Genomic DNA, 53,612 nt, shown 5'->3' on the forward strand with positions numbered 1-53,612 from the left:
TAAGGGTTGCGGAAACTAGATCTGCATCCGCATGATCTCTTCATAGGCCGTCATGACCTTGTTCCGAACGGTCATCATGGTCTGAAAGGACACATCGGCCTTTTCCACCGCCACCATCGCCTCGGAAACATCCTTTATTTCACCGGCCACCAACTGCTTTATCGTGGTGTCCGCTTCAGTCTGCAAATGCTGCACTTCGGTGATGGCATCCGCCAGGAAATCCTGGAAAGAACGGCCCTCCGTACCCAGCGGATTGGCCTGAGGCGGACGCGGGGTGCGGGCGGTAATTTCCGTCGGCTGGAGACTTGCTCCAGGGATTCTCAACGGGTCGATCATCGGTTATTCACTTCCTTCAACCTGCCGGTTACTGCTGCAGAATTTCCAGCGCACGCTGTTTCATCTGTCGCCCGGACGTTATCACGGCGATGTTGGCCTCATAGGCCCGCTGCGCCGAAATCAGATTCACCATTTCCACCGCCGTGTTGATGTTGGGGTAGGCCACCATGCCTTCCTCATTCGCATCGGGGTGCTGGGGATCGAAAACCATGCGCGGGGGGGAGGTGTCGCGGATGACATCCTTAACGCGGACGCCAAGGCGCTCGGGGTTGGCCCCCGGCTTGATCTCGTCGCCCCGCAGAAGGACCATCTGCCGCTGGAACACACCGCCTTCGGGCGTCCTCGTGGTCTCCACGTTGGCGATGTTGTTGGCGATGATGTTCATCCGCGTCCGCTGCGCCTTCAGGCCGCTTACCGCGATGTCATTGGCTGAAATCTTGTTCAGATTCACCGCTCATCTCCTAGCGCGCCAGGCTTTGCAGCATGGTCTTCGTCATTTCAAATTTCTTGGCGAGCAACCGCGCGTAAGTGGTGTACTCACCGGTATTTTGGGACAGTTTTGTGATCTGGTCGTCCAAGTCTACTTTATTGTAGTCATTCTTCGACAAAAATGCAAGACGTTCGAAATCCAGACGGTGCGTTTCAAAGTCGAAGTGTTGGGGTCGGCTCGTGCGGAGGGCAACGCCGCCCCGGCCTTCAACCATGGACCGCAGGGTCTTCTGGAAATCGAGCTCCACCGGATTGTAGTGCGGGGTGTCCACATTGACGATGTTGTTGGCGATGAAGCGGTGATTCTGTTCCCGCACTTTCATCGCCTGCACCAGCAAGGTGGACGTATCTACTCCGGCAAAGGCACTCATGGGAGAATCTTTCTCGAACGCGATTTCACTGCCTCTCCAGAGCAAGCCCTGTGCCAGATGGTGATGGCGCGAAAAGTCTAGTAAACGTTGGAGAATGAAGCAGATAGAGTCGGCTGGCAGGGGGGGAGGCGGCAATTTATGCCCTGTGACGGTGCCTAATCTGCCGGGTGTCGCGCCTGATCGGAAAAGGCGGACACATTCTTTCGTATGTGTGGCGCGAAAATAAAAAGGGACGGCAGGTCGGAGGTCCTGCCGCCCCTGGAGAGCCCCGCACTGGGAGAAGTGCCGGGATTGGGCGCGATTATTTTGCCAGGTAGGGGAAGGTCAGGGTGCTGTAGGACCGAACTTCCTTATAGGGCTTGTCGCCGAAGGTGCCCTCTTTGCTCTCCTGCACCTTCGCGCGAATGCCGACCCAGCCGCCGGGCACGATGGGGAAGCTGGCCTGGCCCTCTGCGTTCGTGGTGACCTCCGCCTGCTTCTTGACCGTGGGCAGATTGACGACCAGTTCGGCCCCTTCGGCGGGCTTGTCATTGGCCAGCACGGTGACCAGTAGTGTTCCATCCTTCACTTCCGCGAGTACTTCCACCGGGAGGCCCGACGCCTTCCCGGCACCTTCCACGGAGCGCACGGCCTTGGCGTGATAAACCAGGAGGTATTCACCGCCCCGATTCATGATGCCGTAGTCCAGCGAGCCCTTGAGGAGCGGGGCATCCGCCGGCACGGTCGCGACGCGAGCCTTTTCTCCGGGCGAGAAGGCTATTGGCGCGCCATCACTCAGGTTAACGGTCATGGGCGCGCTTTTTTCCTGTAGTTCGGCGTCGGTTTCTTCCAGAGGCTCTTCGGAGAAGCGCATATGGGCCGTGCCGGGCGTTTCCGGGGGCAGTTCCAGGAAGATGAAGTGGGCCTGGGCATTCAGGGCGCAGCTTGCGGCCAGTAGCAGGGCGAGCGATTTCATTGAGGGGGTCTCCTTGGTTGAGAGTTAATTTGATTGACTATGCGATTATTATACATCTCAAAAAGATCTGTTGCAAATCAATTGTTAAGTGATCTAAACTTACGTCATGCAATCGATATAGCTGCGGTGTGCGCAGCGTCTTCGAGGGCAGATTCATGCACCCAACCAAGGAGAAAACGGCATGAGACAACGTGGTTTCACCCTGATCGAGCTGCTGGTGGTGATCGCCATCATCGGCATTCTGGCGGCCATCCTGCTCCCGGCTTTGGCCCGGGCCCGGGAGGCGGCGCGCCGCGCAAGCTGCCAGAACAACCTGAAGCAAATGAGTCTGGTGTTCAAGATGTATGCGAATGAGGCCCGTGGCGGGGCGTGGCCCGGCGTGACCTGCAACTACTTTCCCGCGTACAACTGTGACACGATGGAACAGTGGGTGGATGGAACGGGCAACCCCGTCTTCGGCGGCCGCCTCTATCTCTGGACGCCTCGGGTCGACAGGCTCTATCCCGAGTACATGACGGACCAGGCGATCCTGTTGTGCCCGTCGAACGTCAAAGTGAATGCGGATATGCTGAAGAATCCCACCACGGGCGCCTGGGAAGGTCATATGGGCTGTTCGACCACGGCGAACACCAACACGTCGCTTCTGGCGAATCGTGGCGCGGCGTTAACGGACTACAACTATTGGTACATCGGGTACGCCCTTGATCGGACGGCCCGTGCGGACGCTCACGAGGCCTATTCGAGCACCGTCCCGGTTCTGGTTCCGACCCAGATGAAGGGGGCCTACTATGGCTCGATTTACCGGACCCACGGCATTCTGAGCCCGTCGAGCCGCGATACCGACCAGCCGATCGACTTCAGTTCCAACGCCGCCCTGTCTGCTTTCCTGGGCCACGGCAACGGCGGAAGCAATGTATTGCAGAATCTTCGTGAAGGTGTTGAGCGCTTCATGATCACGGACATTAACAATCCGGGAGCCTCATCCATGGCGCAAAGTTCACTTTATGTGTACATGGACGTGGCGAGCACGCGGGTGGATGAGTTCAACCATATTCCGGGCGGATCCAACGTCCTGTATATGGATGGCCACGTGGAATTTGTGCGCTACCCCGGTGAGTCGCCGGTGAGCGAGGGCTCGGCCCACATGATGGCGCAGAAATACGACCGCATCTAACGCGGGAGGATTGTTTGAATCCAGCCCGGGCGGGGCGCAGCCGATGCGCTTCCGTCCGGGCGCGCCGTTATCGGCGGGCTGCCCGTTTCGCGGTGCGTCCTGTGCGCTCGACGGTTGCGGGGCGCAGTCGATCCAGGACAAAGTTCATCGCTTCCACCGTATCGTCATAGCTGGTTTCGTGACCGGCCTCGGGTCGGTGGAGGTGGAGCACCTGGGGATTGAGCTTCTTGATCATTCCGGCGAGGCGCATGACGCTGCCCGGAGGAACGGCGGTGTCCTGCCCGCTCGTGGTCAGGGCGACGGGCATGGTGAAGTGGAGGGGCCAGAACTCGGCGCTGCGGCGGTAGTACTCCTCGGGCGCCTCCTGCTTGGTTCCGCCGAAGGATTCGGCGATGGCTTCCTGAAAGTTCTCGTATTCCAGGTGGTTCGCAGTGCCGTTGAGGGCCACGACACCGTCTACGAGACTGGGGTGCAGTGCGGTGAAGGTCAAGGCGGAGGTGGCCCCCATGGAACCGCCGCAGAGGATGACCCGTTTACAGTTGTATTTGGATTTGAGCTTCTTAATGAGCTGGACGAGATCGGCCTCGGCGGCGGGGCCCATCCAGGAAGTCTTCGCGCGGTAGTCCGGCGAGACGAAGATCAGGCCGTGGGCGGCGGCCGCGTCCCGCGCCCCTTTGCACTCGCCCCGCTCGTTGGTCGCAAACTGCCAGCGATCCGAGCCATGACCGTGGAGGGCGATCACGAGGTCGCGCGGTTGGCCTTCCCGATAGTCGGCGGGCAGCAGGAGCACATAGCGCTGCTCGGAGCCGTCGAATTTCGCTTTGAACGGCACATCGACGGGTGGATGGAATCCAGGGGAGGATTCGGCGTGGACCTTCGAGAGCAGCGCCACAACGAGGACCAATACAAACCGGGCGGTGGGGAAGGAGCGACGCATGATAGTTGGAATCCGATGGGGTGAGACGAAAGGGACTGGTGGGGCTTGACCGGTGGAATCAAGAGCGCGGGCCGAAGCACGGGCGACGGTCGCTACTCCTTCAGCTCGATGAGTTCCGCTTTGAGGGCATCGCCCTCCAGGGTAAATCGGCCAAGGGAAATCGGCAGTGCGAAGCGCCGGGGGCCGGCACTTCCGGGATTGAAATAGAGCACGCCGTTCTTCTCCGAGATATCGGGCTTGTGGGAGTGACCGTAGACCACGGCGTGAATGCCCGCAGCCGCCGGGTCGAGGGGAAGGTCTTCGAGGATGTGGTAAACGTAAATATGCTTTCCGCGCCACGAGACCAGCGCGTCCTCCGGGAGTCGTTCGCCCAGCGCGCCGAAATCCACATTCCCGCGAACGGCATGGACCGGCGCAATGGTCTCCAGTTGCTCCAGCACGATTGCGTCGCCCACATCGCCGGCGTGGATAATGAAATCCGCCCCGCGCAGGGCCTCCAATGCGCCGGGCCGCACGAGGCCGTGTGTGTCCGATATGACTCCAACGAAGGGCTGCATCGTCATACTCCCGTCTGATCGCTCAGCATGAAACTCAAGTGTATCTGGTCGCGGCAAGGTATGCCATTTTCTTCGATCAGTTCGGGGTAGTGGCGCGTGAAATGGTCCGGCGTGACACCCGTGATGCGGAAACCGACCTTCTGGTACAGGGCAAGGGCGCCCAGGCTGGAATTTCCCGTGGAGACGGTCAACTGTGCGAAGCCTGCCTTGCGCGCTTCCCTGATCAGGTGGCCCAGCAGTTCCTTGCCCAGGCCTCGGCCCTGGACATCTGGATGAATCGCCATATTCGTCAGTTCCCCGACGTCCGGCCCCCGTTGAAGCAACACGGCAACACCAACGAGGCGTGTCTCGCTGTAGAGTCCATGACAGGCGCCGCGTCCAATATATTTATCGATAGCGGCATCGTCCGGGTCCGCGAGGCGAAGCAATTCAAGCACGCCCGCCGTGTTCGCCGGCACAGCCGCCACGAAGCGGATCGGTGGTGTTTGCGGCGCGGTGTTCATCACGCTGATTTCCCGGGTCGGCGTCGCGGTGGTGCGCTCTTGCCCTTCGATGGGGAAGTGGCGGTCCGGGTATCGCCCGCGATTTCCGGGCTCAGCGCCTGGAGGATCATGATTTTTTGCCAGATCTTCCGGCTCAGCCCGGTGGTGAGGGCTTCCAGTTCGTTAATGGCGGAGACGACGGTGCCATCGGGAAAGTGCTGGGCGTGGATGGAGGCCAGCTTGCTCACGAGGGAGAGCATCTCGCTGCAATAGTCGAGGTAGCGGTTCAGTTCGAAGGGGCTCATGTCGCGCCGGGGCGAGGAGGGCGTGATGTTGCTCGTCCGCCGAAGCTCCGTGGGGTCCTTGGTGAGCTGGTGCATGTCGATCACATGGGCGATGGCGCGGAGTTCGTTCAGCGACTGGAGCGTGCGCGCACGCTTCACCCGGGATTCGATGCTGGTGAGAAAGAAAATGGCCGCGCCAATCAGGAGCAGGTCGTTGAATCCCGCCTCCATCACCTGGATGAACTCCGCCATGGGGAAGGTGCCGATGGTCCAGTCCACGTTGGTAAAACTGAGACCAAGGATGACCAGGATGGCGCAGATAAGAACGGAAACCGAAGCCCGGAGCAGGTAGTTGGGCGTGGATATCCACCGGACCCTGGACTCGGTTTCGAGGGCAATGGTGTGGAGTTCCCGGGCGACCAGAAGCAGGCTCGATTGAGGGAAGCGCTCCTCAATCCGGCGAATGAGGGTGGACAGCGTGTCCTGTGTCTTCGCCAGATTCAGTGTTCGATAGCTCATGAGTCCCCTGTCTGGAAATGGGGCAGGAAGGCGCCTGCCGCAGCCATGCATGTTGCACCGCTTTGTAGCATTTCTGGACGGCGGGTAACAAGTTTGGGCGCGTCGACGCGAGGCTAATGTGTTTTTGTCTCCGAAGTCTCCGGAACAATGCGGATCAGCGTCATTTCGGGCGGGCAATTGATGCGGATGGAGGGCAGGCCGCTGGCATGCTCAGCACCGATACCCGCCGACACGTTCAGACGTGTACGGCCCACTTCCCGAAAGCCCCGCGCCCAATCTCGGGGAATGCGGGTGAAAGTGATCAGGGGCCCGATGAAAGGAAGGCGGATCTGGCCACCATGGGTATGACCGGCGAGGCACAAATCGATAGGAAGATCATTCATGTGCAGAATGAAATCGGGTCGGTGGCCAAAGACGATGCTCAGGGTGTCGGGCTCTTCGCGAAGCCAGGAGGCCACGGTAGAACGCATCGCGGGACTACCTGTCGGTGTAGAGTCGTAAAGCGTCAGCCCGAACACGCGCAACCGCAGTCCGTCTACGTCAATGGTCTGACCCCGAGAGTGAAGGTACGCGATTCCGCCCGTCTGCTCTGCCGTTACCTTGCCAATCGGCCCCGTGGTGTCGCCTTCCACCATGTACATGCCCAGCGGCGGATCCAGGGTGCGAAATAGCGCGGCAACCTTTGGCAATTCAGTTCGGTAGGTCAAGGGGGGCGTGGGCTGGAGTAAGTCGCCCGTGTCCAGGATTAGATCGGGATTCAGGCCCCGTACGGTATCAAAGACTTTTTGCTCGTAGGGTCCGATGGCCGCCGACTGGATGTCGGAGATGTGGAGGAGGGTGAAGGGGCGGGTGACTTTTGGAGATGCAATAGTGACCTCGCGCACTTGAAGGCGATGCGGCTCGATGTGAGTTGCATAGATTCGCGTCGCAACCATCGCGGTCGCCAGCAGCAGCCATAAGGTCGCTACGGTTTGCATGGCCCGGGGCTGCGGTACCCCTCGCGCAGCATAGAGGACGGCGCCTCCCGCCAGTGCAAAGAGCACCGGCATGTGGATAGTGTTGGCATTGTAGATGATGCGAACGCTGGTGCCGAAAGGGAGCACGAAGCAACAGAAAAAGAGCGCCACATTCATGACGACGAAGAGCAGGGGGACCGCGATTGCAACGGCCCACGCGCGACGGGGCATTCGGTTGTCGCTCGGTTGAACATCCACACGCACGCCCTTTCCAAATAGAAACGACTCACTTGAAGGGGCCTGGTGCTCCCTCTGCCGATCTAAATTTATCAAAGTGTCTTCTCCGGGACAAATCGTATCAGCGTTATCTCCGGCGGGCAATTGATGCGGATGGAGGGCAGGCCCTTGTTGTGGCTGGCGCCGATGCCCGCGGAGACGTTGATGCGGGTGTGGCCTGCTTCGTGATAGCCTCGGGACCACGCTTTCGGTGCATTGCTGGAGGTTGCGAGCGCGCCGATCCATGGGAGGCGGACCTGGCCGCCGTGGGTGTGGCCCGCCAGGCACAGATCGATGGGCTGATCCGTTAGGCGGGTGAGATAGTCGGGCCTGTGCCCCATGACAATACTAATCGCTTCGGTCGGGCTGTCGGCGAGCCACTTGGACACTTCGGTCTCCGGCACGGCCCCGTGTCGGAAGGATTGGGCGTGGGCCAGGCCGAGGAGCCGGATGTGGATGCCGTTTGCGCGGATGCCGATGGACTCGGAATTGAGAAAGCGTAGGCCGCCGAGTTTATCGGGCGGGATGTGAACGAGGCCCGTGTCGGATTCGCCTTCCACCGCATACATGCCCATGGGTGGGTGGAGCGTGGCGAACAGTGCCGCCAGTTTGGGGAGTTCGCTCTGGCGCGTCAGGCCACCGGTGGGCTGGAGCAGGTCGCCCGTGTGGACGATGAGGTCGGGGTTGAGGGCGCGGATCTCGTCGAAGACTTTTTCCTCATAGGCGCCGATTCCACCCGACTGGATGTCGGAGATGTGGAGGAGTGTGAACGGCTCGCGGACCTTGCTGGAGCTAATGGTGACCTCGCGGAGCTGGAGACTGCGGGGTTCGATATGGGTGGCGTATACGCGCAGGGTGAGCAGAGATAACGCGAGGGCGATCCATGCCAGGCCGGGGCGAACACCCTGTCCGCGCATGACTATCCGGCGCGCAGCGAGGCCGAGGAAGAGCGTCGGATAGAAAAGAGTATTCAAGTCATATAGAACGCGGACTACGAAATCTGGATGGATCAGACGGAATCCGAGCAAGAGCAGACCGAGTGTGTTTGTGCCGAGAAAGAGCGACGGCATCGCAAACCGCTTTATGGCGCCGACACGATGACGCAGTTTGGTCCGGTTCATGGTACGGCTTCCGTCACCGTGATCGATAGATACTGCGTGTTGGGTCATGCCGCTCCAGATCCTGCTTGCTTTATTGCAAGTTCTTTGAAGTATAAAGTTTATGTTTCCGAAAGTCAACTGGGAAGGCGCGGGGAAACGATGTCAGGCGTAAACGGACCGCAACGCCGAAGCGTAACTACTCACCCATACCGGCTCGGGCAGATCACGGGTGTTGTGAACGCACACATAGTGGCGGGAGTGGACCGACTGGTCTCAGCGCGCCGCCCCGGTCCGGGGGGTGGCTTTCACGTTACCGCGGAGCCAATGGAGAAGCGCCTGTTCTTCCGCGTCGAACTGCTCGAAGAGACGGTCTTCCGCGGGGCGCAGGTCGAAGGAGCGTCGGGGACGCTCGTCTTCGGTGGTGCGGGTGCCGCCGTTGTGGAAGCACCAACCGGCCGCGCCGCCGTCGCGGGCGCCTTCAAGATCCGTTTGGAAGTCTTTCGCGTCGGGCTGCCAGTCGGCGTAACCCCGGCGGAAGGGCTCCTGGTGATGCACCGGCACCGGACGAATCCCGGCTGCGGTATTGAGTAGGGCCGTGGTGCGGGCGGCGGTTTCCGCGGGCGAACCGGCGTGGCGACCGCGATGGGGCGCCAGGAAATCCACGTGCCCCACGGAGAGATAGTCCGCCACCTCGTCCAGCGCGATCTCGCCGCCATCCGAGGCCGTGCACAGGCGCTCGGGATCGATCTCCTTGATACGGGCAATGAGTCTGCCTACTTCCTCCAAGGGCACGTAGCGCGCGTCACCGACGTTCCGCTCGTTGCCGACATCGAAGTAGGCGTTTCGGAAAGGCTTCAGGGTTCGGGCAAGGGTTTCCGTCACGGCGAGGTGTTCCTCGAAGGTCCGGGGAACGCCCTCCTGTTCTCCGCGATGGAGCGTTACATCCACGATCATGCCGCGCTGGCCGGCCGAAGCACAGAGCCGCGTGAGTCGGTCCAGATAGGGGCCGTGGGGTGTGCCATCACGATTCACAGCGCTCGTATTTTCGTCATAGGTGTTCCAGCAGGCCCAGATCCGGACCCAGTTGAAGCCGTGTTGTCTCATCGTGTCCAAGTCGTCGGCGAGCACGGTCTCGTCTTCAATCGCGAGTGCGCCGTAGTAGCTGATGCCAATCAGGAAGGTGGGCTGCCCGTCGAGGGTAAAGCGGGTGCCCTCGATGCCGAGCACCGGGCCCTGTGTGGCGGCCAGACACGTGAGGAGGATGGCGATGGGGGACATGGCAGGGCTCCTTTGGGGTTTGGGGGGGAGTATAGCAGGGAGGGGGCAAGGAGCGGTGATTTTGAGACGGTCCCTTTGTTCAATCGAGACGATCCGAATAGCATTGTCGCTTGTAAATCGAGACCCCAAGAGGAGACTAGCAGCCCGTTGCAAAACTCGGGTGCCACAGGGACTGACGCACCCGCGTTCCCAGTGAAGATCTTCTTCTTCTACAACGTATTCAGTGTTCCGACTGGGAGTTCGTGACGTCGCGGGGTGTGGCTGTCCCGTTCCTCGCGGAAGTGAACCTGGCTTACAGCGTCACGCCGACCAGATGACATCTCGCCTGTTGAACCGTCTACGGTGACGTCAAGTCCAGTCCCCGTACGATGGGACAGCCGCATCCGGAAAATACACGACGCCTTGTCGACTTGGCCTTTGGGTCGCAGTGCAGGACGATCCGTCCAAAACAGGGTGGGTGCGTCAGTCCCTACGGGTGTCGTGACTTCCCGTGAAAGAGGTTGATCTCGTTCTCTTACCGCCCGGCCGAGAAGCCTCAATGGGGTAGACCTTCGCACCCATGAACTTCGTCGCAGGCTCCTCTGTGTATGGGTGGCGCCCGGCATACTTTTGGGAACGGCGAGGGGGATCGTTGTGATCGTTCGGGTCGCTTTCGTTATTCCCCTGGGACAGGCCCGCGCATTCGGGTGGGCCGTGCTCGTCGTGGTGATGTGGTGCGGCGCTTGGGGTGCTTCGCGATGGCAGTGTGCCCTGGCGCGGGTCCGTCCCCTCGGGCCGTCCCCTTAGTCTCTGGGTCCGGGGACGTCGATACCGGCGGCCTGGTATTCGTTGAGCTTGTTGCGCAGGGTGCGGACGCTGATGCCGAGGAGTTCGGATGCGCGGGTGCGGTTTTGCTGGCAGTGGTCCAGCGTACTGAAGATGAGGCGCTGCTCCATCTCGGCGACGGTGGTGCCGGCGGGCAGGCCAGCGGGAGCGCTTTCCTGAATCAGGGTGGCGGTGTTGAACTGGAAGTCCCGGGGCGTAAGCCATTTTTCGGCGGACAGGACAACGGCCCGCTCGATGGCATTCTGCAATTCGCGGATATTGCCCGGCCAGTTGTAGGCGAGGAGGGCGGTGCGCGCTTCGTCGGTGAAGCCCTGGATCTGCTTGCCGTTCTCCGTGTTGAACTTGCGGAGGAAGTGATCGGCCAGATTGGGGATGTCCTCTTTGCGTTCGCGAAGGGGCGGCAGTTGCAGGGTGATGACGTTAAGGCGGAAGAAGAGGTCTTCGCGGAATTTTCCAGCGGCCACGGCCTCTTCGAGGTTGCGGTTGGAGGTGGCGACGATGCGGGTGTCCACGGGGATGGTGGTGGAGCCGCCGACGCGCTCGATTTCGCGTTCCTGCAGTGCGCGCAGCAGTTTGGCCTGGAGATCCACATTGATCTCGCTCACTTCGTCCAGAAGTAGTGTTCCGCCGTCGGCGAGTTCGAAGCGTCCAATTTTGCGGTCGTGGGCGCCGGTGAAGGCACCTTTTTCGTGGCCGAAGAGCTCGCTCTCGAGGATTCCGGCCGAGAGGGCCGCGCAGTTTACCTTGATGAAGGGCTTGTTGGCGCGGTTGCCGCCGTGGTGTATGGCGCGGGCGACCAGCTCCTTGCCGGTTCCGCTGGCGCCGCGGATGAGCACGGTGGCGCGGCTGTTGGTGACTTTCTGAATGTCTTCCTGGACCCGGCGCATGGGCGGACTCGCGCCGATCATGGAGGCGCCGTCGTATCGAACGTTGAGCTCCTCGCGGAGGTACTGGTTTTCCCGGGTAAGGCGGCTCAGCTCCAGGGCCCGGGTGACGGCCACTTCGAGCACATCCGGGGAGAAGGGCTTGAGGATATAGTCGGTCGCGCCGCCTTTGAGCGCGCTGATCGCGGTCTCGATGGTGGCGTAGGCGGTCATCACGATGACGCGCGTCTGGGGGTGTTTTGCCAGAATTTCGCGGAGTACCGCAATGCCGTCCATGGGGGTCATCTTCAGATCGGTCACCACCACATCGTGCTGGTGGGCGTCAAAGAGGGCCACACCGTCGGCCCCATTGCCGGCGGTGTCCACCTGGTAGCCCGCGCGCTGGAGGGCTTCCTCCACGTATTCGCGCATGAGGGGTTCGTCATCGACAACGAGGATTCGGTATTTGGAACGGGGCGTGTGCATGCTCTCCCTTTACTCGGCTCTGGAAAGTTGGATGGCGATGCGCGTGCCTTTGCCGGGCTCGCTATGGGCGGAGAGTACACCGCCATGGCCATCGACGATCTTCTGCGATACTGCCATGCCCAACCCGGTGCCTTTTTCCTTGGTGGTGTAGAAGGGCGAGAAGATCTGCTTCAATTCTTTTTCATTCATGCCGCAACCCGTGTCCTGGACCACGAGATGAACCAGATTTCCATCCGCCTCGGCGCTCACGCGGATTTCGCCCCGACCGGTGATGCTCTGCACGGCGTTCATCAGGACGTTCATCAGCACCTGGCGGATCTTGTCGGCGTCCGCGAGGATGCGCAGGTCTAGATCCACCTCGGTGAAGATGGTGATCCGGCTGGGATCATATTCCATATAGCGCAGCGCGGCCTGGGCAATCGCCGCACAGGAGGTGGGCACGAGTTTGAGTTCCACGGGGCGCGTGTACTCGAGGAGCCCGCTGACGACTTTTTCCAGACTGCTGGTGCCGGTGAGAATTTTCTGCACGAGGCGGTGGCGCGGGTCGTCCTCGGGCGTGTCCTGGGCGAGGAAGGTGGCGAAGCCTCGGATGCCGCCGAGGGGGTTGCGGATTTCGTGCGCCACGGTTGCGGCCATCTCGCCGATGGCGGCGAGGCGATCAATCTGTCGGACCTGCTCGCGCAAGGCGCTCAATTCGCTCAAGTCCTGGAAAGTTTTCACGAAGCCGAGTCGGTTGCCGTCGCGGTCGGCGATGGTGGAGTCCTTTTCACTTACGGGCACGCGGCGCCCGCTCCGCGCCTGAAGTTCCATGACGCCGGGCATGACGGGGGCGGCAAAGGAGCGGCCGAAGACGGAGGGAAAGGGGCGCCCCACGACCTCCTGGGCTTCGAAACCGAGGACGCTGCTGGCGGCGCGGTTGAAGCGGGTTATGGTCTCGGACATGTCCACGGCGATCACGCCATCGGAGATGCTCTCCAGCAGGTTGGAAAGATAGTCGGTGGTCAGGGCGAGCTGGAGGTTCTTGGTGGCCAGTTCCTGGTCGAGATCGGTAACGCGCTGCTGGAGGTGGCGGTAGGCCTCTTCCATGCTTGCGGTCGTCTTGGTAAAGAGATCCACGGCCTGGGCCAGGGCTTCTACATCGGATTGCGGTGGTTTCATGCGAACTTTCGACCCCGAGAGGCCGGTGGTCAAGCCTTCCTGTCTACAAATCCGGGGGCCACCAGAGTCCCCGGCCGGTAGATATTGACAGAGCGGCGGCCCCGGCGCAAGTCGTTGAGGTCTTCATGGTTTCGCGCTTTCTTCCGCTGCACCATGCCTTCGGCCCTTCGGTAACGGATTTTGACTTCTTCGAGCAGCGACTGGGCCTCTTCCGAATGTCGGGTGATGGCCTCGCGGATGTCCTGCGCGATGTCGGTGTACTCCCGCCATTCGTGGCGCAATCCATTGTACTCTCGGGTCATGTCGCGGGCTTCCCGTTCGCGGCGCTGTTGAAGCCGGGCGGCCTCTTCCAGATCGGCGGAATCGGGCAGTGCGCAGAATGCGTCCAGCTCTTGGATGACGGCGCGAGACCATTCAATCTGACGCGTCAGAAAATCATGGATGCGGTAGGGCAGGGGATGGGTGGGCATGGATCACCCCGCGCGGGTCGCGGCCTGGGCCGTCTTCTCGGGGGGCGGCGGCATTTCGATGCCGCGCTGGCGCTGTTCCAGGCGGGCGAGCCCCGCTTTGACGGCGGCTTCGCCGGCCCAGGAGGAATCGGAGGCTGCGATCTTGTCATAGAGCGCCACGCAGCCCTCATAATCGGCGAGGCGCAGGAGGGCGTTGGCGCGCTGGTAGCGTGCCCAGTCGGGGTGGGTGCGAATGCCCGCGACGGTTTCAGAGGCTTTCAGTCCGACTTCTTCGGCCATGGCATAGGCGAATTCCGCCGTGCGGTAGTCTTCCTTGTCGTAGAGATAGTCGCCCCAGGCGATGGCGGCGTCCACCAGGTAGGGCTTGTCCGAGGGTTTGGTTTCCACGGCGGCCTTCAATTCCATGACCATACGTCGGGCCGCTGCGGGACGTTCCGTGGCGAGGTAGGTCTGGAGCAGGAGTTGATCGGCTTCGCGCGTCCGCGCTTCGGGGTAATTGAAATGGGCCTCCTCCAGCTTCTCCAGTCCGCGTTGCGGGGCGACCGCCAGGAGGGCCTTGCCCTCTTTCATGAGGAGGTCGAAGGCGATGGGGCCCTGGAGCAGGCTGAAATCGATCTTCTCTATGGCGTTCTGGGCCGATTCCAGGTCGCCGGCGTCGAGGAGGTTGATTGCGGTACTGGCCAGGATTTCGGGCGAGGTGGTCTGCTCGGCAATCTCCTTGCCGGTCGATTTGACATGGTCGCTGAGCCCGAGATCCTGATAGATCTCCTGCATCGCCTGGAGGGCCGACAACATGTGCTCCGTGCCGCGCGTGGCCGCCTGGAGCGCTTTCAGATCGTCCAGCGCCCCCTCCGCGTCGCCCTCGCTGTAGCGCAATTGGGCCGCCTCAATACCGCCCGCGAGGGCCGCCTGGGAACCGCCGTAGTTGGCTTTGATGCGTTCATAGATTTTCGCGGCTTCTTCCGGCATGTTGGCGGTGCGGTAATAGCGCGCCGCCGTCAGGAGCAGATTGGGGTCCGCCGCGCCCGCGTCATCCGCCGCAACGAGGGAGGTGGCGGCCGCGAGCGGATTGCCGCTGAGTCCCAGAAGTTCGCCGGTGTTGCGCTGCACATCGGGATTGGCGGGAAACTCCAAGGCGGCCCGCTGCGCGGTCTTCACGGCTTTTTCGCGCTCCCCGAGGGACTCCAGCACCTGGGAGTACTCGATATAGGCGCGGGGCGTTACGGGGCCGGGCTCGAATATGTTGAGCAGGTCATTGAGCGTGTCGCGCGCTTCGTTCAGCTTTCCCGCCTTCCGATAGGACTGGGCGAGGAGCAGATAGACTTCGTCGTTACCGTCCGTTGTCGTGGTCGTTTCGAGGCGCTTGGTCAGTTGCATGATTGCCTGATCGTAGGCACCGGTGTCGTAGGCCAGCTTGCCCAGCCGCAAAAAGGCCTGCGCCCCCAGACCCGAGTCGGGTTCGGATTCGGCAATCCGGACAAAGGTGGAGCGCGCGTCCGCCTCGTTTCCGGCAATTAGATTGGCGTCGCCTACGGCGAGAATCGCCTCCCCAGCCCACGGGGATGCGGGAAAACGGCGCAGAAGATCCTGGGCATAGATAGCGGAGGTCAGAGGATCGTTCTGGGCCAGGGCCAGCTTGGAAGCGTCGATCAGCATCTTGTCCAGATCCTGGGCTTCGGCGTACTGGTCGAAGATCTTCTTGTAGATGTCGAGGGCGGTCTGGGGCGCGTTCTCCTTGAACATTTCGGCGCGCCAGCCCAGGGCCTCCGGCGCGCGGGCGTGGGCGGGCGCCTGGGCTACGGTGTCTTCGATGAGCGCGCTCAACTCATCGAATTCATCGGAGCCGTATTCGGCCCGGCTGGAGCGATATTTTGCTTCCAGGAGCACGTACAGCGCGTCATTCCGCGCCGCACCCGGCATGGCGCGCGCCACCGGAACTTCCAGCTCGGCGATGGCGGCGGGATAGTCTCCCCGCGCGATTTCTTCCCGGGCCCGCTCCAGCGCGACGTCCAGCTCGGCAACCGCCTGGGGGCGGACGTCTTCGAGGATGAGCTCCCGGTTCAGGTGGAGGAGCACGCCCGTGCTGAGGGCCGCCAGGCCGCCGATCAACAGGGAGGCCGCGATTCGGGCGCTGTTGTCGCGCAGAAAGATCATCGCGGGGCTCGCCGGTCGGACGGGTTTCTCCCGCGCCTGAATCTCCTGGAGAAGATCCGGGGCGGCGGGTGTTCGCGCCGAGGCCTGCGCCGCGGATATGGCCTCTTCCAAGGCCCGCTGTTTGGCCTGGCCGCGGGCGCGATCCTGCTGGCGCGATTCTTCGATCAGACGGTCAAGATCGCTCTGGGACAGCAATTCGGGACCCGAGTCGGACGCGGTGGCGGCGGCGGCAAAATTCTCCGAGCCGATCTCGCTCGTTGAGGCCGGGGCAGCCGATCCCGCGGACTGGGCCTGCGCATTCGCGATCAGCGCATCGATCATGTCCTGCGAAATCTCGCCCAGCTCATCGTCGTCGCCGGCGTCTTCCGCGATCGGGCTGTCGGGCGCGCCCGGACCACCGGAGAGCGCGCCCCCGCTGTCCAGGTCGGCCATCAGGGAGTCAATGCTCGACTGGCTCAGCGAAACATCGTCGTCGTAGGCGCCGCCGGAAGAGAGGATGGGCGCATCAAGCGCGCTGCTGTCCAGCACCTGTTCCTCGCCCCGTCCGGACAGGAGCGCGTCGATATTCGCCTGGTCCAGGGGACCGTCATCGGCTTTTGCAAGCGGGGCTCCCGTGGTCTGGTCGAAGAGCCCTTCCAGGTCATCGTCGGAGAGTGAAGCGACGCTGTGGTCAGCGGAAGTCGGTGCAATTGCACCCGCCAGGAGCGCATCGAGATCGTCTTGCGTGAGGGCCACGGGCCGGTCCGCCGCCGTACTTCCGGGCGGGGGTGTGGCGTTTTTTCCCGAGGCGGCATCGAGCAGGGCATCCAGATCGTCCTGTGCGATCGCATGTCGCGGCTCCGTTTCCGGCGCTTGACCGGCCAGCAGGGCATCCAGATCGGCCTGGGTGAGGGGGCCGGAGTTTTCGACGGGCGCGGCGGGTTTTTCGGGGTTCTGCCCATTCAGACTGCCAAGCAATGCATCAAGATCATCCTGCGAAAGTGGGTCATCGCCGGCGGTACTCGGCGCGGCGGGGGGGGCCGTACTTGAGCCGAGATCACCCAGGAGCGCGTCCAGATCATCTTGTGAAAGGGGTCCATCACCAGCGGTTGTCGACCCGGCGGGTTGGGCCGCCTTTGACTCAAGATCGCCCAGGAGCGCGTCCAGGTCATCTTGTGAAAGTGTTCCATCGGTTGCGGTATTCGCTGCGGTGGGCGGCGCCGCTTTCGACTCGAGATCGCCCAGAAGAGCGTCGAGGTCGTCCTGAGAAAGGGGGCTATCGGCTTGCGGCGGGGTTTCGTCGACCCGCGCGGCGTTTTCCAGACCCTGGACAAGAGAATCCAGGTCGTCCTGCGAGAGCGGTTCTTCTTCGGTGAAGTTTTCGGTTGGAGCCGTAGGAGTCGCCACGGTCTGTCCGGCGAGTAGGGCATCGAGCTCGGCCTGTGACATGGGGGCGTCATCTTCGACGGCCGCGCCAGTATCGCTGGCGCCGGCCTGTCCGGCGAGTAGGGCATCGAGCTCGGCCTGTGACATGGGGGCGTCATCTTCGACGGCTGCGGCGGTATCGCTGGCGCCGGCCTGTCCGGCGAGTAGGGCATCGAGCTCGGCCTGTGACATGGGGGCGTCATCTTCGACGGCCGCGCCGGTATCACTGGCGCTGTCCTGCCCGGCGAGTAGGGCATCGAGCTCGGCCTGTGACATGGGGGCGTTGTCGTGCTCAGAGACAACGGGTGGAAGTGACGCCGCGTCGCTGTGACTCGTTGCGACAGCTTCTTCCTGTCTGGCGAGTTCTCGCCGGCGTTCCGCAGCCTCAAACATCTCGTCCAGGATGGCCTGCGTCAGCGGGGCTTCGTCCTCAAACGTATCCGAGCTTTCGATGGAGGGTGCTGGTTCCGCCGGGAGGGCATCAAGGTCCGCCTGGGACATCGGGCTTTCCGCTTCGTCGGCTTTGTTGCTTACCTCAGCGGCGGGCGCCTCAGAGAAAAGGGTGTCCAGCTCCGCCTGGGACATGGCCGTGTCGGGGCTATCCGGTTCGGGGTGGGCGCTGGCAGGCAAGGGCGTCGAATGGGTGAACACCGCCGCATCCTCGGGGCCTTCTTCCTGTGGAGCGAGCTGGCGTCTCAGCTCCGCAGCCTCAACCATCTCGTCCAACTGATCCTGTGTCAGCGGCGATTCTTCCTCGAACCAGGCGTCGACAGCGGGAGCCTCCTCGACTGGCGCCTCCGCAGCTTCAGGGGCGACCGGAGACGTTGCCGGGAGGTCGGGTTCGTCGGGTGGGTCCAATGCGGTGATTTCGTCCGGCGTATCGGTCGGTGTGAACTCCGATGCGCCGGCGGTGTCTTCGGGGACAGGCCCATCGAAGTCCGTGGATTCGTGACGCAACGCGGTCGATGTGGTCAGGGGTGCCAGCGATGCGTTTTCATCGAAGAGACTGGAATCCACGAGGGGATCATCATCCAGCAGGGGGGAGGGCATTCCCGACTGCGCCGCCTCCAGGATACGGAGCAACTCCGGGTCCAGCGAAGACGGTTTTGGATTGGAAGAGTCTGCCATGATGGAACGGATGGATCCCTGTTCAACGAATGCCGCGCACGCCGAAATTCTGACCCCGACGCAGCGATCGCAAGGTCGCGCGCGGGCGTTGTCCGAGGTGCGGGCGATGCCGCGAACCCGTAATTTAAGTTGTTTCGGCGGACGGGCTTAGCACGGCGCCCGCCGCCGTTTATTTCAGGTAAAGTACTCCGTTTGCATTCTAGCACGGGATGGGCGCGGTAGCAATCTCCGCAGGCGCCGAAATTCCGAGAACCCGCCTTCGGTATATCGGCCCGGTGTCGCCTTCCCTGAACGTGGATGCGGCACTGGTGTGGCCCGCTTCAACCTGCTAGACTGACTGCCATGAAGGAAAAGCGGAACATATCTCTGTCCACCGTCGTTCTCCTCCTTGGGGCCATGCTCTTCGTGGGGGGGCTTGCGGTCGTGTACAAGTTCGAGTCCTCCCTGGTTTCCGGGGCCGTGCTGGGGGGAATCGGCACACTTGTCCTTCTACTTTCGGCCGGGTTTCTGTTCTGGGTTGTTCGCGAGCTCGAAAGAAGCGAGGAGCGGCTCCGGGTTATCGTGGAAAGCGCCCACGATGGCATTGTCACCACGAACGAATTCGGCATAATCGAGTCGGTGAATGCCCGCGTGACGACCCTCTTTGGTTACCGCCCCGGCAAACTGGTCGGCGAGCATTTGTCCATGCTGCTCTCGTCGGCCTATGGCGAGCGTGAAGAAGGGGAGTACCTTCTGGAGTATCTGGACCGCAAGCAGATGGGGGAGCCCGGGGTCACCTATGTGGTCCACGGGTTGCGCCAGGACGGGCACCAATTTCATATGGATCTGGCGGTAACGGAGGCCCGGCTGGGGGGCGAGCGTTTCTATACGGTGATGCTGCGGGACGTGACCGAACGGGTTGCGGCGCAGCGGGTACTCCATCAGTCGAAGGACGAACTGGAGCGCCGGGTGAAAGAGCGCACGGCGGCACTGGAAGAGTCCAACGTGCGTCTGCACGAGGAGATTACCCGCCGCAAGGAACTGATCCTGGAGTTGCAGACGGCCATCGGCGAGATTAAGACCTTGAGCGGCCTGCTGCCGATCTGCGCCTCCTGCAAGAAGATCCGGGATGACAAGGGCTCCTGGAACCAGATCGAGGTGTTTATCCGCGATCATTCCGACGCGGAATTCAGTCACGGTATCTGCCCGGATTGCATCCGGCAGTTGTATCCCGAACTTCAAGGCCCCCTTTCCGAATTGTGAGGGGGGCCGGCGGAGTTTCAGACGCACGCCGGGGCGATCACATCCGTCTTCGCACCCTCCAGGCTACGGTGCTGGCCACCACCCTGGTCTGGTCCCTCAACGTCGTATCCTTTCTGGATGTGAAAGAGGCCGCGCTCTGGTTGGGGGTGCTGGTACTGGCAACCTGCGGGGTGCTATTCAATCGAAACCCGGCTCCGGGATTCCGGGCGCTCGGTCCCTGCTGGGTTGTCCTGGCGGGGGCGGTCGGACTCGGCATCGCCGTGGCTCCCTTTTCCAGCTTTGTATGGTATGAGGGACTGCGGCTTCTGCCCCTCCTGCTGCTGGGGACCCTCGCCTTCGATTTACTCCAGCACCCGGCCCATGGGATCGCGATCCGGCGGTCAATTTGTTGCGCCGCCCTTTGTGCCGCAATTCTGGCCCTGTTTCAAGGCGCCGGCGCGATGGCGGGGGTCTTTCCCCGGTTCCCGCACTATGATCAAGATATGTACTCCGTTTTCGGCAATGAGGGACTCCTCGCCGGCTTTCTCGCCGTTGGCCTGGTTTGCCTTCCCGGCGCCATTCAATCGGCGCCATCGCACCCGAGGTGGCGCACTGCGGGACTCGCCGCAGCGATGGCGCTGCTCTCGTTCACGATACTGATGACGGGTTCACGGGGTGCTCTGGTGGCGGCGGTGGCGGGCATGTGTGCCCTTCTTATGGCCCGCGCCGTTCCTCCCCGCACGGCCATTCCGGCGCTCCTGGGAATGCTGATTGCCGTGCCGTTTGCGTATTGCTTCGCCGATCTCGACCTCTGGAGTAAATGGCGGGGCCTGTTCAGCGACGCCGACGTGGGCGGCAACGTACGGCGCTGGATCCTGGGCGCGAGCCTTTCCCTTCTGGGGGAGCACCCCCTGGCCGGGTGCGGGCTGGGCCATTTCGCGCGGGAAATCCCCGTTTGGCTGGGGCATCAGGCCCTGCTCGACGCCCGCGGCGCCAATGCGCTCCTCACCGATCACGCTCACATGGATCTCCTCGAATGGCTGTGCGAGACCGGGCTGGCCGGCGCTATCGGCGTGCTCTGGGTCATCTCTTCGCTTCGGTTCAAATCTCCCGTCGCGTTATGCGGGCTGATCTCCCTTGCGGTGTTTTCGTTGACCCACCCGGCTTTTCACAGCGCCCCTCACGCCCTGGTCGGTGTGGCGCTTTACACCATGAACCTTCGAAACAGACCGGAGGCCGCCGCGTGTACGTCGCGCGCCCGAGGCCTTTCGATTGGTGTGGCGGGGGGCGCGATGGCGGGGGCGGCGATTTTTTTCGCGACGGTGTTCTATCCCAGTGCCGTCCTTCGCCGTGCGGAAGACGCGCACCTGGCCGGTGGGGACGCCCGCGCGGACTACGAGGCAGCGACGCGGGCCTGGGGTTATCATCCCGATGCCCACGAGAGCTACGGCATCTACGCCTACGAGAGAGGAGACTTCAGCCTGGCGCGGGAGCATCTGATGCGGGCGCGACCGGGCCTCGAAACGGGGCGGGTTTACCAGTTACTGGCCCTCGTGGCCACGGCTCGGGGCGACAGCGCCGGGGCCTGTGGCTGGTACGGGGCGTGCCTCGCGCGCTGGCCCTGGAACGACGCCATCCGCGAGTGGTTGAGGACGAACTGCGATGCCGGTGGTGCCAAACGGATGAATTCAGGGTGAGTCCAATGGAAGAAGGCTGAAGATCTGAACCACATCGCCCGGAACGATCCCGGATTCGATGGAGAGATGGTAATTGACGCCGACCTTCGGGTTCATTCGTGCCGAGCGCCAGGGGCTTTCGCCGTCCACGACCGCAACGAGTGGACTCGACGCGCCCTCCTCGCGCAACGACAGGTTCCACGTGGAGGGGCGATCCGAATTGCTCACCTCCACCGCCATGTGATTGGCCCGGTGGTCCAGCCATTCCGAGCCCGTGGTGCGCCAGCGGAAGGGTTCGAAAGCGGCGCTCCCCGGAATGGGCAACACCTGCCGCGCTGTGTTGGGAGGCTGACGGGCGTATACCAGTATGGCCGGGAGCTCCCGGATGGGATTGAGCAGGCGCCGTGTGGCGATGGACTCGAGTCCCCAGGTCGCGCCGGCCAGCAAGATGGTCATGAGCAGATACTGAACGATGCAGAGGCCCGTGGCGGCCCCGAGCCGCATTCTGAGCACGCGTCGAAACAGAAACAGGGACACGAAGGGCGGGATGGCGAGGGCGGCCGCGACACCGCTTCCGGGAATGAAGCTTAGTAGATAGGTGAGCCCGCCCAGGAGTATGCCAATGGCGCCGAGGAAGTGGCCGGGCCGCTTGAAGCGTATATTGAGTGCCCCGACGCTGCCCCGCAGTACGAGCGGCCAGCCCGCGACGAGGAGCATGCCCAGCGCGATACGGGTTGTGACAAGTTCTCCGCTGAAAAGTTGCCCGAGACTGCGGGCGGGCAGTTGGAGTGGGTTCAGCGCCTGTTGAAGCAGCCACACCGAGGCGCCCAGGGCCGTCAAGCTTACGGCGAGGGTGACCAGGAGCAACAGTCGCTCGACGGCGCGGGTGGAAGGCCGGTGGGTGGTCCGGGAGTGGCTGGAGGAGGGATGCGTGTGAAGGTCGGCCCCCAGATCCATCGCGAGGGGCGCGCGACACTGCCAGCAGGCGGCCTGTCCGCCGTTGTTTCGGGCGCCGCACGAATGGCAGACCACGCCGGCGCTGAGATCGATCCCGCTGTCACTTTGGGCCAGACGCAGGTCCTCAGAGTCAGGGACCGGGGGTACTAGACTGTTTTTTTTTTCTCGGCCCCCGGCAAGTTGCTGCGGAGTCGCTCCGCGGCATGGGCGGCCATGGGGTGATGGGGATCCAGTTGGAGGGCCATGTCCCACATGCCGGCCGCGCCGACGTGATCGCCCGCGATTTCCAGCACGCGGGCGAGTTGCTCGTAAATGCCGATCTCGTCGGGCCAGGTTTCAATGGCGCCGCGAAGTTCCTTGATCGCCTCGTCGTAGCGACCGAGTCGATAATAGGTCGCGCCCAGGTAGCGCAGGATATTGATCCGCTCCGGTCCCTCGTTCTTCAGGATCTGGAGGTGCTCCAGGGCGAGACGGTACTCCCACGCCGTGTAGAGCTTCTTGGCCAGGCGCCAGCGTTGTTCGTGGTCGTCTGGATTGGATTCCACGTACCTCGCTATGTCCCATATGTCTGCCATGGTAACCTCCGGCAGTGTTGCGCGGCGGAATCCCGCCGCGAAGTCTCTGGCGGCTAATCGCTGGAATCTCGCTCCGCGTTTCTCTCGCCGTCACTGCCTGCGCGGAGTTGAAGCAGGCTGTTGACGGTCCAGGTGAAGAATGCGGTGACGAAGAAAGCCAGCGTAATCCCCGTGCCCGCGCGCGTGCCGAGCGTCAGGCTGTCGTGGGTGATTTGGAACACAAAGTATATACACGCGGGGATGGCCGCCACCAGCACGACGCCGAAGAAGCCCCACCCCACTGAATCGATACGACGGGATTTACTCATGTCAATGACGCCTCCTCCGCGGGGGCCTGTTCCATGGGCAGGCTGATCCGGAAGCTGGCGCCACCAAGGGCGCTCCGGCCGACGGAAAGCTCCCCGCCGTGTTCCTCGATGATCTTGCGTGTAATGGCCAGTCCCAGGCCGGTTCCTTTTGAACCCTTGGTGCTGAAAAAGGGATCGAAAATCTTGCGCATGTACTCTTCGGCCACGCCCGGTCCATTGTCCTCCACCGCGATGACGACCCGGTCTTCGCCCGGCTCCTCCACCGCGATGCAGATCTGTCCGCCGGTCTCGGGCACGGCATCGGCCGCATTGGTCACGAGATTGAGCAGGCATCGGTGAAGGGACTGGGATTCGGCGTAGACCGGGTGCTGGAGTCCCTCAATCCGGGTCGTCAGCGAAATACGCTTCTGGGTGAAGAGATCCGCATAGGATTCCACCACCTCATCCAGCAGCGGCCCCAGAGGAAACCATTCCCGGTAGGGCTTGCGCGGTTTCGAATAGCTCAGCATATCCTGCACGAAGTGGGTGATGCGCCGCGTGCTCCGCTTGAATACGGGCCATGTGCGATTCAGAACGTCAAGATTGTTCTGCGCCAGGCCCATTTCGATCAGGTCCGCGCTGCTGTTCAGGCCCGTCACGATGTTTTTCGTATAGTGCGAGAGACCGGTCACCGCCTGGCCGATGGCCGCCAGACGCTCCGTCTCGATTTTTTCTTTGACCAGGCGGGCATTGGAGATGGCTGTGGCCGCGACGGTGGAGAACATCTCCATCACGCGCATGTCCAGCGCGGAAAAGGCCGGTCCGTCCACTTTATTGAGCACCTCCAGCACACCGATGAGCTGGTCCTTGTCCAGCATGGGCACGGCGAGGAGGCTGCGCGTCTGAAAGTTCGTCGCGTCGTCCGCGCTCCTGCAGAAGCGCTGGTCCTCCTGGGCGTTCACCACGTTGATGGACTTGCGCGAGGCGGCGGCCGCTCCGGCGATGCCCTGTCCCAGCTTCAGGCGGATTTCCCGCTTCAAGGTTTCGTGATCGCTGCTGTCGCCGAGGGCGACGTGAAAATAGAGATCGTCGGCGTCGCGATCGTAGAGGATGATGGAGGAGGCTTCGGCCCCGGCGACAAGCTGGCTTTCCTCGGTAATGTACTCCAGCAGGGAATCCAGGTTGGTGATGGCGCCGATGAGCTTGTGTACGCGATACATAGCCTCTACGGTGCGCATCATCTCTTCGCGAGAGGCACACTCTAACCAGGGTAGATCTTCGCGGAACTCAGTGTCCATCGTTACGCATGCCTGTTTCATCCAGGTGGCCTTCAAGGGGCGCGAGGGCATGATAGATCACGTCTCCGACAGCCCGCAAACTTTCCCGACAGGTATCGCCCGGCGCTTCGGCATTCTCCGAGCTTTCGCGCCGTTCCCTTGAACCTGGCCGGACGTCGAAAAGACTCAGCGCGGGAATTCCCGCTTCGCGGAAGGCCAGATGATTGCCCTGAACGCGGGCGGGCAGCTTCCCGAAGAAGGTCTTATAACCCTCCCGGGCGGCGGTGTTCCAGAGTATCTCGGTCAATACCGGCGGGGCCCCGGCTTCCTTCACCACCGCCAGCGTACAGTCGCCGATACCCTGGACCATCACCACGGCGTCGATTTCGTCCAGTTCACCGGAAGCCCTCAGGGCTTCCACAAGTTGCGCGCCGGCCTGGGGGGGCGAGGGGGGCTCCGTGGTCGCCGCGCCGCCGGAGCTTTCTAAGAATACTGCCCAGATGCTACGGCCATCCCGCTGGTTCCCCAGGATACGGGTCATTTCCAGCAGCCAGGCGGCATCCGCAGCAGTGGTGGTGTCCCCCCCGGGTGGCGCGTTCAGTACCGTGCCCAGGAGGAGCACGCCGGGGCGATTGCCCTCGACGATTCCCACCAGGGCCGACTCCGGTGGGGCCGCCGCGGTCCCTGGCGTCCCCAGCGTGATGCGCCGCGTCTTCAGGCCTGCCGTGCGCAAAGACTTGGAGACGAAATCCCGCCGCAGTTTTTCATCGGAACCCAGCGCCCGCAAGGCTTCGACGTCGGCCCAGGCGCGATCTTCCTGAAAGGGGGAGGTGGCCGCGCCCTCGGGCACACGGGCACCCGCCTGCGGCTGGAGGGACTTCTTCAGGCCGAAGGCCATGAGCATAAGGAAAAGAAAAGTCGCCGCGCCCATGAACACGATGATCCGCATCCCCATATTGCCGCGATTGGATAAAAGCATGGACCCACCCTTCCCGGTGTGGAGGCACCGGCCCGAAAGCCGCTCGTTCCGACGGCGAGCAGGCTTCGTTTGCACTGATTTATTCCAAAATAGTACTATACCCGCTATTTGCATGTACACCAAGCGATGGGAGTCTTCCGCATGTACCGTCCTGAAATCAAGATACTCGATTGCACCATCCGCGATGGCGGATTGATGAATAACTGGGAATTCGACAAGTCCATGGTGAAGGATGTCTTCCAGGGGCTGGTGGAAGCCGGCGTGGATTATGTCGAACTCGGCTACCGCGCCGACAAGAAAGAGTTCTCACCGAAAGATCACGGGCCCTGGCGCTTCTGTGACGAGGAAGATCTCCGCGACGTGGCGTATGAGTGCGACACCAAGATATCGGTCATGGTGGACGTGGGCCGCACGGACTACAACTCCATCCTGCCCAAGGATCAGTCCATCGTTTCCATGTTTCGCGTGGCGACCTACGCGAAGGAAGTGGACAAGGCGATCCACCTCGGCAAGTTCATCAAGGATCAGGGCTACGAGGTCTGCATCAATATCATGGCGGCCAGCCACATCCTCGAACCGGATCTGGATGAAGCGCTGGCCGAACTGGCGAAGACGGACTTTGAGGCGGTCTACCTGGTGGACAGCTTCGGCTATTTCTACTCCGAGCAGATTCATTATCTGGCCGACAAGTACATCAGCGGGCTGAACGGCAAGACCGTGGGCATTCATTGTCACAACAATCAGCAGTTGGCCTTTGCGAACACGATCGAGGGCATCATCAAAGGCATCAACATGGTCGATGGCAGCATCTACGGCATGGGACGCGCCGCCGGCAATTGCACCACCGAACTTCTACTCGGTTTTCTGAAGAATCCGAAGTACGACGTGCGCCCGGTGCTCGTGTTGATCGAGAAGTACTTCGAAAAGCTGATGAAGGAACTTAAATGGGGCTACGAGATGCCCTATATGATCAGCGGTATCCTGAACAAGCACCCGAAGGCCTCCCTGGCCTATATGCAGGAAGGCAGCCCGATGCGCGAAAAGGGTATCGTCGCCTACTACAACGATCAGGTTGGCGTGGAAGATATTGACTGAGGCACGGGCGCGCCACGGCGCGTGAGACTTTTTCTGGCCGCTGGTAAGTGTACCAGCGGCCTTTCTAATTCAAGGTCATGAAAGTGGCGCTCGCTCTCATGGATTGGACACGCTGTACCCGGTCTCACGTTCCCACGCCGTCAGGCGCGCTTCCAGTGTCGCAACAATTTCCTGGTGCGCCGGACTCGCGAAGAGGTTTACCGTCTCGCCGGGGTCCGATTTCAGATCATAGAGCGCGCCGTCGCGGTCTTTCGCGCGGGGATCGCGAAATTCGATCAGCTTCCACTCACGGGTGCGAATCATCACCTGGCGTCCCGAATTCACCCGCAGTTCGTCGTACATCTCGCCGCTGAAGTCGATCTCGGAAAAGGTCGCGTCCCGTGGCGTGCCCTCGCCCCGCATGAGCGGAACCAGGCTCTGGCCGCGAAGGCCCTCGGGCACCGGCATGCCGCTCAAGTCGAGCAGGGTGGGCAGGAAGTCGACCATTTCCACCGGATCTTCCACTACAGTGCCGGGGGCAATCCGACCGGGTGAGGCAATCACCAGCGGCGAGCAGATGGTCTGCTCGTAGAAGTTGCGCTTCTTGTGCAGGCCGTGCTCGCCCAGTTGCAGACCGTGGTCGGAGTTGATGGCGATGATGGTGTTGTCGCGGAGGCCCAGCGCGTCCAGCTTCGCGAGGATACGACCGACCTCATGGTCCACGTGGCGCACCATGCCGTAGTACGTGCCCCGGGCGATCTGGATGGCCTCCGGGGTGAGATCAAGGGTTCCGGCATAGACGCGCAACTGTTCCCGCTCGAAGCGCGGTTTGCTGTCGAGTTCGGCCTGGGTAGGCAGGGGCAGCTTCACGGAATCGGGGTCCACCATGAATTCCGGCGGCACCTCAATGGGCACGTGGGGCGCATGAAAAGAGGCGCGAAGGAAGAAGGGCGAACCCGCAGCGGCCAGCGAGTCCAACCGATCGATAGTCTGTTGCCCCGTCAATCCCGTCTGCGTGTCGGAAGGATGAACATCCGTTGTGCCGCCAATCTGCCAGCCATGGGTGGTGAGTTTTACCGGGGGATAGGACTTGCCTTCCGCACGACGATCGGACTTCCGCGCGCGGGGCTGATCTTCGAACACCCAGTCGCCGGGATAGGCGTGGACCTTGCCCACGCAGGTGGGCTGGGTGCCTGCTTCTATCCAATGGCGGAGGAGATCGGGTAGCTGGGGCTTGTCATGATAGGTATAGGGCGTGGGGGTTTCGGGAGGCTTGCCCATGGACATTACGCCGGTTTCGTGGGCGTAGCGCGCGGTCTTCATGGAGGAGCGGGAGGGCACGCAGATGGGGCACTGGGTCACGGCGGTCCGGAAGCGCGCGCCGGACGCGGCGATGGCGTCCATGTTTGGCGTGCTGGCCCAGGGCTGGCCGTAGCAACCCAGGGCGTCGGGCCGGCAATCATCCAGCATGATCCAGAGGATGTTGGGGCGTGGCGCGGCGGCGGATGACTGTCGGGGATTGCCCAACAGCGCGAGGCTGCTGGCGAGGCCGGTCTGTAAGAATGTTCGACGTTTCATCACATGGTGTCCATTGCAATACTGTTGCATCAAGTGGGAGAGTTAAAGCCTTCCCCATTTCTCAACCTCGGACTGAATATACTTGGTTGCCGAATCAAGAGCCAGTTGGCGCGCCGTGCGGCGGGAACAAAGCCCGAGAATTCTGGCGTTCACCGAGCCCGAGATGGAGCCGCTTAGACTGCTGTCATCAGGCGATTTCACAGTGGAGAAATTGCAGACGTACTCCATGTTGAAATCTTTTACAAAAGGCATAACCGCGTTTCCGGTGTATGCAGGTGTTTCCAGCACTGCGTCTATGACCATGGGAGCGCTGCCATGAACGGTGTTGTTATACGTGTACAGAACCTCACCACCGTGGAGTAGCGAAAAGTTATAGCTGAAGCGGTCTTTATCGCGAAGTTGGAAGCGGTTCAAGGTTGAGGCATGGGTGGCCGAAATGTTGGACGTGTGCAGGTTGAAATCGATCCATCCAATCTCACGCGCAGCGAGTATCAGGACAATAATGAGGGCAACGGCTACGCACGCGCTTTTCCACTTGGATTTCAATCGGTTGCTCCCATGCCGAACTGCCGGTTGAACTCCAGCGCTTCCCCCAATGTCACCATCAATGTCTCGATCAACGCATCTCGAGTGTCCTCCTGGCAGTTCACGCCAGGGGTTTCCTTGATCCAACCAATCCAACAATCGCCGACCTGCTGCAGAACCGGAGTGAACTCTGAAGTTCCAATCATGGCCATTTCCACTTCTTCCAAAACAATACGATGACTGTAGTGGACGTCAGGGCGACCATAACGCCGAGAATCCAAAATTCAACTCCCCAGTCGTAGAAGTAAATTCCAAATTTCCAGTCTCCAGAACTGAACATATCGGGTGTCTCCTTACATTACCGGAATCACCAGCGTGTTGAACATTTTATACAACGACGTGGTGAGTTGTTTCACCGAGCCCGTGGCGGCGCCGGGGAAGCTGCCGACGTCGGTATAGTTCTGGTAGAAGTCGGGATGGTCCGGGGGGACGGGCTCCTTGCCGGGGATAAGTTCGAAGCTGGTGGTGTTGCGGATGGGCCAGATGTCCACCGGGCTCCACCAGGAGAGCCCCTCGAAGAAGAAGTTCACTTCCGACAGGGGGAACTCGCGGCGGGCGATGACCCAGGCGTTTTCGGGGTGGGCGCGGCCCAGGATGCATCGGCGGAGGCGATCCACAATCTCCGGATCTTCGATGAGCAGGCCCATTTCGGTGTTGAGGTTTTCGGAGCGCGGGTCCACGTTGTAGGACCCGATGTAGGCGATGGTTTTGTCCACAACGAATGCCTTGCCGTGGATGCACAGGAAGGGCTCGCGATCGAGTCCCTCCAGCGCCGCCCGCGCTTTCAATATTTCGTAATTGGGGAGGTGGGTGAGCAACTCGGCGGGGTGGGGCTTGTACTCGTAGATCTCCATGCCGATTTTTTCAATGTAGGCCGTTCGCAGTTTGTAGTTGCCGGAGTAAGCGAGGGTGTTGTCCGTGGCCGCGAGGCTGTTGGTGGAGACGATGATATCCATATCCGGGTTTTTTCGGCGCATTTTTCCGAAATGGCGCCGTGCGGTTCGATTCAGGATCAGGTAGGGACTCTGGAGGAGCAGTTCGTTTTTTGAGCCGCGGATTATCTTGCGCAGATTCCGCGTGGCGGTGCCGCCGCCCCAGAGGCCAACGAGGCTGTTCTTGCCCGGATTATCCGCGAGAAACTGGACCCGGTCCGCCGGTACCAGGGTATCCACAAAGCGCTTCTTGATCAGCGCCATGTCGGCGGCCTGGACTTCAATGTCGTCGAAATAGTCTTCGATGCCGAAGTCCGCGCGGGTCGGTCGCGGGGTCACTTCATTGCGGCGGATGCGACCCTGAACGTCGCCCAACTTCTGCGCGGGTATCGAGCGCCGATAGTCCCAGAACTCTTCGAAGGAGCGCTCCATCGCCGGCACCACGGGCCCCACGACCATGGCGTCCAGGTCGTAGAAGTTGTAGCTCAGGCTCTGGTTGTAATAGTGGTTGTCGATGTTGCGGCCGCCGGTCACCGCAATGGCCCCGTCCACCGCGAGAATCTTGTTGTGCATGCGCTGGTTGGCCGCCTGAAAGAAAAGGAGACCGTGGAGCGCCAGCTCCGCCTTGGAGGGGTTGATCTGCCCCACGGGCGGGCGATAATAACGCAATTCGAAGTTCGGGTGGGCCGTGGCGAGGAAAGCGGCCCACTCGGGGTCGCGGGCGGACATGAAGTGGTCGGCGAGCAGGCGCACCTTCACGCCGCGCTTCGCGGCTTCGATCAGCTCATAGGAGAGGTAGCGTCCCGTTTCGTCGTTTTCCAGGATGAAGGTCTGAATATCGATGCTGTACTCGGCGCTGCGGATGAGATGAACCCGGAGGAGCAGGGCGTCCCGACCGTGGTCGATGATGGTGACGTGGTTTCCCCGCTCGATGTCCTGGCTGCCGAAGGGGTTGTTGTCCTGCAGCTTCCACGAGAAAGTCTGGAGCGGCGACACAGGGGACTCCCCAACGGCGGGGAAACCCCAACCGGCGAAAAGGACCACGGCCCAAATTGTCCACGCCAGAGACTTCATGGTTGAAGAGTATAGTGCGTGCTTCGACCGCTTGTCACGACGGAAGCGCCGAGGATAACCGGGAATCAAAATGGGCCGCATGACGTCTCGCGTCATGCGGCCCGCGTATATTCGTGATGTTACTTCAGCGTCGTCAGATACGCCACGAGGTCGCTCAGGTCCTGGGCGCTCATGGCGGCGGCGAGTCCCGTGGGCATCAGCGAGGTCTTGCTCTTTCGGCGGTCGAGTATGTCGGCCTTCTTGATCGGTTTAACCGCGCCGCTTGCGTCCTTGAACTGGACCGCATTCTCGTCTTCGCCCACGACAAATCCGCTCAGAAGGCCGTCCCATTCGGTTTCCAGGATCCACACTTCGTATTCGTGGGAGATGGCCGCGCTGGGGTACAGGATGGACTGGAGCAGGGCTTCCCGTCCGGCCTTCTGGCCGATGGTGCTGAGGTCCGGCCCCACGACCTTGCCTTCACCCGCCACCTGGTGGCAGCGATGGCACTGGGCGTAGTCTTCGCTGAAGAAGACCTCTCTGCCATGCGCCGGGTCCCCGGTCATGGCGACAAGTTCTTCCATCGGGGGCAGGGCCTTGCCGTCCGCCGTGAGGTCGCGGGGGAGGAGCTGCTGGGCCATCATCTGGACGTCTTCAAAGGGACTGGCGTGGACCAGTTCGCGCACTTCGGGGGTGAGATCTTCGGGCAGCTCGTTGGACTCCACGAGGCCCAGGAGGCCCAGGGCGCCGGTGCGGGCGTTGGCGAGCTGGCGCACCGCCGCAATGCGGAAGGGCAGGGGTCGTTCGGCCTCTTTCAGCAGGCCCAAGAGCAAGGTCTGGCTTGCGGAGCCCCGGAATGCCTCGATGGCGGCGAGGGCCGGCTCCTGCATGGCTTCGCCACCGTCCTGAAGGAGGGCGGCCAGTTGGCCCACCAGTTCGTCGGCTTTTGACGGGTCCACTTTGGGCGCGACAATGGTGACCCCGGCGAGGGCCTCCAGACGGGCGGGCTGGGCAAGTTTCGGGTCTACGGCGCGGGCCACCAGGGTCGGCGCCAGGCTCTGGCGTCCAGTATCCGCGACGAACTGTCCGGTGGCCTTGCCGCGCACGGGATCGGTCAGCGCGGCGATGATGGCCCCGTCGACTTCCTCACCCGCGGTTACCGCCTGCCAGTCAATGCCCGCGTTTCGTCCGAGATGGTGGAGCGCGTGGCTATAGAGTTCGGGCGAGGCCGGCTCCAGCACCTGGGCCACAAGGATCCGGCCGGCTTCCTCGGTGCCGATGGCGTCGATAACGTCGAGCGCGGCTTTCCGGGGGGTATCGCCCAGCGCCCCATTTTCCAGCGCGGCCTTCGCGGCGGGCAGAGCAGCCACGGGGTGAAGCTGGAGGGCGATTCCCGCGAATCGTTCATCCCAGCGCTCGCCGATTTTACTCGCCAGTTGTTCGTAGCCCCAGGCCTCCTTGCCCCGGAAGGCGATGCCGATCGCTTCGCGGTAGAAGCGATCCTTGCCGTCGTACTGGAGCGCGAGGGCCACTAACCACTGCTGAAGCGTCTCCGAATCCGGCGCGTTGCGCAATTCAATCAGAATCTGCCGCCGCACCATTGGGTCTTTATCATCCAGTAGTTCTGGCGCCTGATACAGGGAATCCATACCGCGCTTTGCGAGGAGGCGGACCGCCTGCACACGGAAGGCGGGCGACTCGTCCTTGGCGAGAGCCAGGAGCGTCTCCAGACCGTGGTTCTTCTCCTCCGCGAGGAGCCAGAGGGCGCGCGCGCGGATGGCGGGGTTCTTGTGCTGGTAGATATGGTGGAGCTGGGGAACTTCCGCACCCGCCAGTTCGCCCCGCAGGCGCGACTGGGCCAGATAGCGTCGGGCCAGGTTGGGCGATGTGAAAGCTTCACTCAGGCCGGCGTCCGTCTGTACATCAAGGGCGGGCACCGTGTACTTCGAGTCCTTCGCGGCCAGCCGGTAGATGCGCCCGCGGGTGGTGTCGCCCATGTTATGTCCGCCCACACCGGGATCATACCAGTCCGCCACGAAAATGGAGCCGTCCGGCGCGGCGCACACATCGCTTGGTCGAAACCACTTGTCGGAGGGGGCGGAGAGTATTACTTCCATCTCGCCCTTGAAGCCCGCACCATTTGCGACGGGGCGGTAGGAGCGGATGACGCCCGGACCCGCGTCGGCATGGATCAGCGTGTTCCGAAGACGCTGCGGCAAGTTTTCGCCCTCGTAGAACAGAATGCCCGTGGGAGAGCCGAAGCCCGTGCGGATCATGTTGGGCATGACCCCGGCCCGGTCCTTGTTCCAGTGGACCTCATCCAGGTGGCGGTCGCCCTGGCGGCGGGGCCAGTAGCCGTAGTGGCCGCCTTCAACCACGTAGTTGATCTGAACCTGCTCGTTGCCGTCGTCGTCGTTGTCGGATCCGTAAACGTTGCCGAAAGAGTCCACGGTGGGCTCGTAGGGATTGCGCATGCCCTCTGCCAGCACCTCCAGATGCCGCCCATCCAGATCCACCCGCAACACCGTCGCCGCGTCATAGTCGGGATGTTCACCGCCTTTGCCGCCAATCTGGCGCCTGCCCGATCCGTCCGTAATATCGAATCCGCCATCGCCCACCGTCATATAGATGAATCCATCCGGCCCGATCATCGCCCCGTGGATGGCATGGTCGTGATCCACACCGCCAAATCCCGTGAGGACGACCGTCTTCTTGTCCGCCTTCAGGTCGCCATCCGTGTCTTCCAGGTAATAAAGCTCCGGACTCTGGCAGATATAGACGCGGTCTCCGAGCACGGCCACGCCGAGGGGGGCCTGGACGCTCGGGTCCTCGTAAAAGGTCGTGGCCTTGTCGCAGCGCCCATCGCCGTCCGTATCTTCCAGGACGCGAACCCGGTCGCCCGTGGCCCGCACCGTGGGGTGCTTGAAAAGCCGGTAGTTGGCCGCTTCCGTAACCCAGACCCGACCCTGGGCGTCGATGTCGATGGCGGTGGGGTTCACGAGGTGCTCATCCGCCGCGAAGAGCGAAACTTCCAGGCCCTCGCCGGGCTCGAGGGCTTTCAGGCCGGCCTCGGGATCCAATTGGGCATGGGCGCCACCGGTGGAGACCAGGGCCAGGGCGCATGCCGCCAGGCCGCTGAAAAATGAAACATGATTACGAAGCATGGTGGATCGATCCCTCTCGTCTGCGGCCCGGAACAACAGTGTTGCCAATTGCGACGGGTAGTGTATCCGAATTTCGGCGAAGATGCACCTCGGGAAATCAGGGCGAAGTTCCGTGGGGCTGGATTCGGCCCTCCCCGGAAACAATCACTTAATCCCGGATTTCGGACCGGGATTTGCGCGGGGTACGGCAAGGCTTTGGTGGATTTCACTTGTGTAAGTCTCGCCGTTTGATTATGCTGTAGTTAGAGTTGGGGAGTTGGAACTACAGATCGGAGAGACCACTGGCCATGAGCGAGTTTTTCAACGACAGTCTGATCAGTGATTTTGTTACGGAGAGCCGAGAGCACCTCGACGCCATCGAACCCGATCTCCTCGGCATGGAAGAGTCTTCCGATGTTGCCCCCGAGACGATCAATCGGGTGTTTCGAGCCATTCACAGCATTAAGGGCGGGGCGGGATTTCTCGCCTACGATTCCCTCAAGCACCTGAGTCACAGCATGGAAAACGTGCTGATGATGGTGCGGGATGGCGAACTCTCCATCAACCCCGTGATCACCGATGTCCTCCTGCGCGGCGTGGACAAACTACGGGCCATGGTGGACGACATACAGGGCAGCGAGGGCGTGCCCTGCGCCGAGGAACTGGCGGATCTGAAAAAGATCATCGACGGGGGCCGCTCCGTTGTGGATCACGCCGCACCGGTCGCCGAGGCCGGGCTTTCACTTCGAGACAAGCTCGACCTCCTGCCCTACGACCCGGCGGAAGTCGCTCGGATCCTGAGCCATGGCCGATTTCTTTTTGTTGCGGACGTGTTGCCCGCCCAGGATCTCGCCGCGGACGACCCCGCGGGTGCGGGGTTTGCCGAGAACGCAGCCGCTCTCGGGGATGTGCTTTGCGTCGCCTCGGAGTCGTCGGTACTCGACAGCCTGGAGGCGGCCCTGGCGACGCGGGAACCCTTCTGCTTTCTGTTTTCCACCGTGCTGGAGCCATCCCTTATCGGCACGGCCCTCGAACTGCCCGAAGAGCAGGTAGCCTCGGTCACCACCGATCTGCTGGGTCCGCCCGCCCAGACTCCGGCCCCTGAGCCGGTAAAGGCCGCACCCGAAGTCCCGACCGCGCCAACGACCGTGCCCGATGAAATCGCAGCGGTATCCGAAGCGGTCTCGGATGCGGGCACTGCGCCCCCGCCGGCGGAGAGTGGGGAGGTCCGCAAAGCGGACGTGGCGGACACGCTGCGCGTGCGCGTGGACTTGCTCACCCGGCTGATGAACTCCGCGGGTGAACTCGTACTGGCGCGCAACCAGCTCTTGCGCGTGATGGAGAGTCACGCCCAGACTATTCCCGGGCTGTCGGGTATTCTTCAGAATATTGACCACGTTACCACCGACGTGCAGGAAGGGATCATGCAGACCCGCATGCAGCCCATCGGCGCGATCTTCGGCAAGTTTCCCCGGGTCGTGCGTGATATGGCGCGCACGCTAGGGAAGGACATCGCCATCACCATGGAGGGTAACGAGGTCGAACTGGACAAATCCATCCTGGAAAGTCTTTCCGACCCGATGACCCATATCATCCGCAACTGCGCGGACCACGCGCTGGAGCCGCCCTCGGAGCGTAAGGCCAAAGGCAAGAATCCCCAGGGGACCATCCAACTGCGCGCGTACCACGAAGCGGGTCAGGTGAACATCAGTATTCGGGACGACGGGCGCGGCATCGACCCGGAGAAGGTGTCCCGCAAGGCGATTGAGAAGGGGGTGGTGACCCGGGAACAGGCCTCGCGCATGAGCAGCCGCGAACTGGTCAACCTGGTTTTCGCGCCCGGCTTTTCCACGGCGGAAGTCGTCTCCGACGTATCCGGCCGCGGCGTCGGCATGGATGTCGTGCGATCGAACATCGAGAAGCTTGGCGGCACCGTACAACTGGACACGGCCGTAAACAAGGGCACGACCGTCCTGCTTCAGCTTCCCCTGACGCTTGCCATTATCCCTTCGCTGATTGTGGGCGTGCAGGAGCACCGATTTGCGGTTCCGCAGGTCAATGTAGAGGAGTTTGTATGGGTACGGGCGGAGGAAGTGGCCAAACGAATCGAGAAGGTTCAGGGCCAGGATGTGCTCCGCCTCCGGGGAATGCTGCTGCCGCTGCTCCGCCTTTCGGACGTGCTCGCCATACCCCGGCGTTACGCCGATCTAGCGACCGGCGAGCGCCGGGACGACCAGCGCCAGCGTATTGCCGATCGCCGATCGATGGATATGGGTGCGGAGGCCCTTCAGGAAGATTCGGTGGAGCTTCAAGAGCGCGGCGCCACCCGCCGCACCCAGTGGCGCAGTGATTACAATATTGTGGTGTCCCGCATCGGTGGAAATCGCTTCGGCATGATTGTGGATGAATTATTCGATACCGAAGAAATCGTTGTGAAGCCCCTGTCCTGTTTTCTCAAGCAAAGCCCCTGCTTCAGTGGCGCGACCATCCTGGGCGACGGGCGTGTGATCACCATTCTGGATATGGCGGGCGTTGCCGACGCGGGCAACCTCCATTTTTCCGATGTGGAGGCCGAAGAACAGCGCCGCCGCGAAGAAGAGGCGCGCCGCGAGGCCCGTGCCCGCGCCGCCCGGCGTTCGGTCATAATTTTCAACGCCAGCCCCGACGAGTATTTTGCGGTGGCCCAGGACACCGTCCTCCGCCTCGAACGCCTGCAAGTGCGGGATATCAAGGTGGTGGGCGATCAGGAATATCTCGAGTATCGCGGCCACGGACTGCCCCTGATCCGCCTCGAGCAGTATCTGCCGGTGCGCCCCCTTCCGGAGGCGGAAACGCTCTACATGATCATCCCCCGCCAGGAGAACGGCGTTCCCGGCACGGGTTCCTCCGCCGGTATTCTGGTCTCGCGCATCGTGGACGCGGTGGACGTGGAAGTGAATCTGCGCGAGGCGGAGCGTTCCGGCCCCGGCCTGGAGGGCACGGCCATCGTGAATGATCAGTTGACGCTCTTTCTCGATCCCGGCACCCTCATTGCCTCCACGGGCGTTCACGAAAGGATTTCCTGATGCAATTTGTAACGTGCCGTATCGGCCAGCAACTCTTCGGGGTCGATATCACGCTGGTGCGCGAGATCAACAATGTGCTCGACATCACCGCGATTCCGAAAGAGAAGGACTTCATCCGGGGGCTGATCAATCTGCGGGGACAGATTGTGACGATCCTGGACATGCGCGTGCGCCTCGGGTTGCCCGCGCAGGAGCATTCGCTCGACACCCACAATATCATCATCAAGGGGCGCAATGAGCTGAACGCCGTATGTCCCGATGCGCTTCGGGCTTCAATGAAAGATATCGCCGATCCGGCCGGGCTGCTGGTGGATGGGATCGGAGACGTGGTGGATGCGGCGGACCACGAGTTGGAACCGCCGCCCGCGAATATTGAGGCCACCCATGCGGGCATGTTGATGGGCGTGGTCAAGAAGGAAGAGGCGCTGATCGCCATACTCGACGTGGCCAAGGTGCTGACTTTCAATTGAATGGAATGACTGGAAACTGTGGGGGCGTGTGGCGGCGCGGGGGCCGCAATACGCAAGGAGTGCCAAGCTCGTGAAGTTGGGCGTCAAAGGAAAGTTCATTTTCTCCTTTCTCATTTTTGGCCTGGTCCCCATGGGTTTTCTGGGGTCCATGGCCTACCGGTCCACCCTGAACACGGAAGAGAAGCAACTCGTCCAGATGCAGGGCTTCGCCACGGGCATCGCCGACAAGATCGACCGGAACCTCTTCGAGCGCTATGGAGACGTGCAGGCCTTTTGTCTCAATCGCATCCTGCTCGACCAGGATAGCTGGTATCAGAAAGAGGAATCGGCCAACGGGATCGTTCGGGCCATGAACGGCTACGTGGATACCTACGACATCTACTATCTCACGTTGCTGGTGGACCTGGAGGGCAGCGTGATCGCGGTGAATTCGCGGGACAGCGACGGGGCGTCCCTGGATACGGCGTTTATCTACGACCTGGATTTCAGCGAAGCCCCGTGGTTCAAGGCTTGTCAGGCGGGCGAGTTTACCCGGGAGATGCCCTTCAGCGCGGCGGACAACAAACGTTCGGATGGGACCTTCATCGAAGATGTCCATATTGATCCGATTGTTCAGCGGGTATTTCAGGAGAAAAATGACGACGGACTCACCCTGGGTTTTTCGGCGCCGGCGAAAGATGAATCGGGGAAGGTGATTGGCTACTGGAGCAACCGAACGCGCTTCGCACTGGTGGAGGATTTTTTTCTGGCGGCCCACGAGGAGCTGGGCGCCGCCGGTTATCCGGGGAGCGAATTTACCCTGCTGGACGGCAAGGGAAACATTATCGTGGACTACGATCCCGCCGCCGGAAGGGGGGATGAAAATTCGGTGGTCCACGATCTCGACAACGTGTTGTTTAACTTAAATCTCGTGGAGAAGGATGTCAGCGCCGCCCGCGCCGCCGTCGCCGGCGAGACGGGCTATCAATTCGTGACCCACGAACGTAAAGGCATCGTACAGGCCGCGGGATATACCCACTTGACGGGCGCCCTCGGATTTCCGGGCATGAACTGGTCGGTCCTCGTCCGAATTCCGCAGAGCGAATTCTCCGCCGCCGCCATTCGCGACCGTTCCAAGATTGTCGCGATGTGCGCGCTCTTCACCATCGGCATAGCGCTCGGCGGCTACCTGCTGGGCGGACGGATGGCCCGACCTCTGCAGTCCACATCGGCCATTCTCAAGGATATCGCCACCGGCGAGGGCGACCTCACCCGCCGGCTCGCGGTCAAGAGCCGGGACGAAATCGGCGAGCTCGCCCACTGGTTCAACGTTTTCCAGGACAAGCTCGTGGAAATTGTCGGCGAGATTGCGGGCAACGCAAGTCAACTCAACAACTCCGCAAGCGGCCTGTCGGAGGTCGCCCTGCGGATGCGCCGAAGCGTGAAACAGGTTGGCGCCCAGTCGGATTCCGCCGCGGAGAATGTGGCGTCGTCCACCCGGAACATTCAATCCATCGCCGCGGGCATTGAAGAGAGCAGCGCCAACGCGAATCAGGTCGCCACCGCCGCGGAGGAAGTTTCCTCCAGCCTGGTCACGGTGAGTGCGGCCGTAGAGGAAGTGTCCTCCTCCATGCAGGGCATCGCGCACACGGTGGAAGAGACCGCCACATCGGTTCACTCCATCTCCGCCGCCATCGAAGAACTATCCGCCTCGCTCAGCAGCGTTTCGACCAGCACCGAGAAGGCCTCGGTCACCGCGCGGGATGCGTCGACAGCCGCGGACTCCACCGCGGACGTTATGAGCAGGCTCGGGAAGTCGGCCGAAGAAATCAGCAAGGTGGTGGACCTTATCGCGGGCATTGCGGCCCAGACGAATCTGCTGGCGCTGAACGCCACCATTGAAGCCGCCTCCGCGGGGGAGGCGGGCAAGGGCTTCGCCGTGGTCGCCGGCGAGGTGAAGGAGCTGGCGAAGCAGACCTCCAGGGCCACCGACGACATTCGCGGTCAGGTGGAGCTGATGCAATCGGAAACCCGCGCCGCGGTCAAAGCGATTGGCGGGATCGTCGGGGTCATCGGCGGAATAAACGAAGCCTTTTCGGGAATCGCCCATACGGTCCTGGAGCAGAACGCTACCTTGAATGAGATCGCGCGGAACGTCGGCGAGGCCGCACGGAGCGCGGAAGAGATGGCGCGCAATGTTCAGAATACCGCCACCGGAACCAGCGAGGTGGCGCGGAACGCTCAGGAGGCCTCGCAGGGCGTGGGCGAAATGACCCGCAGCATCGGCGAACTGGCGGCGGGCGCCAACGAGATTGCCGGCAGCGCCGCCGAAGCGAGCCGTGGCATGGGGGCGGTGCTGGCGGCGGTGGAGGGCGTAAGCCGCGCCGCATCGGAGGCGGAGGAGAGTGCGGATGTTGTCAATTCATCGGCGGAGGAACTGTCGGGACTCGCCTCCCGGCTGAACACCTTGGTGGGCCAGTTCACTTATTGACGGCCTTCCGCTTCGCAGCGGGGCCCTGAAGATGCGAATTACCAACGGAAGGAGACCCATGGCCGACCAGAACCTGCGCGTGCTGGTGGTGGACGATACAATCATTTACCGCCGCATTTTGTCGACCATCATCGAGGGGCTGCCCGGCACCGTCCTGGCCGCCACCGCGCCCAATGGCAAGATCGCCTTGGCGAAAATGGAGACTGCCGAGGTCGATCTCGTGCTGCTTGACGTGGAAATGCCGGTACTGGACGGGCTCAAGACGCTGGAGGTTATCCGGGAGCGATTTCCGGAGGTGGGGGTGATTATGATCAGCGGGGCAAACACCAGCGCGGCGGGCATCACCATCCGAGCGCTTGAGCGCGGCGCGATTGACTTCGTGCCGAAACCCGAGGGGGCTGATCCCGAAGAGAGCCAGCGCCAGCTTGCCCAGCACATCAAGCGCCTCGTGCAACTCTTTCAGACGCGCCGCGCGCTCCGGCCCGGCCGCCGGAGCGCGGTGGAACGCCCGCCCGTTGCCGCGCGCATGCCCGAAAAGTCCGCTACGTCGGCGCCCGTCCCTGCGCCCGTCCCGGTTCCCCGGCCCGTGCCGGAGCGCTATGCGGGCAAGCGCCCGACCCGGATCGAGCTGGTGGTCATTGGCGTGTCCACGGGCGGTCCGAACGCGCTGAAGGAACTGGTGCCGCACCTCAGGGCCGATCTCAACGTGCCGGTGTTGATTGTCCAGCACATGCCCCCGCTCTTCACCGCGTCGCTGGCGGAGAGCCTCGGGCGAAAGTCGGCTCTGCCGGTTCGCGAGGCGCAGGAGGGGGAGCCTATTCTGCCCAACACCGTTTTGATCGCCCCCGGGGGAAAGCACATGGTTATCCGACAAGATCCAGGGCGCGGCGACGGCCATGTGGTCGCGTTGAACGAAAATCCGCCGGAGCAGAACTGCCGTCCGTCGGTCAATGTACTTTTTCGATCCGCATCCACCTATTTTGGTGGTAAGATATTGGCCGTGGTCATGACCGGCATGGGTGAGGATGGTTGCGAGGGAGTACGCGCGATGAAGAGACAAGGCTGCATTTGTCTGACGCAGGAAGAGTCCACCTGTGTGGTCTATGGCATGCCGCGCGCCGTGGACGAAGCGGGGCTTTCCGACGCGCGGGTGCCTGTGGTGCAGTTGGCCGAACGGATCCACCAGATCGTTCGAAATCCGGGGCAGATTCCGTGAGCGCCGGCATTTCCAGTACGGAGTTCAAGCTGCTCCGCGACTACATCGAAGAGCGGTGCGGAATCGCCCTTGGCGAGGAGAAGGCCTATCTCATCGAGACGCGCCTCACCAAGTTGATGGCGCTCAACGGCTGCGACGACTTTACCCAGTTCCACAGGCTGATCAAGAACAGCAACGACGCGGCCCTGCACGACAAGATCATCGACGCGATGACGACGAACGAGACGCTCTGGTTTCGCGACACCCATCCCTTCGTGATCCTGCGCGAGAAAATTCTTCCCGATCTGGTGAAGGAGCTCCGCGCCGGCAAGCGGCAGAAGGTGCGCATCTGGTCGGCGGCGTCGTCGACCGGGCAGGAGGCCTACTCCATCGCCATGACGATCCACGAGTACTGCCGCGTCACGCCGGGGATTCGTCCCGAGCAGTTTGAGATCGTGGGGACCGACATATCCTCCTCCGCGCTCTTTCTGGCGAAGAACGCCCGCTACGACGCCATCGCGATCCGGCGGGGCCTTTCGGATGAATTGCGGGATCGGTATTTCCACACCGATGGCCGGATCTGGGTGGTGAACGATCCGGTGAAGAATCTGGCCACCTTTCAGAAATTCAACCTCCAGGATTCGCCATCCGCCCTGGGGCGTTTCGACGTCATATTCTTGCGCTATGTCGCCATCTATTTCTCTCTCTCCTTCAAACAGGCACTCTTCAAGAATCTCGCCCGCGCGGCAAGCCGGCCGGGGCACCTGATTATCGGCGCGGTCGAATCGCTGCGGGGGGTCAACGAAGAGTTTGAGATGAAGAGCCATGGCGGCGGTTATTACTACACGATTTGAGAAGGCCCTTCCGAAGGAAGGACCCGGCGGCCGCCCTCGCCGCGCCGCTGAATTCGCAACTGGTGCCACACCACGATGCCGGAGGAACCATGTCGACCATTCTATCCATCGATGATTCCGCGCAGATGCGCCATATAGTGCAGGGGGCCTCGGAAATGCTGGGCTACGACTTCATGGGCGCGCCCGATGGTGAGGCCGGCCTGGAGATTCTGGAGAGCCACTGGGAGGACGTGTCGCTTATCATGCTGGATGTGAACATGCCGGGCATCAGCGGCTTCGAAGTGCTCAAGCGCCTGAAGGCCGACGAGCGATTCAAGCCGATTCCGGTGATCATGGTCACCACGGAGAGCGAACGGAAGTCCATTATCGACGCCATTAAGACCGGAGCCGCGAACTACATCACGAAGCCCTTCGCCCAGGAGGAACTGGCGACCAAGATGGTGGAGCACTTGGGGGAATTATGAATTAAGAATTGTGAATTACGAACGATCAAATCGCCGCTTTTGCTTTGCACTTTCACAATTCATAATTCGTTATTCGTAATTCCTATTCCAGTCCGTACTTCTTGATCTTATACTGGAGCGTGGTGCGTTTGAGGCCCAGATGTTCGGCGGCCTTGGTCTTGTTCCACCGGAATCGTTCCAGTGCCCCCTGGATCAGATCGCTTTCCAGCTTGTCCGTGCGCTCGATGAGGGAGCCCTCGGGAATGGCCAGCGTGGGCATGGGCGAGGGGTTTTCCATCGACACCTGAAGCATCTGGGGGGGGAGTTCGTCCCGCGTAATGCAGTCGCCGTCGCACAGCACCACGGCGCGCTCGATGGTGTTTTCCAGTTCCCGCACGTTGCCGGGCCACGTATAATTCAGCAATACGCCCATGACGTCGTCTTCGACTTCCAATACTTCCTTGCCCAATTCTAACGAAAACTTGCGCAGGAAATGGTCCACCAGCGCCGGGATGTCGTCGCGCCGCTCGCGGAGGGCGCTCACTTCCAGGGAGAATACGTTGAGCCGGTAGTAGAAGTCCTCCCGAAAGCTCCCTTCTTCAATCGCTTCCCGCAGGTCGCGATTCGTGGCCGCCACGATGCGAACATCGACCTTGAGGGGCTGGCCGCCGCCGACGCGCTCGAGCTCGCCCTCTTGAAGCACCCGCAGCAGCTTGGTCTGGATGGAGGGGTCAATCTCGCCGACTTCGTCCAGGAAGAGGGTGCCCGTGTGGGCTTTTTCGAAGCGGCCCACATAGCGCCCGTCGGCTCCCGTGAAGGCGCCCTTCTCGTGGCCGAAAAGCTCGCTCTCCAGCACGCCCGGTGCCAGGGCGGCGCAGTTCAGCGCCACAAAAGGATTGTCACGGCGGCCACTGGCCTCGTGAATGGCGCGGGCGACGAGCTCTTTGCCCACACCGCTGGGCCCCGTAATCAGCACGGAACTGTTGCTCGGGGCGATCTTGATGATGAGCTTCATCAGCTTGCGGATCTGGGCGCTTGCCCCGATCATGTGCTGGACGGAAGGGTGAATCCACGTCTGGGCGGGGCGGGCTTCCGCTCCCGAACGCCCGCGAAGAATTCGCGCGACTTTGCGCTCGATGTCCGAAAGCCGGAAGGGCTTGGTCACAAAGTCGTAGGCGCCGAGACGCATGGCTTCGACCGCCGTATCGATGGTGCCATAGGCCGTGACGATGATCACGCCGGTATCGGAGGAAACCGCCTTGGCCGCCCGCAACACGTCCAGCCCCGTGCCTTCGGGCATGTTCATGTCCGTGATGACCACATCAAAAGGGGTCAACTGGAGTTTGCTGATGGCTTCGGCGCCGCTGGCCGCCGTTTCGACCGTATATCCATGGTCGGCAAAGGCCGCTTCCAACATCTGTCGCATGTTAGCTTTGTCATCGACCACGAGTATTGTACGGGGCTTGTTTTCAGTATTCACACTATGCTCGCTCTGTTGCTGAGAATTTCCCCTCACTGAGGGTACCACGAGAAGCGCCGTTTATCAAGAAGTGTTAGTCGTCAAACAGATCATCGAAGCCTTTTACCGTAGTATCGGACTCCAACAACCACTCCTTGACCGCGCCGTCGTCGCGATCCGAACGCTGCTTATCGGAGTCCTCTCCCCAGAGCTCCGTCAACTGATCCTGCGCGGCCGATTGCACGCCAGTCGATTTCGACGCGGATCGAAATTCAAATTCATCGCAGAAATTAGCCCGCGCCTTGTCGGCTATTTTTTCCGTGTCGGGGATGTAACATGCATTCGGGTAGCCCTTCCGGTGAAAACGGCAATTCCGGCAGCAGTGCAGATAGGCTCCGCACTGGCCGCAAGTCTCCTTCACGGCCGGTTGGCGCAGTGTGCTTTCCCAGGGGGCCTGACAGTTGAAGCATGAATACATCCCGATGGCTCCATCACCACTAGCCTACGAAGTGCGCCATGCCATAGTCAATAGCGGCGTTGCGGATTGTGCGTTTTGCCTGCGGTTCGTGCGGGATTCCATAGGGAGGGGAGCCATTTATTTTGCTACTACGGATGATACAGCTATTGCGGCTGAGAGCAGTCCTGGCTCGCGCGGCGGGGGCCTGAAATAGAGCATCCATGCCGTTTCGATAGCTGCGAAAGCGGACTGACCATGGAAGTATCCGGGCGGTCGTTGGCCGCAACCAGGAAATAGAACCACGGAAAGACGAAGGTGCGGAGAAGCAAGTAGAATTCATGAGGCGATCGAGTCTCTTCTCGATGCGCGCACTGTCGAGAAGTCCCGTCCATTCTTCCTCTCCTCGGTTGTTTTCTCCGTGCCTTCCTGGTGAATCGCTTCAATAGGTTTTGCCTTGGGCAAGGCCGTGTTTTGTCTGGCGGGGTACGGCGGCAATGGGTTACAATGGGGCGATGCGCCGTTTCGGCGCGCAACCAATGGAGAAGGAACCCGCATGGTGGATCAGGAACTGTTGAGCATACTGGTATGTCCGGAGAACAAGACCCCCGTAACGATGGCCGATCAATCGACCATTGATCGCATCAACGGCGCCATCGCGGGCGGCTCCCTCAAGAATCGGGGTGGTGAGGTCGTGGATACGGCCATTGACGGCGGACTCATTCGGGAAGACGGGGCCTACCTCTACGTGATCCGCGAAGATATCCCCGTCATGCTCATCGACGAAGCGATCCCGATGGAGCAGCTCGCGTCCTGATTCAACGGACCTACTCCGCATTGCGGCTCCGGCGTTTTGTGCCCAGCTTCGCCCGGAGATAGTCCATCTGTCCGCAGAGGCGCAGCCAGGCCGGGGCCAGTATGAGCCGCGTCAGGGGCTGGCTCAGGGGCCGGAGACGGCCATCCACCGAATAGCACCAGCGTTTGGATGCGCCGCTCAGCCGCGCGAGCAGATTGAGCCGGGGGCTGTCGAACATCACCACCACGTGGCTGCACTTCGTTCTCCGGAGTTCGCGCACGACTTGGAGGCTACCGGCGGTCGAAGCGCTATCCGCCGCCTCGGGAAAGCGGAATGTTTCATCCGCCAGCCCCTCGATCACGTCGAAGGGAAAGGTTGACGGAATTGCCGCCACGATAATCTCATCGGGATACTCCGCCCGCAGCCGTCTCAGCATGCGGACGAAGTGGGGCCCCTTGCTGTAGAAGGCGCAGATGCGCTCGGGGGCATGGGTGTTGGATTCAGCGGCCATCCTGCGCACGCCTCCGGGCCCGTTCCAGCACGGGGAAATACTTTCTCAAGGTGATCTGGGCCCAGGTGTACTCCTCATCCACCCGATCCTGCGCGGCAATGCCCATGCGCAGGCGCAACTCGGGATTGTCCAGGAGCAACTCCAGTTGCTTCGCGAGATCCTCGGCGTCGCCCGGCTCGAAGAGAAATCCGGTCTTCATATGGGTCACGATTTCCTGAAGACCGCCGGTGCGACTGGCGCATACGGGGCGGCCCGTGGCCATGGCTTCGAGCGCCACCATGCCGAAGGGTTCCCGCCAGATGCTCGGCGCCACGCAGATGTCGGATTGCCGATACAGCGGCGCCAGCGCCTCATGGGCGTGCCAGCCCACGGCCCGCACGAATGGGGGCACGGACGTTTCCTCCGGTAGCGTCACCTGGATGCGGAAGTCACTCCGCTGGCGCAGCAGGCGCTCACCCGCTTCGGCCAGCACATTGAAACCCTTCATCGGATCTTCCGCACGCCCCGTCATCAGAATGTGCTTTATATCCTTTGGTCCCTTCTTCTCCGGCGGCTCGAAGCGGAAGCGGCCCGCATCCACGCCGCCCGGAATCACCTGGATATCGCCGCAGTGCCAGCTCAGGAGATCCTTCATGGTCTGGTTGTAAACCACGGCCGTGGTGACCTTTTTCAGGAAAGCCCGGACCACATCGGCATAGCCCGGCTCATAGGCCCGCGCGTCCAGATATTCCTGCGCCCAGGCGTGGGGACGGCCGCTCTTGATTTCCCCCGCGAGATGGGGCAGAGCGCAGGCCCGGCAGGCGTCGTTGGTCTTGAGAAAATGATTGGGACAGGGCGCGCCGTCCTTGTAGTGGAGAATATCGCGCAGACAAGCCATTTCGTAGGCATAGTAGCGCACCACGAGGGGGTAATCGGCCAGCGCCAGGCCCACATAGGGCTTCATGTGAAAGCCGTCGCCCAGAAAGACCACCTCGGGCCGCCACAGGTCCACCGCCTCGCGGATGCGGCGGGGAAGGGACTGTCGCGTGAAGTGCTTCCGCGCGCCGGAGACCCCGAGCACGGGAAAGGGCAGGGTGCCGGCATTGATCGAGCCGCGCTCCCACGATGCGGGGTCGTTTACGAAAATGACCTGTACGTCGTGCCCCAGGCGCGCGAGGCCCTGGGCGAGATTGTACAGATCCACATCCGCGCCGCCATTCGGCGGCCACGAAAACAGCAGGTCCACCAGAGCTATGCGCATGGCGCACACCCGCTGGGACTCGAATCAAACCAAACGCTCAACGTTGTTTCCCCGTCCCGTACCACTGGCTGCCCCCGTGATCCAGATGCAGCACGGCCATCCCATCCAATCGCCGCACGGGTCCGAACTGATCCATGACCCGCCTGCTGAACCACCAGTCCGAACCCTCGAAGTGGTCCAGCTCTTCATAGCGGACCGAATCGAAGACCCGGCGGCGTACACTCTGGCAGAAGCCCGGCGGCACCCCATCGGATTCATGATGGCGGTACTCCGCTGCCTGCTGGCGGAGCTCATTATAATGATCCCAGGGCCGGATTTCGCCCAGAAGGATACGCGCAGTCGCCGTGGCGTCCAGCATGTGCCGCCCCTCGGGCGCTGCGAAGACAACTTCGGCCTCCAGCGCGTCCAATCGCACGAAATAGTCGGGCGGCAGGAGGATGTCCGCATCCAGCAGCGTGATCCACTCGCCCGAGGCCAGGGCCGTACATTCATTGATGAGAAAGCCCTTCGCCCGCAGGCGATCCGGGGCGAAAGGGATGCGGCGGAGCGTCAGCGCGGGGTAGACCGCCTGGAGGCTGTCCAGCACGTCGTCTGTGGCGTCGATGCCGGGCACGTAGGCCACGATCACTTCCAGTTCACCGGGCTGGGGCCCCTGCTGGTGCGCGAGGGCCTGCAGGGCCGCTTGGAGCCTCCGTGAGAAGCGGGAGCACACGATCACGACGGAGTGCCGTGCCGTTGCGACAGTGGTCTGTGTCTTGTTCTCCCAGAGCAGCACGGTCTGGGTCACAATCTGCCCATCTACATTGATCAGGGCGATGCGCGGCTCCACCACGCTGCCGAGGCGTTCGGGTACGCGATGGGCATCGTGCAAGGTTGCCGGGGGCACGGTGACGCCATCGCGGAGAAGCACGTACTGGCCCTGGGCGTCCACATGGAGCACGATCTGGTGGTCGTAGGCGGTCATAGGACACAGGATCCGCGCGGTGCGTCCAACGCTGAAGCCGACCGCGTCCGCAATGCCCCCGCCAACGGTTAGCGCCAGGGTAAAGGGCGGGGAGAGGCGCGCGAGGACCGTGCTCTGCATTTCGGCGGTTGAAAAGGAAAACCAGCGCACGGAAGCGGGCATCCGGTGGGTGGCGTGGTGCTCGATACAGTAGCTTTCCGCCGGTATCTCGCGCGTGGGCGTTTCCCCGGCGATGCGACGTCGGGCTTCCTCCGCCAATGAAAGGCGTTTTTCGGGGAGATCGAGCCGTTCCGTGTCGATGGGGTCATGCCACGTCGCACCCTCGGATAGAAAAACCAGCGGATCGTGAGTTGCCTCGCCGCTGACCGGGATGAGCGGATGACCTGGGAAGGCGCGCTTGAACGATTCGCCCGGATGATCGCAGACCGGGTGGAGGCGACAGGTGGCGCATTGCGGACCAAGATAGCGCGCGCGCGCGGCCCGATGATCGGCGAGGGCATGCTCCAGTGCGGAGAGATCCTCCGGCAGCGGCGCGGGAACCGATCGGCGCAGGGGAAGCCGCCGCGTGAGCTTGTGGAGGAACCAGAGCCAGAAGAACCAGCGGGGCTTCTCCAGGATCCACGGGAGCACCGCGTTGTCGATGAGATTGTGAAAGGAGGCGCCCTGCCCCAGGGAAAGCTCTACCGCCTGGTGAATGCGGCGCGATGACAGCGGGGCCATCTTCAGCGCGAAATCGAGTGCGGCGGGCTGGTAGTGCTGGGGCGTTGCAAGGCGCTGTGCTTCGTTAACCACCCAGGGCCAAAGGCGCTCCGGGACAGCGCAGAAAGGCAGATCCAGCAGATGAACCGCGACTTCGGCGTCGGCCAATGCCTTGGCCAGGGCCATGATGTTTTCGAGCGCGGGGCGGGACGCACCAGGCGAGATCGGGTCCTCAAGCGCCATGGAGATGTGCTTCGCCTTGCCCAGGGCCGCCACGAGCGCGCCGGAGGGCGTCTCGGGGATGGCGGTGGCAAGTAGTTGAACACGCAGGGGCAGGTGGGCCTCAACGCAGGCCTGCGCCCAGCGGGAAATGACATCGACATCGACGACATCAACGCAAAGCAGCACATCGAACAGGCCGGCATCGCGCAGCTCGGGCAGAAGGGGCAGGGGCGTGGCGGACGTTGTCCGTAACGACAATTGCAGGCCCAGATGGGTTGCTTCCTCAAGCATGGGGAGGACCCGAGCGGAAGTCGCCACGGGTTCCCAATAGTCGACCTTGCGAACCAGTTGGGCTTCCGCGCTCAGTCGCAGCCACTGGCGCAGGGTGGTGAGTTCCACCACCTCGCCGCGACGATTCTGGCCCAGGACCAGTCCGCGAACGGACGGCAGAGCGGAGGCTTTTCCGGGGCGGGATATGTCAGTCGCGGCTGTGGTCACAAAGGGGTCCGTAGCCCGGTACGGGCCGATTCCGGCAGCGCAAACGACGGGCCTGCCTGCCGGGAAGGATCATGCGGGGCGCAAAGCAGAGATTGCAAGCGAAGGTCGATCGTTCTTCAATCGATCAGTCCGATCCGTCTGATCGGTCCGATGGATCCATGATATGTGCGGCGTGACAGCGCCGTGCTGCGCACTTCCAGCCTTCGTAGTAGCAAATGCGCTCCACGGCTCGGACAAGCACTAGCTGCGCGCGCTCCGGCACTTCCAGGTTGTGCCCTGCGGTGCGGCCCCAGAACCAGCGGAGGTCCTTGAATAGCGAGCGTACCCCCGTTACGGTGGGGCGAATGGACAGCACGCTCCAGTGGTTGTCGCCTTCCCATTGTTGCCACTCGGGATTGCGCTCGGCGGGACTGAGCATGCGCCGCGCCACGAGGCCGCAGCCGAAGCCGTAGTTCTTCCATGTGCGGCGAAAACTCTTCCACGTATCGCGGTAGTCATGGCGAACCCGCGCATCGGGCGCAAAGGCGAAGCGGTAGCCCCGTTTGTAGAGGGCGATGCTCGCGGCAACATCTTCGCCGCCTGGCGTGGGAATGTCGGACGGGAATCCCCCGGCTTCACGAAGAACGTCGCGCCGGTAAACGCAATTGCAGGTCACGAGATAGGGGATGGGGAAGTGCTCGGAGACGATGGGCTGTAGGCTGCTATTGACCGTGTTGTACAGTGCGAAGAGACTCTCGGCATTGTAAGGCGCGACCGGCCCACCCACGCCTGCGATAGCGTCGCTGGTGAAACCCGCAATGAGGGCGGAAAGCCAGTGCTCACCCACAACACAATCCGTATCGGTAAATGCCACGAATTCGCCTTGGGCTTCTTCCACGCCGCGATTGCGCGCCGCGCCGGGGCCCTGGTTGCGGTCCTGTCGAAAATAACGGCAGGAGATTTCCGGATGAGCGGCGATCCACGCCGCCACTACGGGCCCGGTGGCGTCGGGCGAGGCGTCGTCGACGATGATGATCTCAAAGGACGGCGCATTGACCAAGGTGGTAAGCGAGTCGAGCAGGCGAGCGAGCAGGCGGGCCTGATTGTACGCGGGGACAACAACGGAGACGGCGGGATTCATAGCGCGTTTCCAATGAGAGAAACAACCGGTCTGTCGAGGTGGCTCCCAGGTCGTGCCACGCGATTCGGCAACGCCGATTCGTGTGCCATGAAGGAGGGAAATTCGATGCAGCGATCACGGGTCAGCGCGAGCGTCGTGTTCCACGGAGGCGATTGTGTGACGTGGTGCTCCGAAGCGATCTCCGGGGGCCACCCACACGCGGCGGAGCGCAGCGGGGGAGCTTGTGGGTGATTTGACTCTGCTCTTGCGAAATACCTTGATTGCGCGGAGAGATCATAAAAGCATCGGCCAGCGGGAGCACGGACTTTCCAGTCCGTGACTTTCGTGCGACTTCGTCGCACGATACGCGGGTAAGAAAACCCGCGCTCCCGATTGGCGACTGCTTTGGCGGGAAAATTCACGGCCTCTAAGAATTGCCACGAGGTTGGAAGTCGCTGTGATTGCAGATGTCCACTTTGCCTCGGACAGGAATGTCCAAGATCCGTTGTGCCGTTCCTTCCAGATTTCGTGGGCGGAATGGCGAAAACCTCGCCATACGCACACGAACCGGCGTTGCCGGATCGCGTGGCACGACTTCGGATATCTAATGCGATGCCTCGGCTCATTTTTCAGTATCCAGCTCCACGGTAACCCGCCCTGAAAACAATTCGTGCCGTCCCGGTTGCAACGTGAAGCGCCCCGCTTGCCCGGGGCTGCACAGGAGTTGGAGCAGGGGGCCACTGTGCCCGCCGCCCGTGAGGATCGCGGTGGGGTGGATGGTGCCGAGTGTTGAGTATCCCCGCAGGGTGATGGCGGGCAACGTCGCGGAGGACGCCTGAATCCAGTCTCCCGGCGCGAAGCGGGTGTTGAGGTGTCGCCAGCCGTTCACAGGCGCGTCGACTTCGAAATGGCCTGATTCTTCCGATGTTTTCCAGTCCGTGAAGGCACCGGTCAGGTTCAGGGAGATATTGTACTCGTCGAGAAGCAGCGGCCTTTCGACAATCAGTGCCGCATTCAGCGTCAGTTCGATTTCAGCGTGTGCCATGCTCCATTCGAGCGAGAATGGCAGCCGCATGGAACGGCCCGTTGCCACCACCCGCGCGTTATCCAGGTGCGGGGTATCCCACTGGAGTCCTTGGCTGAGCATCCACAGCCCATCCACTTTGATCTGCACATGGAGATGCAGGCCAGCCGAACGTGGACCCTCTTCTCCAACGATGGCAATCGCTCCCGCGTCCATGCGGGCAAAGCCGCGCGCTAAGTGAATCGAGCGCGCCGAAAGCGCGTCTTGACGCGCCATTTCGGCGGCTTCGCCATGGCAACCGCAATCGATTGCCAGGGACGCAAGGGATCGTCTGCCCGGCGGCAGGGGGCACAACGAAGACGGAAAGGCCTCCGTAACATGGGCCAGACGCGCCTGGGCCAGGTAGTCCGTGTTGTCCAACTGGAGTGGTACGGCGTTGCCCTCGCAGGTGATGCGCAGGGCCGTGGTTCCTTCCGCATCCTCCAACAGGTAGCAATCCCCTGGCTCATGGGTTGCCGGAACGACATTACTCCATTGCCGGTCATTAAAGGTGATTGCCGGAAAGCCACCCGCGTCCGCGCCAAACTGCCAGCGGGTGAAGGAGGTGGGGAAGAAGCATTGCAGCGCCGCGTAACTGAGCTCGATGGGACGGTGATTCTCCCACGATGTCTCGACGCTCACCGCGTCCGCCTCTATCCGAACGTGCAGAAAAATCGTGACTGGTAGCCGAGGCAGCACACCCGCTGCTTCCAGCTCCGTCTCCGTGGCCTTTATGAGACGCCACTCCGCCACCGTGGATTCGTGGTACTGCCCCAGGCTGAAGAACTGCGCCTTGATACCCGCGGGTGCGGTGACCTCGCGCTGCGCGTGGAAGATGGAAAGGCGGCCATGGTTGAAGATCGCCTCGGTGTTGCCCGAGGCCAGCCGGTGCACCGCCGAGGCATGACCAATCTGGCGCAAGTAAAAATCGATGGTGGTCTGGGCGCCGCCGCGCGAGATCACCTGTCCCTGATCCAGCAGAATCACCCGGTCGCACAGGGTGTTCACAATCCCAAGGTCATGAGACACAAAGAGAATCGTCTTCCCCGCATTCTTTAGTTCCAGAATCCGCGCGCGACACTTGCGCTGGAATCCTTCATCACCCACGGAGAGCACTTCGTCCACCAGAAAGATATCGGGGTTCGTATGGATCGCCACAGAGAAGGCCAGGCGCACATACATGCCACTGCTGTAGGTGTCCACGGTCTGATCGATGAACTCGCCCATCTCCGCGAAGTCCACGATGGCGTCGAAGCAGGCATCGGTCTGGGCGTGGCGCATGCCCAGAAGCCCCGCATTGAGGTAGACATTCTCCCGGCCCGTGAGCATGGGGTGGAAGCCCGCGCCGAGCTCCAGGAGACTGGCCACGCGGCCGTGAACGGCGAGGGTGCCCGAGGAGGGCGATGAAACACCCGCGATGAGCTTGAGCAGGGTACTCTTGCCCGATCCGTTGCGTCCGATGATGCCCACGGACTCACCCGCTTCAATGGAAAGCGTCATGGGGGCCAGGGCCTGTCGCGGCGAAGCCTTGGGTCCAAACCACGACGCGATTCCGCCACGACCCAGCAGCACGCCGCGCCCCGAGTGGGGGTAAGTCTTCGTGATCGCTCGGGCATCGATGATTGGCATTACAGGTAATCCGAAAAGCGCGATGCGCTGCGACGAAATACGATGGCGCCCGTGGGCAGCGTCACAGCCGCGAAGATGAATGGCCAGGCCAGGAGCCACAAATCGGGACTGCGCCCTTCCAGAATGATCTGGCGATAGGCCTCCAGCAATTCCGTCATGGGATTGGTAAGGTAGAGGGTGGTAACGGATCCCGGAATGCTTCCCGCGCCTGCCGCGGCGAGCACCCAGTCGAGATCGTAGAAGACGGGCGAGGCGTAGAAGCCCAGCACGAGCACCACACTGACCAGATAGCCCACATCGCGATAGCGCACATTGCCTGCGGCGGCGATGAGCGCGAGGCCCAGGGTGATGGCAAATTGCAGTCCGAATAGCACTGGAAGCCAGAGGAGGCCCAGACCTAAATGCCCGCCCAGCGCGAGATGGACGGCGATAAGAATCACAAAGCCGATCAGCAGCGCGACGCAGGGATAGCCGAAGGCGGCGAGGGGCACGATCTCCCGCGTGAAGTTTACTTTCTTCACGAGATGCTGGTTGTCGATGAGGCTGTTTGTCGCGGCGGTGAGTGCGTGGGCGGAAAACTGCCAGAAGACCAGGCCACAGAGCAGGCCCATGGCATAGGGGACGTCCTCGCCGAACATGGCGGTGCCCGTGCGCGGCGCCATCACCCATTGAAAAACGAAGGTGAGCACGGCCATGTAAGCCAGTGGCTCCAGGGCGGCCCAGAGGAAGCCCGCGACGGCATAGCGATAGCGCACGCGCAGGTCCTTGCGCACAAGATCCATCAGCAGCTCGCGCGACTGAAGGAGGTCGCGGGGCAGCGTGGCCAGGGTACTGTTTCGGGGTGAGGTTTCCATGGCGGCATGGTAGCAGTTGACAGTTGACAGTTGACAGTTGACAGTTGACAGTTGACAGTTGACAGTTGACAGTTGACAGTTGACAGTT

The 53,612-nt window shown here is 62.0% G+C and carries 44 protein-coding genes; 11 read left to right on the top strand and 33 right to left on the bottom strand.

Translation table 11 applies throughout. The annotated features are described in order from the left end of the window. Positions 1-15: 15 nt before the first annotated feature. From fliE to JNK74_13080, 4 genes are all read right to left on the bottom strand, one after another. Positions 16-336 (bottom strand): flagellar hook-basal body complex protein FliE, encoded by a 321-nt coding sequence (gene fliE, locus JNK74_13065; GenBank protein MBL7647110.1) that lies wholly within the window; start codon positions 334-336, stop codon positions 16-18. 28 nt (positions 337-364) lie between these two features. Then, complete coding sequence (flgC, locus tag JNK74_13070; protein MBL7647111.1) at positions 365-787, bottom strand: flagellar basal body rod protein FlgC; 423 nt, start codon at positions 785-787, stop codon at positions 365-367. Positions 788-797: 10 nt separating this feature from the next. Continuing rightward, a complete protein-coding gene (gene flgB / locus JNK74_13075; protein ID MBL7647112.1) occupies positions 798-1,196 on the bottom strand; it encodes a flagellar basal body rod protein FlgB in 399 nt (132 codons plus the stop codon). A gap of 301 nt (positions 1,197-1,497) precedes the next feature. Next, a complete protein-coding gene (locus JNK74_13080) occupies positions 1,498-2,151 on the bottom strand; it encodes a hypothetical protein (protein MBL7647113.1) in 654 nt (217 codons plus the stop codon). A 181-nt stretch (positions 2,152-2,332) separates the two neighbouring features. Between JNK74_13080 and JNK74_13085 the strand changes: the two genes are divergently transcribed. Beyond that, entirely contained in the window at positions 2,333-3,325 is a 993-nt protein-coding gene (locus tag JNK74_13085) for a DUF1559 domain-containing protein (protein ID MBL7647114.1), read from the top strand. Positions 3,326-3,392: 67 nt separating this feature from the next. Here JNK74_13085 and JNK74_13090 read toward each other — a convergent pair whose 3' ends face one another. The 11 genes from JNK74_13090 to JNK74_13140 all read right to left on the bottom strand — a co-directional run bounded on the left by JNK74_13090 (position 3,393) and on the right by JNK74_13140 (position 18,202). Then, the gene (locus tag JNK74_13090; GenBank protein MBL7647115.1) at positions 3,393-4,262 is read right to left on the bottom strand and encodes an alpha/beta fold hydrolase; all 870 of its coding nucleotides are present in this window, start codon (positions 4,260-4,262) and stop codon (positions 3,393-3,395) included. 92 nt (positions 4,263-4,354) lie between these two features. Then, complete coding sequence (locus JNK74_13095) at positions 4,355-4,819, bottom strand: metallophosphoesterase family protein (GenBank protein MBL7647116.1); 465 nt, start codon at positions 4,817-4,819, stop codon at positions 4,355-4,357. Between the two features lie 2 nt (positions 4,820-4,821). Beyond that, positions 4,822-5,322 (bottom strand): GNAT family N-acetyltransferase, encoded by a 501-nt coding sequence (locus tag JNK74_13100; protein MBL7647117.1) that lies wholly within the window; start codon positions 5,320-5,322, stop codon positions 4,822-4,824. Continuing rightward, positions 5,322-6,104, bottom strand: a complete 783-nt coding sequence (locus JNK74_13105; protein MBL7647118.1) for a hypothetical protein — start codon at positions 6,102-6,104, stop codon at positions 5,322-5,324. The genes JNK74_13100 and JNK74_13105 overlap by 1 nt, the downstream gene beginning before the upstream one ends. Before the next feature lie 113 nt (positions 6,105-6,217). Then, entirely contained in the window at positions 6,218-7,291 is a 1,074-nt protein-coding gene (locus tag JNK74_13110) for a metallophosphoesterase (GenBank protein MBL7647119.1), read from the bottom strand. A gap of 98 nt (positions 7,292-7,389) precedes the next feature. Then, positions 7,390-8,457: a metallophosphoesterase gene (locus JNK74_13115; protein MBL7647120.1), complete on the bottom strand. Its 1,068-nt coding sequence runs from the start codon at positions 8,455-8,457 to the stop codon at positions 7,390-7,392. A gap of 252 nt (positions 8,458-8,709) precedes the next feature. Then, positions 8,710-9,714 carry a cellulase family glycosylhydrolase gene (locus JNK74_13120; GenBank protein MBL7647121.1) on the bottom strand — a complete coding sequence of 335 codons (1,005 nt, stop codon included), beginning with the start codon at positions 9,712-9,714 and terminating at the stop codon, positions 8,710-8,712. A gap of 782 nt (positions 9,715-10,496) precedes the next feature. After that, complete coding sequence (locus JNK74_13125; protein MBL7647122.1) at positions 10,497-11,888, bottom strand: sigma-54-dependent Fis family transcriptional regulator; 1,392 nt, start codon at positions 11,886-11,888, stop codon at positions 10,497-10,499. Positions 11,889-11,897: 9 nt separating this feature from the next. After that, positions 11,898-13,046, bottom strand: a complete 1,149-nt coding sequence (locus JNK74_13130; protein MBL7647123.1) for a PAS domain S-box protein — start codon at positions 13,044-13,046, stop codon at positions 11,898-11,900. Between the two features lie 29 nt (positions 13,047-13,075). After that, positions 13,076-13,516 (bottom strand): hypothetical protein, encoded by a 441-nt coding sequence (locus JNK74_13135; protein MBL7647124.1) that lies wholly within the window; start codon positions 13,514-13,516, stop codon positions 13,076-13,078. Positions 13,517-13,519: 3 nt separating this feature from the next. Then, positions 13,520-18,202, bottom strand: a complete 4,683-nt coding sequence (locus JNK74_13140; GenBank protein MBL7647125.1) for a tetratricopeptide repeat protein — start codon at positions 18,200-18,202, stop codon at positions 13,520-13,522. Between the two features lie 342 nt (positions 18,203-18,544). On the opposite strand from JNK74_13140, the gene JNK74_13145 reads away from it, so the two are divergent. Both JNK74_13145 and JNK74_13150 read left to right on the top strand, forming a co-directional pair. Further along, positions 18,545-19,444 carry a PAS domain S-box protein gene (locus tag JNK74_13145; protein MBL7647126.1) on the top strand — a complete coding sequence of 300 codons (900 nt, stop codon included), beginning with the start codon at positions 18,545-18,547 and terminating at the stop codon, positions 19,442-19,444. Between the two features lie 68 nt (positions 19,445-19,512). Further along, the gene (locus JNK74_13150) at positions 19,513-21,120 is read left to right on the top strand and encodes an O-antigen ligase family protein (protein MBL7647127.1); all 1,608 of its coding nucleotides are present in this window, start codon (positions 19,513-19,515) and stop codon (positions 21,118-21,120) included. Here JNK74_13150 and JNK74_13155 read toward each other — a convergent pair. The 5 genes from JNK74_13155 to JNK74_13175 all read right to left on the bottom strand — a co-directional run bounded on the left by JNK74_13155 (position 21,112) and on the right by JNK74_13175 (position 25,174). Then, on the bottom strand, positions 21,112-22,131 hold the full coding sequence (locus JNK74_13155; GenBank protein MBL7647128.1) for a hypothetical protein: 1,020 nt from the start codon (positions 22,129-22,131) through the stop codon (positions 21,112-21,114). The genes JNK74_13150 and JNK74_13155 overlap by 9 nt on opposite strands. Positions 22,132-22,202: 71 nt before the next feature. Next, positions 22,203-22,631 carry a tetratricopeptide repeat protein gene (locus tag JNK74_13160; protein ID MBL7647129.1) on the bottom strand — a complete coding sequence of 143 codons (429 nt, stop codon included), beginning with the start codon at positions 22,629-22,631 and terminating at the stop codon, positions 22,203-22,205. 53 nt (positions 22,632-22,684) lie between these two features. Then, positions 22,685-22,939, bottom strand: coding sequence for a hypothetical protein (locus tag JNK74_13165; GenBank protein MBL7647130.1), 255 nt, complete (start codon positions 22,937-22,939; stop codon positions 22,685-22,687). After that, complete coding sequence (locus JNK74_13170; protein MBL7647131.1) at positions 22,936-24,267, bottom strand: GAF domain-containing sensor histidine kinase; 1,332 nt, start codon at positions 24,265-24,267, stop codon at positions 22,936-22,938. Before JNK74_13170 ends, JNK74_13165 begins: the two co-directional genes overlap by 4 nt. Then, a complete protein-coding gene (locus JNK74_13175; GenBank protein ID MBL7647132.1) occupies positions 24,206-25,174 on the bottom strand; it encodes a hypothetical protein in 969 nt (322 codons plus the stop codon). Before JNK74_13175 ends, JNK74_13170 begins: the two co-directional genes overlap by 62 nt. Before the next feature lie 126 nt (positions 25,175-25,300). Here JNK74_13175 and JNK74_13180 point away from each other — a divergent pair, with 126 nt between their 5' ends. Continuing rightward, positions 25,301-26,269 carry an aldolase catalytic domain-containing protein gene (locus JNK74_13180; protein MBL7647133.1) on the top strand — a complete coding sequence of 323 codons (969 nt, stop codon included), beginning with the start codon at positions 25,301-25,303 and terminating at the stop codon, positions 26,267-26,269. A gap of 96 nt (positions 26,270-26,365) precedes the next feature. Here the strand turns inward: JNK74_13180 and JNK74_13185 are convergent, their stop codons facing one another. The 5 genes from JNK74_13185 to JNK74_13205 all read right to left on the bottom strand — a co-directional run bounded on the left by JNK74_13185 (position 26,366) and on the right by JNK74_13205 (position 33,560). Next, entirely contained in the window at positions 26,366-27,826 is a 1,461-nt protein-coding gene (locus JNK74_13185; GenBank protein ID MBL7647134.1) for a sulfatase-like hydrolase/transferase, read from the bottom strand. 42 nt (positions 27,827-27,868) lie between these two features. Further along, entirely contained in the window at positions 27,869-28,372 is a 504-nt protein-coding gene (locus JNK74_13190; protein MBL7647135.1) for a hypothetical protein, read from the bottom strand. Beyond that, the gene (locus tag JNK74_13195; GenBank protein ID MBL7647136.1) at positions 28,369-28,557 is read right to left on the bottom strand and encodes a type II toxin-antitoxin system HicB family antitoxin; all 189 of its coding nucleotides are present in this window, start codon (positions 28,555-28,557) and stop codon (positions 28,369-28,371) included. The genes JNK74_13190 and JNK74_13195 overlap by 4 nt, the downstream gene beginning before the upstream one ends. A 147-nt stretch (positions 28,558-28,704) precedes the next feature. Beyond that, positions 28,705-30,339, bottom strand: coding sequence for a phospholipase D family protein (locus JNK74_13200; GenBank protein MBL7647137.1), 1,635 nt, complete (start codon positions 30,337-30,339; stop codon positions 28,705-28,707). A 197-nt stretch (positions 30,340-30,536) separates the two neighbouring features. Further along, the gene (locus tag JNK74_13205; protein MBL7647138.1) at positions 30,537-33,560 is read right to left on the bottom strand and encodes a PQQ-dependent sugar dehydrogenase; all 3,024 of its coding nucleotides are present in this window, start codon (positions 33,558-33,560) and stop codon (positions 30,537-30,539) included. A 287-nt stretch (positions 33,561-33,847) separates the two neighbouring features. Here JNK74_13205 and JNK74_13210 point away from each other — a divergent pair, with 287 nt between their 5' ends. The 6 genes from JNK74_13210 to JNK74_13235 all read left to right on the top strand — a co-directional run bounded on the left by JNK74_13210 (position 33,848) and on the right by JNK74_13235 (position 42,057). Next, positions 33,848-36,604, top strand: coding sequence for a chemotaxis protein CheW (locus JNK74_13210; protein ID MBL7647139.1), 2,757 nt, complete (start codon positions 33,848-33,850; stop codon positions 36,602-36,604). Next, a complete protein-coding gene (locus tag JNK74_13215) occupies positions 36,604-37,074 on the top strand; it encodes a chemotaxis protein CheW (GenBank protein MBL7647140.1) in 471 nt (156 codons plus the stop codon). The genes JNK74_13210 and JNK74_13215 overlap by 1 nt, the downstream gene beginning before the upstream one ends. Positions 37,075-37,144: 70 nt before the next feature. After that, positions 37,145-39,544 carry a methyl-accepting chemotaxis protein gene (locus tag JNK74_13220; protein MBL7647141.1) on the top strand — a complete coding sequence of 800 codons (2,400 nt, stop codon included), beginning with the start codon at positions 37,145-37,147 and terminating at the stop codon, positions 39,542-39,544. 58 nt (positions 39,545-39,602) lie between these two features. Beyond that, entirely contained in the window at positions 39,603-40,760 is a 1,158-nt protein-coding gene (gene cheB, locus JNK74_13225; GenBank protein ID MBL7647142.1) for a chemotaxis-specific protein-glutamate methyltransferase CheB, read from the top strand. After that, positions 40,757-41,593 carry a protein-glutamate O-methyltransferase CheR gene (locus JNK74_13230; protein ID MBL7647143.1) on the top strand — a complete coding sequence of 279 codons (837 nt, stop codon included), beginning with the start codon at positions 40,757-40,759 and terminating at the stop codon, positions 41,591-41,593. Before cheB ends, JNK74_13230 begins: the two co-directional genes overlap by 4 nt. An 89-nt stretch (positions 41,594-41,682) precedes the next feature. Then, positions 41,683-42,057, top strand: a complete 375-nt coding sequence (locus JNK74_13235) for a response regulator (GenBank protein ID MBL7647144.1) — start codon at positions 41,683-41,685, stop codon at positions 42,055-42,057. An 82-nt stretch (positions 42,058-42,139) separates the two neighbouring features. Here the strand turns inward: JNK74_13235 and JNK74_13240 are convergent, their stop codons facing one another. Both JNK74_13240 and JNK74_13245 read right to left on the bottom strand, forming a co-directional pair. Further along, entirely contained in the window at positions 42,140-43,462 is a 1,323-nt protein-coding gene (locus JNK74_13240) for a sigma-54-dependent Fis family transcriptional regulator (GenBank protein MBL7647145.1), read from the bottom strand. Positions 43,463-43,589: 127 nt separating this feature from the next. Then, entirely contained in the window at positions 43,590-43,973 is a 384-nt protein-coding gene (locus JNK74_13245; protein ID MBL7647146.1) for a hypothetical protein, read from the bottom strand. A 532-nt stretch (positions 43,974-44,505) separates the two neighbouring features. Between JNK74_13245 and JNK74_13250 the strand changes: the two genes are divergently transcribed. Then, on the top strand, positions 44,506-44,766 hold the full coding sequence (locus JNK74_13250) for a hypothetical protein (protein ID MBL7647147.1): 261 nt from the start codon (positions 44,506-44,508) through the stop codon (positions 44,764-44,766). A 10-nt stretch (positions 44,767-44,776) separates the two neighbouring features. On the opposite strand, the gene JNK74_13255 is transcribed toward JNK74_13250, so the two are convergent. The 6 genes from JNK74_13255 to JNK74_13280 form a co-directional block, all read right to left on the bottom strand. Beyond that, positions 44,777-45,256: a hypothetical protein gene (locus JNK74_13255; protein MBL7647148.1), complete on the bottom strand. Its 480-nt coding sequence runs from the start codon at positions 45,254-45,256 to the stop codon at positions 44,777-44,779. Further along, the gene (locus JNK74_13260) at positions 45,246-46,496 is read right to left on the bottom strand and encodes a glycosyltransferase family 4 protein (GenBank protein MBL7647149.1); all 1,251 of its coding nucleotides are present in this window, start codon (positions 46,494-46,496) and stop codon (positions 45,246-45,248) included. The genes JNK74_13255 and JNK74_13260 overlap by 11 nt, the downstream gene beginning before the upstream one ends. A gap of 37 nt (positions 46,497-46,533) precedes the next feature. Further along, positions 46,534-48,879: a glycosyltransferase family 2 protein gene (locus tag JNK74_13265; protein ID MBL7647150.1), complete on the bottom strand. Its 2,346-nt coding sequence runs from the start codon at positions 48,877-48,879 to the stop codon at positions 46,534-46,536. A 124-nt stretch (positions 48,880-49,003) separates the two neighbouring features. After that, entirely contained in the window at positions 49,004-49,999 is a 996-nt protein-coding gene (locus tag JNK74_13270; protein ID MBL7647151.1) for a glycosyltransferase, read from the bottom strand. A gap of 601 nt (positions 50,000-50,600) precedes the next feature. After that, on the bottom strand, positions 50,601-52,670 hold the full coding sequence (locus JNK74_13275) for an ABC transporter ATP-binding protein (protein ID MBL7647152.1): 2,070 nt from the start codon (positions 52,668-52,670) through the stop codon (positions 50,601-50,603). Further along, positions 52,670-53,524 carry an ABC transporter permease gene (locus JNK74_13280; protein MBL7647153.1) on the bottom strand — a complete coding sequence of 285 codons (855 nt, stop codon included), beginning with the start codon at positions 53,522-53,524 and terminating at the stop codon, positions 52,670-52,672. Before JNK74_13280 ends, JNK74_13275 begins: the two co-directional genes overlap by 1 nt. Positions 53,525-53,612: the final 88 nt, after the last annotated feature.

Source organism: Candidatus Hydrogenedentota bacterium (genome assembly GCA_016791475.1).
GTDB lineage: Bacteria > Hydrogenedentota > Hydrogenedentia > Hydrogenedentales > JAEUWI01 > JAEUWI01.

Excerpts from the sequence above, each read along its gene's own strand:
- JNK74_13255 (MBL7647148.1), bottom strand. The coding sequence starts at position 45,256 with ATGGCCGCTGAATCCAACACCCATGCCCCCGAGCGCATCTGCGCCTTC.
- JNK74_13250 (MBL7647147.1), top strand. The coding sequence starts at position 44,506 with ATGGTGGATCAGGAACTGTTGAGCATACTGGTATGTCCGGAGAACAAG.
- JNK74_13215 (MBL7647140.1), top strand. The coding sequence starts at position 36,604 with ATGCAATTTGTAACGTGCCGTATCGGCCAGCAACTCTTCGGGGTCGAT.
- JNK74_13195 (MBL7647136.1), bottom strand. The coding sequence starts at position 28,557 with ATGATTGGAACTTCAGAGTTCACTCCGGTTCTGCAGCAGGTCGGCGAT.
- JNK74_13100 (MBL7647117.1), bottom strand. The coding sequence starts at position 5,322 with ATGAACACCGCGCCGCAAACACCACCGATCCGCTTCGTGGCGGCTGTG.
- JNK74_13160 (MBL7647129.1), bottom strand. The coding sequence starts at position 22,631 with ATGGCAGACATATGGGACATAGCGAGGTACGTGGAATCCAATCCAGAC.
- JNK74_13180 (MBL7647133.1), top strand. The coding sequence starts at position 25,301 with ATGGGAGTCTTCCGCATGTACCGTCCTGAAATCAAGATACTCGATTGC.
- JNK74_13175 (MBL7647132.1), bottom strand. The coding sequence starts at position 25,174 with ATGCTTTTATCCAATCGCGGCAATATGGGGATGCGGATCATCGTGTTC.
- fliE (MBL7647110.1), bottom strand. The coding sequence starts at position 336 with ATGATCGACCCGTTGAGAATCCCTGGAGCAAGTCTCCAGCCGACGGAA.
- JNK74_13240 (MBL7647145.1), bottom strand. The coding sequence starts at position 43,462 with ATGCGACAGATGTTGGAAGCGGCCTTTGCCGACCATGGATATACGGTC.
- JNK74_13115 (MBL7647120.1), bottom strand. The coding sequence starts at position 8,457 with ATGAACCGGACCAAACTGCGTCATCGTGTCGGCGCCATAAAGCGGTTT.
- JNK74_13085 (MBL7647114.1), top strand. The coding sequence starts at position 2,333 with ATGAGACAACGTGGTTTCACCCTGATCGAGCTGCTGGTGGTGATCGCC.
- JNK74_13135 (MBL7647124.1), bottom strand. The coding sequence starts at position 13,516 with ATGCCCACCCATCCCCTGCCCTACCGCATCCATGATTTTCTGACGCGT.
- JNK74_13125 (MBL7647122.1), bottom strand. The coding sequence starts at position 11,888 with ATGCACACGCCCCGTTCCAAATACCGAATCCTCGTTGTCGATGACGAA.
- JNK74_13090 (MBL7647115.1), bottom strand. The coding sequence starts at position 4,262 with ATGCGTCGCTCCTTCCCCACCGCCCGGTTTGTATTGGTCCTCGTTGTG.
- JNK74_13080 (MBL7647113.1), bottom strand. The coding sequence starts at position 2,151 with ATGAAATCGCTCGCCCTGCTACTGGCCGCAAGCTGCGCCCTGAATGCC.
- cheB (MBL7647142.1), top strand. The coding sequence starts at position 39,603 with ATGGCCGACCAGAACCTGCGCGTGCTGGTGGTGGACGATACAATCATT.
- JNK74_13105 (MBL7647118.1), bottom strand. The coding sequence starts at position 6,104 with ATGAGCTATCGAACACTGAATCTGGCGAAGACACAGGACACGCTGTCC.
- JNK74_13140 (MBL7647125.1), bottom strand. The coding sequence starts at position 18,202 with ATGGCAGACTCTTCCAATCCAAAACCGTCTTCGCTGGACCCGGAGTTG.
- JNK74_13245 (MBL7647146.1), bottom strand. The coding sequence starts at position 43,973 with ATGTATTCATGCTTCAACTGTCAGGCCCCCTGGGAAAGCACACTGCGC.
- JNK74_13165 (MBL7647130.1), bottom strand. The coding sequence starts at position 22,939 with ATGAGTAAATCCCGTCGTATCGATTCAGTGGGGTGGGGCTTCTTCGGC.
- JNK74_13275 (MBL7647152.1), bottom strand. The coding sequence starts at position 52,670 with ATGCCAATCATCGATGCCCGAGCGATCACGAAGACTTACCCCCACTCG.
- JNK74_13095 (MBL7647116.1), bottom strand. The coding sequence starts at position 4,819 with ATGCAGCCCTTCGTTGGAGTCATATCGGACACACACGGCCTCGTGCGG.
- JNK74_13170 (MBL7647131.1), bottom strand. The coding sequence starts at position 24,267 with ATGCCCTCGCGCCCCTTGAAGGCCACCTGGATGAAACAGGCATGCGTA.
- JNK74_13270 (MBL7647151.1), bottom strand. The coding sequence starts at position 49,999 with ATGAATCCCGCCGTCTCCGTTGTTGTCCCCGCGTACAATCAGGCCCGC.
- JNK74_13145 (MBL7647126.1), top strand. The coding sequence starts at position 18,545 with ATGAAGGAAAAGCGGAACATATCTCTGTCCACCGTCGTTCTCCTCCTT.
- JNK74_13210 (MBL7647139.1), top strand. The coding sequence starts at position 33,848 with ATGAGCGAGTTTTTCAACGACAGTCTGATCAGTGATTTTGTTACGGAG.
- JNK74_13120 (MBL7647121.1), bottom strand. The coding sequence starts at position 9,714 with ATGTCCCCCATCGCCATCCTCCTCACGTGTCTGGCCGCCACACAGGGC.
- JNK74_13260 (MBL7647149.1), bottom strand. The coding sequence starts at position 46,496 with ATGCGCATAGCTCTGGTGGACCTGCTGTTTTCGTGGCCGCCGAATGGC.
- JNK74_13205 (MBL7647138.1), bottom strand. The coding sequence starts at position 33,560 with ATGCTTCGTAATCATGTTTCATTTTTCAGCGGCCTGGCGGCATGCGCC.
- JNK74_13110 (MBL7647119.1), bottom strand. The coding sequence starts at position 7,291 with ATGCCCCGTCGCGCGTGGGCCGTTGCAATCGCGGTCCCCCTGCTCTTC.
- JNK74_13280 (MBL7647153.1), bottom strand. The coding sequence starts at position 53,524 with ATGGAAACCTCACCCCGAAACAGTACCCTGGCCACGCTGCCCCGCGAC.
- flgB (MBL7647112.1), bottom strand. The coding sequence starts at position 1,196 with ATGAGTGCCTTTGCCGGAGTAGATACGTCCACCTTGCTGGTGCAGGCG.
- JNK74_13130 (MBL7647123.1), bottom strand. The coding sequence starts at position 13,046 with ATGAAACCACCGCAATCCGATGTAGAAGCCCTGGCCCAGGCCGTGGAT.
- JNK74_13185 (MBL7647134.1), bottom strand. The coding sequence starts at position 27,826 with ATGAAACGTCGAACATTCTTACAGACCGGCCTCGCCAGCAGCCTCGCG.
- JNK74_13235 (MBL7647144.1), top strand. The coding sequence starts at position 41,683 with ATGTCGACCATTCTATCCATCGATGATTCCGCGCAGATGCGCCATATA.